The 56878-nt window shown below is 72.1% G+C and carries 52 protein-coding genes and 3 tRNA genes (2 of these 55 only partly in view); 29 read left to right on the top strand and 26 right to left on the bottom strand.

Annotated features, from left to right (window positions below):
* A protein-coding gene (locus ASG05_RS07300) for an ROK family protein (protein WP_056259431.1) crosses the window boundary here: on the bottom strand, positions 1–578 show its 5' portion. Its footprint begins 364 nt before the window's first position; 578 of the gene's 942 nt are visible here — the first part of the coding sequence; the start codon lies at positions 576–578; the stop codon falls past the left edge of the window.
* Between the two features lie 80 nt (positions 579–658).
* On the opposite strand from ASG05_RS07300, the gene ASG05_RS07295 reads away from it, so the two are divergent.
* The gene (locus tag ASG05_RS07295) at positions 659–1582 is read left to right on the top strand and encodes a carbohydrate kinase family protein (RefSeq protein ID WP_056259429.1); all 924 of its coding nucleotides are present in this window, start codon (positions 659–661) and stop codon (positions 1580–1582) included.
* Between the two features lie 133 nt (positions 1583–1715).
* Here ASG05_RS07295 and ASG05_RS07290 read toward each other — a convergent pair whose 3' ends face one another.
* The 3 genes from ASG05_RS07290 to ASG05_RS07280 all read right to left on the bottom strand — a co-directional run bounded on the left by ASG05_RS07290 (position 1716) and on the right by ASG05_RS07280 (position 4337).
* Positions 1716–2723, bottom strand: coding sequence for an NADP-dependent oxidoreductase (locus ASG05_RS07290; RefSeq protein ID WP_056259427.1), 1008 nt, complete (start codon positions 2721–2723; stop codon positions 1716–1718).
* A gap of 179 nt (positions 2724–2902) precedes the next feature.
* On the bottom strand, positions 2903–3805 hold the full coding sequence (locus ASG05_RS07285) for a neutral zinc metallopeptidase (protein WP_056259425.1): 903 nt from the start codon (positions 3803–3805) through the stop codon (positions 2903–2905).
* Between the two features lie 94 nt (positions 3806–3899).
* Positions 3900–4337, bottom strand: a complete 438-nt coding sequence (locus tag ASG05_RS07280; RefSeq protein ID WP_056259423.1) for a DUF5997 family protein — start codon at positions 4335–4337, stop codon at positions 3900–3902.
* A 33-nt stretch (positions 4338–4370) separates the two neighbouring features.
* Between ASG05_RS07280 and ASG05_RS16280 the strand changes: the two genes are divergently transcribed.
* The 5 genes from ASG05_RS16280 to ASG05_RS07255 all read left to right on the top strand — a co-directional run bounded on the left by ASG05_RS16280 (position 4371) and on the right by ASG05_RS07255 (position 7132).
* Positions 4371–5096: a LysR family transcriptional regulator substrate-binding protein gene (locus ASG05_RS16280; protein ID WP_056259421.1), complete on the top strand. Its 726-nt coding sequence runs from the start codon at positions 4371–4373 to the stop codon at positions 5094–5096.
* Between the two features lie 36 nt (positions 5097–5132).
* Positions 5133–5915 carry an SDR family oxidoreductase gene (locus ASG05_RS07270; RefSeq protein WP_235491435.1) on the top strand — a complete coding sequence of 261 codons (783 nt, stop codon included), beginning with the start codon at positions 5133–5135 and terminating at the stop codon, positions 5913–5915.
* Between the two features lie 116 nt (positions 5916–6031).
* Positions 6032–6481 (top strand): DUF1905 domain-containing protein, encoded by a 450-nt coding sequence (locus tag ASG05_RS07265; RefSeq protein WP_056259419.1) that lies wholly within the window; start codon positions 6032–6034, stop codon positions 6479–6481.
* A gap of 122 nt (positions 6482–6603) precedes the next feature.
* Entirely contained in the window at positions 6604–6810 is a 207-nt protein-coding gene (locus ASG05_RS07260; protein WP_056259417.1) for a DUF2945 domain-containing protein, read from the top strand.
* 85 nt (positions 6811–6895) lie between these two features.
* Positions 6896–7132 carry a hypothetical protein gene (locus ASG05_RS07255; protein ID WP_056259415.1) on the top strand — a complete coding sequence of 79 codons (237 nt, stop codon included), beginning with the start codon at positions 6896–6898 and terminating at the stop codon, positions 7130–7132.
* Here the strand turns inward: ASG05_RS07255 and ASG05_RS07250 are convergent.
* Positions 7125–8372, bottom strand: coding sequence for an MFS transporter (locus tag ASG05_RS07250; RefSeq protein ID WP_056259413.1), 1248 nt, complete (start codon positions 8370–8372; stop codon positions 7125–7127). The genes ASG05_RS07255 and ASG05_RS07250 overlap by 8 nt on opposite strands.
* Before the next feature lie 87 nt (positions 8373–8459).
* On the opposite strand from ASG05_RS07250, the gene ASG05_RS07245 reads away from it, so the two are divergent.
* Positions 8460–9152 carry a TetR/AcrR family transcriptional regulator gene (locus ASG05_RS07245; RefSeq protein WP_056259411.1) on the top strand — a complete coding sequence of 231 codons (693 nt, stop codon included), beginning with the start codon at positions 8460–8462 and terminating at the stop codon, positions 9150–9152.
* Between the two features lie 36 nt (positions 9153–9188).
* Here ASG05_RS07245 and ASG05_RS07240 read toward each other — a convergent pair whose 3' ends face one another.
* Together ASG05_RS07240 and ASG05_RS07235 are read right to left on the bottom strand one after the other, a co-directional pair.
* Positions 9189–10043: an ABC transporter permease gene (locus ASG05_RS07240; RefSeq protein WP_056259409.1), complete on the bottom strand. Its 855-nt coding sequence runs from the start codon at positions 10041–10043 to the stop codon at positions 9189–9191.
* Complete coding sequence (locus ASG05_RS07235; RefSeq protein WP_056259407.1) at positions 10040–11092, bottom strand: ATP-binding cassette domain-containing protein; 1053 nt, start codon at positions 11090–11092, stop codon at positions 10040–10042. The genes ASG05_RS07240 and ASG05_RS07235 overlap by 4 nt, the downstream gene beginning before the upstream one ends.
* A gap of 219 nt (positions 11093–11311) precedes the next feature.
* Between ASG05_RS07235 and ASG05_RS07230 the strand changes: the two genes are divergently transcribed.
* Complete coding sequence (locus ASG05_RS07230) at positions 11312–14812, top strand: bifunctional proline dehydrogenase/L-glutamate gamma-semialdehyde dehydrogenase (RefSeq protein WP_056259405.1); 3501 nt, start codon at positions 11312–11314, stop codon at positions 14810–14812.
* Positions 14813–14960: 148 nt separating this feature from the next.
* Here ASG05_RS07230 and ASG05_RS07225 read toward each other — a convergent pair whose 3' ends face one another.
* The 4 genes from ASG05_RS07225 to ASG05_RS07210 form a co-directional block, all read right to left on the bottom strand.
* Positions 14961–15944 carry an NAD(P)-dependent oxidoreductase gene (locus ASG05_RS07225; RefSeq protein WP_056259403.1) on the bottom strand — a complete coding sequence of 328 codons (984 nt, stop codon included), beginning with the start codon at positions 15942–15944 and terminating at the stop codon, positions 14961–14963.
* A gap of 106 nt (positions 15945–16050) precedes the next feature.
* Entirely contained in the window at positions 16051–18813 is a 2763-nt protein-coding gene (locus ASG05_RS07220) for an alpha/beta fold hydrolase (RefSeq protein ID WP_056259401.1), read from the bottom strand.
* The gene (locus ASG05_RS07215; RefSeq protein WP_056259399.1) at positions 18810–19832 is read right to left on the bottom strand and encodes a 3-oxoacyl-ACP synthase III; all 1023 of its coding nucleotides are present in this window, start codon (positions 19830–19832) and stop codon (positions 18810–18812) included. Before ASG05_RS07215 ends, ASG05_RS07220 begins: the two co-directional genes overlap by 4 nt.
* Before the next feature lie 183 nt (positions 19833–20015).
* A complete protein-coding gene (locus ASG05_RS07210; RefSeq protein ID WP_157490123.1) occupies positions 20016–20297 on the bottom strand; it encodes a hypothetical protein in 282 nt (93 codons plus the stop codon).
* A 63-nt stretch (positions 20298–20360) separates the two neighbouring features.
* Between ASG05_RS07210 and ASG05_RS07205 the strand changes: the two genes are divergently transcribed.
* Positions 20361–20606 (top strand): hypothetical protein, encoded by a 246-nt coding sequence (locus tag ASG05_RS07205; RefSeq protein WP_056259395.1) that lies wholly within the window; start codon positions 20361–20363, stop codon positions 20604–20606.
* Between the two features lie 30 nt (positions 20607–20636).
* On the opposite strand, the gene ASG05_RS07200 is transcribed toward ASG05_RS07205, so the two are convergent.
* Positions 20637–21779: an FUSC family protein gene (locus ASG05_RS07200; RefSeq protein ID WP_157490122.1), complete on the bottom strand. Its 1143-nt coding sequence runs from the start codon at positions 21777–21779 to the stop codon at positions 20637–20639.
* 37 nt (positions 21780–21816) lie between these two features.
* On the opposite strand from ASG05_RS07200, the gene ASG05_RS07195 reads away from it, so the two are divergent.
* Complete coding sequence (locus ASG05_RS07195; RefSeq protein WP_056259391.1) at positions 21817–22314, top strand: MarR family winged helix-turn-helix transcriptional regulator; 498 nt, start codon at positions 21817–21819, stop codon at positions 22312–22314.
* Positions 22315–22369: 55 nt separating this feature from the next.
* Here the strand turns inward: ASG05_RS07195 and ASG05_RS07190 are convergent.
* Positions 22370–22442: transfer RNA gene (locus tag ASG05_RS07190), tRNA-Thr, on the bottom strand.
* Positions 22443–22587: 145 nt separating this feature from the next.
* Between ASG05_RS07190 and ASG05_RS07185 the strand changes: the two genes are divergently transcribed.
* Positions 22588–22770, top strand: coding sequence for a hypothetical protein (locus ASG05_RS07185; RefSeq protein ID WP_056259390.1), 183 nt, complete (start codon positions 22588–22590; stop codon positions 22768–22770).
* A gap of 31 nt (positions 22771–22801) precedes the next feature.
* Here the strand turns inward: ASG05_RS07185 and ASG05_RS07180 are convergent, their stop codons facing one another.
* Entirely contained in the window at positions 22802–23347 is a 546-nt protein-coding gene (locus tag ASG05_RS07180; RefSeq protein ID WP_056259388.1) for a nitroreductase family protein, read from the bottom strand.
* Positions 23347–23748, bottom strand: a complete 402-nt coding sequence (msrB, locus tag ASG05_RS07175) for a peptide-methionine (R)-S-oxide reductase MsrB (RefSeq protein WP_056259386.1) — start codon at positions 23746–23748, stop codon at positions 23347–23349. Before msrB ends, ASG05_RS07180 begins: the two co-directional genes overlap by 1 nt.
* Positions 23749–23852: 104 nt before the next feature.
* Between msrB and ASG05_RS07170 the strand changes: the two genes are divergently transcribed.
* The 5 genes from ASG05_RS07170 (at position 23853) to groL (ending at position 28168) form a co-directional block, all read left to right on the top strand.
* The gene (locus ASG05_RS07170; RefSeq protein WP_056259383.1) at positions 23853–24818 is read left to right on the top strand and encodes a DUF2332 domain-containing protein; all 966 of its coding nucleotides are present in this window, start codon (positions 23853–23855) and stop codon (positions 24816–24818) included.
* Between the two features lie 130 nt (positions 24819–24948).
* Complete coding sequence (locus ASG05_RS07165) at positions 24949–25236, top strand: DUF3263 domain-containing protein (protein WP_056259382.1); 288 nt, start codon at positions 24949–24951, stop codon at positions 25234–25236.
* A gap of 18 nt (positions 25237–25254) precedes the next feature.
* Positions 25255–25839 (top strand): LytR C-terminal domain-containing protein, encoded by a 585-nt coding sequence (locus ASG05_RS07160; protein WP_056259380.1) that lies wholly within the window; start codon positions 25255–25257, stop codon positions 25837–25839.
* Between the two features lie 306 nt (positions 25840–26145).
* The gene (locus tag ASG05_RS07155) at positions 26146–26349 is read left to right on the top strand and encodes a cold-shock protein (protein ID WP_056259378.1); all 204 of its coding nucleotides are present in this window, start codon (positions 26146–26148) and stop codon (positions 26347–26349) included.
* A gap of 199 nt (positions 26350–26548) precedes the next feature.
* Positions 26549–28168, top strand: coding sequence for a chaperonin GroEL (gene groL, locus ASG05_RS07150; RefSeq protein WP_056259375.1), 1620 nt, complete (start codon positions 26549–26551; stop codon positions 28166–28168).
* A 379-nt stretch (positions 28169–28547) separates the two neighbouring features.
* Here groL and ASG05_RS07145 read toward each other — a convergent pair whose 3' ends face one another.
* The 6 genes from ASG05_RS07145 to ASG05_RS07120 form a co-directional block, all read right to left on the bottom strand.
* The gene (locus ASG05_RS07145; protein WP_056259373.1) at positions 28548–30317 is read right to left on the bottom strand and encodes a cell wall metabolism sensor histidine kinase WalK; all 1770 of its coding nucleotides are present in this window, start codon (positions 30315–30317) and stop codon (positions 28548–28550) included.
* Positions 30318–30421: 104 nt separating this feature from the next.
* Positions 30422–31114, bottom strand: a complete 693-nt coding sequence (locus tag ASG05_RS07140; RefSeq protein ID WP_054146826.1) for a response regulator transcription factor — start codon at positions 31112–31114, stop codon at positions 30422–30424.
* Positions 31115–31228: 114 nt separating this feature from the next.
* Positions 31229–31792 carry a hypothetical protein gene (locus ASG05_RS07135; protein WP_056259371.1) on the bottom strand — a complete coding sequence of 188 codons (564 nt, stop codon included), beginning with the start codon at positions 31790–31792 and terminating at the stop codon, positions 31229–31231.
* Entirely contained in the window at positions 31789–33423 is a 1635-nt protein-coding gene (locus ASG05_RS07130) for a DNA repair helicase XPB (RefSeq protein ID WP_056259370.1), read from the bottom strand. The genes ASG05_RS07135 and ASG05_RS07130 overlap by 4 nt, the downstream gene beginning before the upstream one ends.
* Positions 33424–33520: 97 nt before the next feature.
* Positions 33521–35380, bottom strand: coding sequence for a helicase-associated domain-containing protein (locus ASG05_RS07125; protein WP_056259367.1), 1860 nt, complete (start codon positions 35378–35380; stop codon positions 33521–33523).
* A 39-nt stretch (positions 35381–35419) separates the two neighbouring features.
* Positions 35420–35698, bottom strand: a complete 279-nt coding sequence (locus ASG05_RS07120) for a hypothetical protein (protein ID WP_056259365.1) — start codon at positions 35696–35698, stop codon at positions 35420–35422.
* Between the two features lie 91 nt (positions 35699–35789).
* On the opposite strand from ASG05_RS07120, the gene ASG05_RS07115 reads away from it, so the two are divergent.
* Entirely contained in the window at positions 35790–36167 is a 378-nt protein-coding gene (locus ASG05_RS07115) for a cold-shock protein (RefSeq protein WP_043593516.1), read from the top strand.
* Positions 36160–36822, top strand: a complete 663-nt coding sequence (locus ASG05_RS07110) for a DUF3027 domain-containing protein (RefSeq protein ID WP_056259363.1) — start codon at positions 36160–36162, stop codon at positions 36820–36822. The genes ASG05_RS07115 and ASG05_RS07110 overlap by 8 nt, the downstream gene beginning before the upstream one ends.
* A gap of 93 nt (positions 36823–36915) precedes the next feature.
* Here ASG05_RS07110 and serC read toward each other — a convergent pair whose 3' ends face one another.
* Entirely contained in the window at positions 36916–38028 is a 1113-nt protein-coding gene (gene serC, locus ASG05_RS07105) for a phosphoserine transaminase (RefSeq protein ID WP_056259362.1), read from the bottom strand.
* An 88-nt stretch (positions 38029–38116) separates the two neighbouring features.
* On the opposite strand from serC, the gene ASG05_RS07100 reads away from it, so the two are divergent.
* From ASG05_RS07100 to ASG05_RS07085, 4 genes are all read left to right on the top strand, one after another.
* Positions 38117–38809: a metal-dependent transcriptional regulator gene (locus ASG05_RS07100; protein WP_056259359.1), complete on the top strand. Its 693-nt coding sequence runs from the start codon at positions 38117–38119 to the stop codon at positions 38807–38809.
* Between the two features lie 300 nt (positions 38810–39109).
* Positions 39110–40012, top strand: a complete 903-nt coding sequence (locus tag ASG05_RS07095) for a C40 family peptidase (protein WP_056259357.1) — start codon at positions 39110–39112, stop codon at positions 40010–40012.
* Between the two features lie 330 nt (positions 40013–40342).
* Positions 40343–40837, top strand: coding sequence for an HNH endonuclease (locus ASG05_RS07090; RefSeq protein ID WP_056259355.1), 495 nt, complete (start codon positions 40343–40345; stop codon positions 40835–40837).
* 172 nt (positions 40838–41009) lie between these two features.
* Positions 41010–41081, top strand: a tRNA-Arg gene (locus tag ASG05_RS07085).
* A gap of 21 nt (positions 41082–41102) precedes the next feature.
* Here the strand turns inward: ASG05_RS07085 and ASG05_RS16275 are convergent.
* Both ASG05_RS16275 and ASG05_RS07080 read right to left on the bottom strand, forming a co-directional pair.
* Positions 41103–41170 (bottom strand) — tRNA-OTHER (locus tag ASG05_RS16275).
* Positions 41171–41482: 312 nt separating this feature from the next.
* On the bottom strand, positions 41483–42307 hold the full coding sequence (locus tag ASG05_RS07080) for a MarR family winged helix-turn-helix transcriptional regulator (protein ID WP_056259353.1): 825 nt from the start codon (positions 42305–42307) through the stop codon (positions 41483–41485).
* A gap of 547 nt (positions 42308–42854) precedes the next feature.
* On the opposite strand from ASG05_RS07080, the gene ASG05_RS07075 reads away from it, so the two are divergent.
* From ASG05_RS07075 to ASG05_RS07045, 6 genes are all read left to right on the top strand, one after another.
* Positions 42855–48206 (top strand): S-layer family protein, encoded by a 5352-nt coding sequence (locus ASG05_RS07075; protein ID WP_162240639.1) that lies wholly within the window; start codon positions 42855–42857, stop codon positions 48204–48206.
* A gap of 175 nt (positions 48207–48381) precedes the next feature.
* Entirely contained in the window at positions 48382–50754 is a 2373-nt protein-coding gene (locus ASG05_RS07070) for an Ig-like domain-containing protein (protein WP_056259349.1), read from the top strand.
* Positions 50755–51107: 353 nt separating this feature from the next.
* A complete protein-coding gene (locus tag ASG05_RS07060; RefSeq protein WP_082486540.1) occupies positions 51108–51947 on the top strand; it encodes a CPBP family intramembrane glutamic endopeptidase in 840 nt (279 codons plus the stop codon).
* Positions 51948–52192: 245 nt separating this feature from the next.
* Positions 52193–53686 (top strand): alkaline phosphatase family protein, encoded by a 1494-nt coding sequence (locus ASG05_RS07055; protein WP_056259346.1) that lies wholly within the window; start codon positions 52193–52195, stop codon positions 53684–53686.
* Positions 53687–53804: 118 nt separating this feature from the next.
* Positions 53805–54761, top strand: coding sequence for an NAD(P)-dependent oxidoreductase (locus tag ASG05_RS07050; protein ID WP_056259344.1), 957 nt, complete (start codon positions 53805–53807; stop codon positions 54759–54761).
* Positions 54762–54831: 70 nt separating this feature from the next.
* Positions 54832–55638: a phosphatase PAP2 family protein gene (locus ASG05_RS07045; RefSeq protein ID WP_056259342.1), complete on the top strand. Its 807-nt coding sequence runs from the start codon at positions 54832–54834 to the stop codon at positions 55636–55638.
* A gap of 82 nt (positions 55639–55720) precedes the next feature.
* Here ASG05_RS07045 and ASG05_RS07040 read toward each other — a convergent pair whose 3' ends face one another.
* Positions 55721–56083, bottom strand: a complete 363-nt coding sequence (locus ASG05_RS07040) for a VOC family protein (RefSeq protein ID WP_043593504.1) — start codon at positions 56081–56083, stop codon at positions 55721–55723.
* A 72-nt stretch (positions 56084–56155) separates the two neighbouring features.
* Here ASG05_RS07040 and ASG05_RS07035 point away from each other — a divergent pair, with 72 nt between their 5' ends.
* Entirely contained in the window at positions 56156–56596 is a 441-nt protein-coding gene (locus tag ASG05_RS07035) for a MarR family winged helix-turn-helix transcriptional regulator (RefSeq protein WP_056259340.1), read from the top strand.
* Between the two features lie 54 nt (positions 56597–56650).
* Here ASG05_RS07035 and ASG05_RS07030 read toward each other — a convergent pair whose 3' ends face one another.
* On the bottom strand, positions 56651–56878 hold the 3' end of the coding sequence (locus tag ASG05_RS07030) for a LacI family DNA-binding transcriptional regulator (RefSeq protein WP_056260701.1). 795 nt of this gene lie beyond the right edge of the window; 228 of the gene's 1023 nt are visible here — the last part of the coding sequence; its start codon lies beyond the right edge, outside the window — the gene reads right to left on this strand; it ends in the stop codon at positions 56651–56653.

Genomic DNA, 56878 nt, shown 5'->3' with positions numbered 1-56878 from the left:
GCGATGACCTCGAGGGTGGCGGCCCAGGCGTTCTCGCCGGCGGGGCGGTCGGCGATCTGGATCTGACCGATGTGGCCGGCGTTGCCGGTGCCGCCCGAGAGCAGGCGGCCGTTCACGATGAGCCCGCCGCCGACGCCGGTCGAGACGGTGATCGCCAGCGCGTTGTCGGCGCCCTGCGTCGCGCCCACCCAGTGCTCGGCCAGGGCGAGGCTGACGCCGTCGAGGCGCAGCGTGACGGGGGCGGCGTCGGGCAGGGTCGAGGCGGCGAGGGCCGTCACCTGCTCGCGCAGCGGGTAGCCCCGCCAGGCGTGCAGGTTGATCGGCGACACCGTGCCGTGCACGAGGTCGACCGGGCCGGCGCTGCCGATGCCCGCGCCGACGAGCGCGTCACCGTCGGGCAGGGCGGCGAGGGCGTGCGCGACGACCGCGCGCACCGCCTCGGCGAGTTCGTCGGAGGTCGACCCGGCGCCGGTGGGGCGGCGGTCGCGGCTTCCGTCGAGCAGGGCTCCGTCGGAGGCGACCAGCGCCGCCTCGACCTTCGTTCCGCCCACGTCGACGGCCAGTGCGTAATCGGTCACGTCGGCCAGCGTAGCGGGGGCTGCGACCGGGTCGGCCGCCGCACTAGGGTGGCTGCCGGCACGCTGACGAAAGGCACCCCATGCACACCACCGACGGTCGGGTCGCCGTTCTCGGCGACGCCCTCATCGACGAGATCCGCACCGACGAGGGGTCGACCGACCACGTCGGCGGCGCCGGCCTCAACGTCGCCGTCGGGCTCAGCCGCCTCGGCGTGCCGACGACGCTGCTCGCCTCGATCGGCGACGACGCCGACGGCGAGGCGATCCGTGCGTTCCTGGCCGAACACGGCGTCGAGCTGGTCGCGACGACCAACCCCCTCGGCACCGGTCGGGCGGTGTCGCTGCGGGTCGCCGGCGAGCCGAGCTACGTCTTCACCGACGCCGCCGTCGCGCGCGGCCTCGACTTCTCGCCCGAGCAGCTCGCGGTGCTCGAGGCGGCTCCGCTCGTCGCGGTCAGCTCGTACCCGTTCGACGACGCCGTCCTCACCGACCGACTGCTGCGCGTCGTCGGCACCGACCCCGTGCGGCTGGTCGTCGACCCGAACCCGCGCCCCGGGTTCTTGCCCGGCGGGGCCGCACAGATCGCCGACTTCGCCGCCGGCTTCGCGCGCGTCGCGGCGTCGGCCCTGCTCGTCAAGGTCGGCGACGACGACGCCGAGCTCGTCGCCGGGTGCTCGCTCGCCGACTGGCAGGAGGCGCTGCTCGCCTCGGGCACCGGGGGAGTCCTCGCCACGCGCGGCTCGGCCGGGGCGAGCCTGGTGCTCGCCGGGTCGGCGGACGCGGCCTCGGGCACGGCCCTGACCCGGGGCATCTCGTCGGCCGACGGCGAGGTCGTCGACACGATGGGCGCGGGGGACGCGACCTTCGCCTCGATCGTCGCCTCGTTGCTCACCGAGCGGCGTCAGCCCGGTTCGGTCGACTGGTCGGGGGCGCTCGAGCGGGCCATGGACGTCGCGGCGGCGACGGTCAGGGCTCCGGGCGCGCTGCTGCGGCTGCCCCGCTGACGCCGGCGCGGCCTGGCCGACCCGCGCCTCCTGCGCTCTGCCGTCGTCCGGACGCCGCCGAGTGGACACGGCGCCGCGGCATGCGGCGGCGTCGTGTCCACTCGGCGGTGTGTCGGAGGGTCGACGAGGCGGCTCAGCCGAGCGACTCGGCGACCGCCCGGGCCTTGCCCGACAGATACCAGTGCGAGCGGGCCCCGGTCTCGACCGGCTGCATGCCGACGACGACCTTGCCGCGCGAGTGCTGCTCGGCGAGGTCTTCGAAGGCCTGGGCGATGTAGTCGAACGGGTAGAAGCCCGAGACGAGCACGCGCAGCTTGTTCTCGGCGATCAGCTTCGCGAGGGCCGAGAGGATCATGGCCGGCTCGGTGTCGTCGCGCTCGGCGCCGATGAAGCGGATCTCGCGCTCGAGGCGGTCCTCGCTCGAGCTGAATCGCGACGGCAGGACGCCGAGGTCGGTGCTGAGGGCCGGGTTGTCGCCGCCGAAGTTGTCGATGAAGGCCGTCACCTGACGGTCGGTGCCCGCCGCCTTGTCGATGCGCTCGCGCAGGCCCTCGCCGTAGTCCACCGGCACGACGCCGATCGACCGGAGGTAGTCGTGGTTTCCGGGGCTGCACGTGCCGATCACCTTGGCGCCCAGCTGCATCGCGAGCTGGCACTCGATGTGGCCGACGCCACCCGCGGCGGCCGTGATGACCACGACGTCGTCCGGCCCGAGGTGCAGGCTGCGGACGGTGTCGTACGCCGTCGCTCCCGCCAGGTAGAGGCCGCCGGCGACCTCCCACGGGACGTGCTGCGGCTTCGGCACCACGGCGCTCGCCGGAACGGCGATGTAGGTCGCGTGCGCGCCTCCGCCGACCGCGTGGCCGATCACCTCGGCCCCGACCGAGAAGTTGCGCACGGCGGCTCCGCGCTTCTTGACGATGCCGGCGAAGCACGACCCCTCGCGGGCGGGGAACTCGAGGGGCAGCCGGTCGACGAAGTCGCCCTGCCGGATGAAGTTCTCGATGTGGTTGAGGCCCGCACAGATGACCTCGACGACGACCTCGTCCTCGGCGGGCGTCGGCAACGGCTGCTCGACGAAGTGCAGCTGCGAGACGTCGCCGTACGCGTCGAACTCGATGGCCTTGCCTGAACGTGCCATGACGTGCCTCCTCTGCTGTCGTCGCGGCGGCTCCTGTGCCGTCGCGAGGGTGAGTGAAGTGTGCGCCCTCCGTGCCCGGGACGACCGCAGGGCACGCTTCGAGTTGCCTGGGACGCCTGGCCGGCGCCCGGTGCCCGGTACCCGCCATCGCGGTCAGGAGGCGCGGGTCGGCCTCGTCGTCAGAGCTGGTCGGTCGGCACCGAGAACGTGTCGCATGCCGACGCGCCCTGGCTTCGCCCGGTCTCGAACCACTTCTGGCGTTGCTCGGCCGAGCCGTGCGTCCAGGTGTCGGGGTCGACCTGGCCGCCGCCGGCGGACTGGATGCGGTCGTCGCCCACGGCCGCCGCGGCGTCGAGTGCGTCGGCGACCTGCTGGTCGGTGACGGGCTCGAGGAACGTCACGCCGTTCGCGTCCTGGACGGTCGACGCCGCACCGACCCAGGCGCCGGCGTAGCAGTCGGCCTGCACCTCGAGCCGGATGGTGTCGGAGCCCGGGCCGGTGTCGCTGCGGTCGGCACGGTCGAAGGCCCCGGTCAGCTGCTGGATGTGGTGGCCCCACTCGTGACCCACGACGTACATCTGGGCGAGGGGGCCGCCGCTCGCGCCGAACTGCGAGCGCAGCTGCTCGAAGAAGTCGGTGTCGACGAAGAGCGCCTCGTCGGGCGGGCAGTAGAACGGGCCGGTGGCGCTCGTCGCGCCACCGCAACCGGTGTCGGTCGACCCGCTGAAGAGGAAGAAGTCGGGCGTGCGGTAGTCGCTGACGCCGAGGGCCGGTGCCTCGGTGGACCAGTAGGCGTCGAGGGAGTCGGCCGCGCCGACCATGCGGCAGTCGATGCTGTCGTTCGCCTGGGCGCCGGTGGTGCACTCGGACGACAGGTCGCCCTCGCTGACGGGCTGGGCGGCCCCGCCGCCCATGCCGCCCCCGAGCAGGCCCGAGACGTCGACGCCGGTGGCCTGGCTGATGAGGAACACCGCGATCACGCCGACGATGCCGAGGCCGCCGCCGGCTATCCCCGCCGTGCGACCGCGACCACGTCGCTTGACCTTGCTGCCGTCGAGGCGCGCGTCGTCGTTGAATGACATGTCGCCGACGGTAGCGCAGCGGGGGCGTCAGTGCCGCTCACTGGCCCCCAGCGGCGTCAGCGACTTTCGCGGGCGTCAGTGCGCTCGTCGAGCGTCAGCGCCCTTCGGCGGCTTCTTTCGCCTCGCGCTCCTTGCGCAGCACCTCGCGGCCGGCGTTGCGCTCTTTCACGCGCAGTTCTTCTTCGCGCACGTCGGCGTGGATGCCGCGCTCGGTGCGCAACCAGTCGGGCATCTCGTCGAGCAGCGCGTGGATCTGCTCGGTGGTCATGACGTCGTCGACGCCGGCGCGGGCGAGGCCCGAGGTCGAGATGCCGAGCTTCTGAGCGACGACCGGGCGCGGGTGCGGGCCGGTGCGGCGCAGCTCGGACAGCCACTCGGGCGGGTTCGTGCTGAGCTCGGCGAAAGCCTCGCGCGTGACGGGGGAGGCCTGGAACGCCTCGGGCGTGGCCGGCAGGTGCACCCCGAGCTTCTTGGCGGCCGTGAAGGGCTTGAGGGTCTGCGGCTGCTTGCCGGACGGCGCGTCGGAGGTCATCTGCCCAGGGTACCGGGCCGATACCCTCGACCCATGACGACCGAGCCGACCCGCGCCCCGTTCCGCATCGGGGTCGTGCCCGGGGTGACCCTGTCGAAGTGGTCGAGGCTCTGGGCCGAGCGCCGGCCCGAGACCCCGCTGGCCTTCGTGCCGCTGGTCGACGCCGACGCGGTCCCGGCGCTCGCCGTGGCGCGCGGCGACCACCGCGTCGACATGGTGCTGGCACGGCTGCCGGTCGACGCCGAGGGGCTCTCGGTCATCCGCCTCTACGACGAGCGCGCCGTGGTCGTGGTGCCCAAGGACCACGCCGTCGCCGCGGCAGGCGCCGAGGACGAGGTCGAGGCGGCCGCGTTCGAGGGCGAGCACCGGCACGACCTCGACCCGACCCTCTCGCCCGCCGATGCCGTCGCGGTCGTCGCCACGGGGGCGGGCGTCGCCGTGATGCCGCAGTCGCTCGCGCGCCTCCACGCCCGGAAAGAGGTCACCTACCGCTACGTCGCCGACCTGCCGCCGACGACGATCGCGCTGGTCTGGCCCGAGGGTGACCTGACCGACGACCTCGACGACTTCATCGGCGTCGTGCGGGGCCGCACGGCCCGCAGCTCGAGGTCGAGGAGGCGCGACGAACCCGAACGCGAGGCCTCGGCCCGCAAGGGGGTGGCTCCCGACCCGCGCGGCGCGAAGCCGAAGCGCACGCCGCCGAAGGGCCGCGGGCCGCAGCGCGGCACGGGTCGCAGCCGACCGCGCCGCGGCCGCTGACCCGCTCCGAACCGGTCGGTCTGACAAGCTGAGGGCATGTCGAAGGAGACCCGCATGTCGAAGAAGATCTGCCTGCTGACCGGCGCCGGCCGCACGTCCTCGATCGCGAACGGCATCGCGCACGAGCTCGCCGCCGACGGCTGGGACCTCGCCCTGACCACCTGGGACGGTTACGACGCCTCGATGCCCTGGGGCCTGGCGGCGATGGACGTCGGGTCGCTCGTCACCGAGCTCGAAGGGGCGGGTGCGCGCGTGGCCGTGTACCCGGCCGACCTGGCGGACCCGGAGGCCCCCGCGCGCCTCCTCGGGGCGGTGAATTCCGACCTGGGGCCGGTCACGGCGCTCGTGTTGTCGCACTCGCACGGCGTCGACTCGTCGATCCTCGACACGACCCTCGAGAGCTGGGACGCGCACTACGCCGTCAACGTCCGGGCGGCTTGGCTCGCGATCAAGGCGTTCGCCGAGCAGCTGCCGCCGGTCGACCGGCTCGACGACGGCGCCCGGGTGGTCGCCCTGACCAGCGACCACGTCGTGCACAACCTGCCCTACGGCTCGAGCAAGGGGGCCCTCGACCGGCTCGTGATCGCGGCGGCCCGCGAACTCGCCCACCTGGGTGTCTCGTCGAACGCGCTGAACCCCGGCCCGATCGACACCGGGTGGATGGACGACGAGATCCGCGCCAGCGGCACCGAGCAGCAGCCGACCGGGCGCCTCGGGACTCCCGCCGACATCGGCCAGGTGGTGCGCTTCTTGCTGTCGCCCCCCGGCCGCTGGATCTCGGGCCAACTGATCAAGGCCGACGGCGGCTTCTCGGTCTGACCGGCGACGCTGCCTCATCGCACCGCGTTTCGTGCACCGCACCGCGACTAGTTCCGGTGCCGTGCACGACATGCGGAGCGGTGGTGCCGTCCGTGGCGGCTCGCTAGCATCCGGGCATGACCGAACCCGTGACGTTCCGCACCACCGTCGCCGAGGCCCGCACGAACGCGACGGGCATCGTTGTGCCGCCCGAGGTCGTCGAGTCGTTGGCGTCGGGGAAGAAGCCCGCGGTCGTCGTCACGGTCGGGGGCCACACCTACCGCAGCACGGTCGCGAGCATGGGCGGGCGGTTCCTGATCCCGGTCAGTGCCGAGCACCGGGCGGCCTCGGGCGTCCTCGGCGGGCAGGAGGTCGAGGTCACGCTGACCCTCGACACCGAGCCGCGGGTGGTCGAGGTGCCGGCCGACCTGCGCGAGGCGCTCGACGCGGACGACGCGGCCCGCGCCTCCTACGCGTCCCTGTCGTACAGCCGTCAGCGCGCCCTCGTCGAACCGCTCGGGGCGGCGAAGACCGCCGAGACCCGAGCGCGTCGGCTCGCCGCGGCACTCGCCGCCCTGACCGGCTGAGCCCGCCCCGGCGCTGTACCCCGCGTCGCTGGGTGGGTCGTCGGCCGGGGCGGCGTACCGTCCACGCCACCACCGCGGGGCATCGGACTCCGCGGGGAGGACCGACGCACCAAGGAGGCGCGATGTCGTTCAGCAAGGGAGACCACGTCACCTGGAACACCCCTCAGGGCGAGACCCACGGCACCGTCGTGGAGAAGCGCGTGAAGGAGTTCCAGCTCGACGGGCAGAAGTTCAAGGCGTCGGACGACGAGCCGTACTTCGTCGTCGAGAGCGACAAGAGCGGCGCGAAGGCGGCCCACAAGGGCTCTGCGCTCAGCGCGAAGAAGTAGCTCAGCTCGAAGAAGTAGCAGCACCCCCATCCCCGGTTCCACCCTGCCCCACCCCACCCCGCCCCACCCCGACGAGGAGAACACCATGGCCGACCTGAACGACGTGCGCTGGAACGACGAGGCCCGCGACAAGATCCTGACCGACGCCGACAACGTGTTGCGTGACGCCGTCCGCGACGCCGCGGCCGCCCACTCGGGCGAGTCGTGGGAGGAGTCCTTCAAGGCGATCAACGAGGCCGTCAAGGACCGCTTCATCGACTACGAGCCGGGCCCGGACGTGCGCAAGTACGCCGAGGCGATCGAGCGCGGCGAGTTCAGCTGACCCGCGCCTCCTGGCCGGTGTCGACCCGACGCACCCGTGAGCTGAGCGCCACGGCGACCGCGACGGCGACGACGAGTCCGGCCAGGGCGGCGAGCGTCGCCGGCGTGCCGATCAGCTCGGTGAGCGGGCCCACCGTCACCTCACCGACCGGCACGCCGGCGAGCGACGCCAGCGTCAGGCACGAGAACACCCGGCCGAGATAGGCACCCGGCACCTGCCGTTGCACGACCACGTCGAGCGGCACGGTGAAGATCTCGAGGCCGACGCTGGCGGCGAAGAGCCCGAGGGCGATCCAGAAGAACCAGTGCAGCGGATCGAAGACCACCGGGTCGGTGCCGTAGGCAAACGACAGCAGCACGAGCGGCAGGGCCAACGCCGCCGCGCCGAGGCAGGCGGCCCAGAGCCGCAGGCGACCGCGCAGGGCACCGGCCCAGAACGCACCGGCGATCAGGCCGAGCGTCTGCACCGCCCCGGCGAAGCCCCAGAGCAGGCGCCCGAACGACTGGTCGGCCACGAGCGGCCCGACGACCTGCACCCCGCCGGCGAACGCGAACTGGAACGTGAACGCGAGCGCCGCCGTCGAGGCCAGCCAGCGGGTGCGCCACACGAAGCCGAGCCCGCTGCCGAGGTCGCTCATCACCGAGGTGCCTCCGGAGGCGCGGGCACCGCCCCGGGGCAGCCTCACGAACACGACGGCCGCGACCGCGAAGACCCCGGCCCCGACGGCCAGGGCGACGCCCGAGCCCGCGGTGCCGACCACGGCGCCGCCCACCGCCGTGCCGACGACGAGGCCGACGTTCATGCCGACCCGGCTGAGGACGGTCGCGTCGCGCAGCCGGTCGTCGGGCACCGTCTCGCGGAGCAGTGCGCTCGTCGCCGGACCGAAGAACGCCGCCGCGGCGCCGTTGACCGCCCCGACGGCGGCGAGGCTGACGAGCGTCTCGGACTGCGTGAGCATGAGCGCGGCCGCCGCGACGAGCGACCCCGCCGACACCCACGACGACACGATCGCCACGAGGCGCTTCGAGAACCGGTCGGCGAGGGCACCGCCGACCAGCACGAGCACGATGTTCGGCACCGAGCGCGCGACGACCACGAGGCCGAGATCGACGGCGTCGGCCCCGAGGTCCACCGCCGCGAAGACGATCGCGAGGGGGGCGAGCCCGCTGCCCAGCCACGAGAACAGCCGCCCGACCCAGAGGGCCCGGAAGGCAGGCGTTCTCAGCAGCGACCACGGCACCGCTGAACTCTATGCCGACGTCCCGTGCGTCGACGCCGCGTCCCCAGGCGTCGTCACGGGCGGACGGGACGACCTAGGCTGACCCCGATGGACGCCTCCGAGCCCGACACGACCCGCGCCGACGTCAGCGACGCCGCCTCGGTCGGCGTCGTGCGCGAGCCCGGCCGGTACCGCAAGGGCATCGCCAAGCGCGAGGCGATCCTCGACGCGGCCCTGCCCGTGTTCGGCAAGGTCGGGTTCCACGGGGCGACGCTTCGCGAGATCGCCCGACGGTGCGGCGTCTCGCACCAGTCGCTGATGCACTACTTCCCGACCAAGGACGAACTGCTGATGGCCGTGCTGCGGCGGCGCGACGAACGCCTGCGCCGGCACTTCGACGACGACGGGGGCATGCGGGTCGACGAGCTCGTGGCGCTCGCCGAGTACAACGTCGACGTGCCCGTGGTGATCTCGCTGTTCATCACGGCGTCGGCCGAGGCCACCTCACCCGACCACCCGGCGCACCACTACTACGCCGACTACTACGAGCGCATCGTCTCGTCGACCTCGGCCTACCTCGGGCTCGCCCAGGCCCGGGGCTGGTTGCGCGACGGCTTCACCGCCGAGTCCGCGGCCCGCGTCGTGTTGGCCGTGCAGGACGGCCTGCAGCTGCAGTGGTTGTACGAGCGCGACGCCGTGGACGTGCCCGCACTGATGCGGCTCGTGATCGGCAGCGTCCTCGCGGTGCCGACGAGCGAACTCGACGCCGCCGTGCGGGACGCGGCCGGGCGCACGGGCTGACCTGCGCCTCCTGGGTGCTCGACCGGCCGCGGCCGGTCACTTCGCGCTGATGCGCTGGAACTTCCGGATGCAGAGCGGCACGAAGACGACGAGCATGACCGTGATGCCGAGCAGGACGGTCGCGTAGGGGTGCTGCATCGTCCAGATGTCGGGCACCGGGGTGTCGCCGAGGTTGCCGAACGAGGTGCGGGCGGCCTGCACGAGCGACGACACCGGGTTCCACTCGGCGAAGACCCGCAGCACGGTCGGCAGGGTGTCGCTCGGCACGAACGCGTTCGAGACGAAGGTCAGCGGGAAGAGGATCATGAAGGACGCGTTGTTGATGGTCTCGGGCGTCTTGACGCTCATGCCGAGCAGCGCCATCACCCAGCTGAACGAGTAGCTGAACAGCAGCAGCAGGGCGACGCCGCCGACGAACGACGCCGGTGACGCGTTCACCCGCCAGCCGACCGCGAGGCCGGTCAGCATCATGATCACCATCGAGATCGTGTTGAGCACCAGGTCGCTGTTCGTGCGACCGATCAACACGGCCGACGGGCTCATCGGCAGGGTGCGGAACCGGTCGATGATGCCCTCTTTCAGGTCTTGCGCCATGGCCGCGCCCGAGAAGGTCGAGCCGAAGACCACGGTCTGCGCGAAGATGCCCGCCATCAAGAACTGCGTGTAGTCGGTGCCCTCGACGGCGATGGCCCCGCCGTAGACCTGGCTGAAGAGCAGCACGAACATGATCGGCTGCAGCACGGCGAAGATCAGCATGTCGGGCGAGCGCTTGACCTTGATCAGGTTGCGCTTGGTGACGGTCCAGCCGTCCGAGGCCCAGGTGCCGAGGCCGGTGTCGGTCGACGGGCGCAAGGTCTGGGTGAGGGCGGCGGCGGTGCCGGTGGTGGTCATGTGCGGGCCTCTTTCTTCTTCGCGCCACGACGACCGCGACCTCGGCCCCCGGCCGCGTCGTCGCCGCCGGGGGAGTCGGCGTCGTCGCCCGCGTCGTCGTCGGCCGCGCGGTGACCGGTGAGCTGCAGGAACACGTCGTCGAGCGTCGGGCGCCGCATGCCGGCGTCGTGCAGTTCGATGCCGGCCGCGCCGAGGTCGGCCAGCGTGCGCTGCAGGGCGGTCGGGCCGTCGGTGACCGCGACCTCGAGCTGGCGGCCGTCGGCCCCGACGCTCGGGTCGGAGTCGCCGTGGCGTCGCAGCACCTCGACGGCCTGGTCGGCGCGGGCCTCGTCGACGAGGGCGACGACCAGGCGGTGGCCGCCGACCTGCGCCTTGAGCTGGTCGGCCGTCCCCTCGGCGATCACGGCCCCGCCGTCGATGACCGAGATGTCGTCGGCCAGCCGGTCGGCCTCCTCGAGGTACTGCGTCGTCAGCAACACCGTCGTGCCGCCGTCGACGAGCCCCGTGATGATGTCCCAGAGGGCGAGCCGGCTGCGCGGGTCGAGTCCCGTCGTCGGCTCGTCGAGGAACAGCACGCGCGGGTTCGTGACGAGCGCCCCGGCGAGGTCGATGCGTCGTCGCATGCCGCCCGAGAAGCCCTTCACCGGGCGGTCGCCCGCGGCGGTCAGGTCGAAGAGGTCGATCAGCTCGCGGGCCCGGTCGCGGCTGACCCGGCTGCCCAGGTGGTAGAGGCGACCGATCATGTCGAGGTTCTCGAAGCCGGTGAGGTTCTCGTCGACCGCGGCGTACTGCCCCGAGACGCCGATCGACCGGCGCACCGCCTGGGCGTCGGCGACGACGTCGAGCCCGGCGATCGTGGCCGTGCCCGAGTCGGGTCGTTCGAGCGTGGTGAGCATCTTCACCCCGGTGGTCTTGCCGGCGCCGTTCGGGCCGAGCAGTGCCTTGACGGTGCCCTCGGGCACGGTCAGGTCGAGACCGGTCAACGCCCGGACCGGCCCGGACTTCGACCGATAGGTCTTCGTCAGGCCGCGTGCTTCGATCATCGCCATGCGTGCTCCCGGGGGTGAGGGCCGCCCGCCCATCGGCAGACGGGTCGGTCATGGTGAGCGCTGTGCGTCACCTGAACGCGCCCAAGGTAGCGCTCCGCAGCCCGCGCCGCCAGTGCCGATCCGCCCCGCGAGGACGAGAGGACGACGAGGAGGCGCGGCACCGGTCACGTTCTCGCGTCAAACCTTGCCGGGTGGCAAGTTCCGCCCTACATTCATCCCATGACCACCATCGACGAGACGGCGGGGCCGTCCACCGCTGAACAGCTCCTGCCCGTCGGCATCGGCGACGACGCCGTCGCCCTGGCCCGCCGCTGGGCGCACGAGGCGTCGAGCGCCCCGAGCACCGGCTCGGCCCACCTGCTCGCCCAGGTGCTGAAGGACGAGTCCGGGCTCGCCTTCACGATCGGCTTCGTCGACCGGGTCGTCCGCCCCGAAGACCTCGGCGTCGCCGCCCGCAACCTGTCGGTGCTGGCGAAGCAGGCCCCGGCCTTCCTGCCGTGGCACATGCGCAGCGCGGTGCGCCTCGGCGGCGTCCTGGCCCCCGTGCTGCCCGGCGTCGTCGTGCCGATCGCCCGTCGCGTGCTGCGCGGCATGGTCGGCCACCTCGTCGCCGACGCCCGCCCGGCCAAGCTCGGTGCCGCCATCGCGAAGATCAAGAAGGCCGACACGCGGCTGAACCTCAACCTGCTCGGCGAGGCCGTGCTGGGCGACGCCGAGGCCGAGCACCGTCTCGCCGGCACCCGGGCACTGCTCGCCCGCGACGACGTCGACTACGTCTCGATCAAGGTGTCGTCCATCGTCAGCCAGCTCTCGATGTGGGCCTTCGACGAGACCGTCGAGCGCGTGGTCGAGAAGCTCACCCCGCTCTACGAGCTCGCCGCCGGGTCGCCGAAGCCGAAGTTCATCAACCTCGACATGGAGGAGTACCGCGACCTCGACCTGACGATCGCGGTCTTCACGCGCCTCCTCGACCAGCCGCAGCTCAGGGGCCTCGAGGCCGGCATCGTGCTGCAGACCTACCTGCCCGACGCCCTCGGCGCCCTGCAGCACCTCACCACCTGGGCGACCGAGCGCGTCGACGCCGGCGGCGCCCCGATCAAGGTGCGCATCGTCAAGGGGGCGAACCTCGCGATGGAGACCGTCGACGCCACGGTGCACGAGTGGCCCCTCGCGACCTACGACACCAAGCAGGGCAGCGACACGAACTACAAGCGGGTGCTGGCCTGGGCGTTCACGCCCGAGCGCACGCGCGCCGTGCGGGTCGGGGTCGCCGGCCACAACCTGTTCGACATCGCCTTCGCGCACCTCCTGGCCGAGGCCCGCGGCGTGGGCGACCGGGTCGAGTTCGAGATGCTGCTCGGCATGGCCGAGGGGCAGGCCGAGCTCGTCAAGGCCGACGTCGGCGGGCTGCTGCTCTACACGCCCGTCGTGCACCCCCGCGAGTTCGACGTCGCCATCAGCTACCTGATCCGTCGCCTCGAAGAGAACGCCTCGAGCGAGAACTTCATGTCGGCCGTGTTCGAGCTCGCCTCGAACGAGGCCATGTTCGAGCGTGAGAAGGGTCGCTTCCTGGCGTCGCTCGCCGACGTCGACGGCGACGCCCCGGCGCCGCACCGCGTGCAGAGCCGCCTCGACGCGGCCCAGGCGCTGCAGCCGCGCCCGGCCGGCAGCGGCTTCGACAACGAGCCCGACACCGACCCCGCCCTCGCCGACAACCGGGCCTGGGGTCGCGAGATCGCCGCGCGCTCGGCCGACTCGCGCCTCGGCGTCGAGCTGATCGAGTCCGCCCGCGTCACCGACGTCGCCGCCCTCGACGCGATCGTCGCGGACGCCGTGGCGGCGTCCACCGACTGGGCGGCCAGGGGAGGCGCGGGCCGGGCCGTCGTCCTGCGCGAGGCCGCGGCCACGCTGTCGGCCCGACGCGCCGACCTGATGGAGGTCGCGGCGAGCGAGACCGGCAAGACGGTCGCCGAGGGCGACGTCGAGGTCAGCGAGGCGATCGACTTCGCCAACTGGTACGCCCACCTCGCCGAAGAGCTCGACCGGGTCGACGGCGCGACGTTCGTGCCCGAACGGCTCACCCTGATCACCCCGCCCTGGAACTTCCCCCTGGCGATCCCGGCCGGCTCGACCCTCGCGGCGCTCGCCGCGGGCAGCAGCGTCGTGATCAAGCCGGCCGGCCAGGCGAAGCGGAGCGGCGCCGTCATGGTGCAGGCCCTCTGGGACGCCGGCGTGCCCCGCGAGGTGCTCAAACTGGTCGACGTCGACGAGGGCGACCTCGGGCGCCACCTGGTGTCGCACCCCGCGGTCGACCGCGTGATCCTCACCGGTGCCTTCGAGACCGCCGCGCTCTTCACCAGCTGGCGCACCGACCTGCCCCTGCTCGCCGAGACCAGCGGCAAGAACGCCATCGTCGTCACCCCGAGTGCCGACCTCGACCTGGCCGCCTCCGACGTCATCAAGTCGGCGTTCGGCCACGCGGGGCAGAAGTGCTCGGCGGCGAGTCTCGTGATCCTCGTCGGCTCGGTCGCGACGTCGGAGCGCTTCCGACGTCAGCTCGTCGACGCCGCGTCGACCCTGCGCGTCGGCCTCCCCTCCGACCCGACGACGCAGATGGGCCCCATCGTCGAGCCGGCCCACGGCAAGCTCGAGCGGGCGCTGACCACGCTCGGAGCGGGCGAGACCTGGCTGGTCGAGCCGAGGCAGCTCGACGACACGGGCCGTCTCTGGTCGCCCGGCGTCCGCGCCGGCGTCGCCGCGGGCAGCGAGTTCCACCTGACCGAGTACTTCGGCCCCGTCCTCGGCATCATGACCGCGAAGACCCTCGACGACGCGATCGAGTTGCAGAACGCGACGGACTACGGCCTGACGGCCGGCCTGCACACCCTCGACCCCGCCGAGCTGTCCACCTGGCTCGACCGCGTCGAGGCGGGCAACCTCTACGTCAACCGGGGCATCACCGGCGCGATCGTGCGGCGCCAGCCGTTCGGCGGCTGGAAGAAGTCGTCGGTCGGCGCGGGCGCCAAGGCCGGTGGCCCGAACTACCTCGTGCACCTCGGGTCGTGGCGGCCCACCGAGCTGACCGAGCCGCAGGAGGCGCGCCCGGGTCGCAGGGCCCTGGCCGCCCTCGAGGCCGCGTCGCCGCTGCTCGGGGCGTCGGGTGCGTCGTCCTCCGACGACCTGCGCGCCGCTGCCGCCAGCGACGAGCACGTCTGGGCGACCGAGTTCGGCGTCGCCCGCGACGTGAGCGACCTCGGCCTCGAACGCGACCTGCTGCGCTACCGCGCGCTGCCGGTGACGATCCGCGCCGCCGACGGAGCCGCCCCGGCCGACCTGGTCCGCGTGCTGCTCGCCGGGCTCCGCTCGGGCGCCCCGCTCACGGTGTCGTCCTCGATCGAGCTGCCCGGCGCCCTCGTGCGGGCGCTCGGCCTCGCGGCCTCCGACGTGGTGCACGAGGACGACGCGGCCTGGCACTCCCGGGTGCGCGCCGGCCGGATGTCGACCGAGCGCGTGCGGTTGGTGACGGGCGCGGGCGACGCGACCGGCGCCTCCCCGGCCCTCGCCGACGCCCTCGGCGGCGACCCGGCGGTCGCCGTGTTCGCGGCCCCCGTGACGCCGACCGGCCGCCTCGAGCTGCTGCCGTTCCTGCGCGAGCAGGCCGTCGCCATCACGGCGCACCGGTTCGGCAACCCCGACCCGTGGAGCGCCGACGTCATCTGACCCGGACGACGCCCACTGACGGCCGAACCCGCCGCACCCCCGAGTCCTCGGTGGTCGGCGGGTTCGCGTCGTTCGCGGCGGGGTGGCACCGACCCGCCGACAGGGACGGGAACCCGTCGACCCGAGTGTGGCCCGCGCCAGGCGGGCCTCAGACGGCGGGCTGCCCCGCGGCGTACCAGGCGGCGAGGCGCCGCAGGCCCTCGTCGACGCTCACGGCCGGGGCCCAGTGCAGGTCGCGCTGCGTGCGCCGCTGGTCGAACCAGTGGGCGGTCGACAGTTGCTCGGCGAGGAACCTCGTCATCGGCGGCTCGTCGGCACCCGGGCGCACGGCCCAGACCCGTTCGACGAGCGACCCCGCGGCCCGGGCGGCCGCAGCCGACACCCGGAGGCGCGGGGCGGGCACCCCGGCCGCCGCGCAGATGCCGGCCATCAGGTCGGCGACGGTGCGGGGCTCGCCGTTGCTGATCACGTAGGCCTGACCGCTGACCTCGTCGACGTGCTCGAGGGCGGCGGCGATGCCCGAGGCCGCGTTGTCGACGTAGGTCGAGTCGATCAGGGCGGCGCCGTGTCCGAGCAGGGGCAGGCGGCCCGAGCGCGCGCGGTCGACGATGCGCTCGACGAGCTGCGTGTCGCCGGGGCCCCAGACGAGGTGCGGGCGCACGGCGACGACGCGCAGGTCCGCGTCGGCCGCCCCCAGGGCGACGCGTTCGGCCGCGGCCTTGGTGCGGGCGTAGTCGCCGCGGGCGTGACCGGGCGAGGCGGGCAGGGCGTCGTCGCCGACGATCGACGAGCCGGCGTGTGCCACCGAGGGCGACGACACGAACACCAGGCGTGACGTCGAGGAGGCGCGCATCGCCTCGACGAGGGAGCGCGTGCCCCCGACGTTGACGGCCTCGAACTCGGCCGCGTCACCGGCGAGCGACACCTTCGCGGCGAGGTGGACGACGGCGTCCTGGTCGCGGACGCCGGCAGCGACCGCCTTCGGGTTGGTCATCGAGCCGAGCACGTCGCTGACGCCGGCCACGCCCGACGGGCGTCGCTGGAGGGTCGTGACCTCGTGCCCCGCGGCGGCGACGGCCCGGGCCACGGCGCCGCCGAGCAGGCCGCTCGCGCCGGTGACCAGCACCCTCACGGCCGCACCCCGGGCTCGGGGGCGGGCGCGTTCGTCGTCGACGAACGCCCGCGCCGGCGCCGGCCCGCGTCCGCGGAACCCGCCCGGGTGGGGGCGACGTCGCGGGTCACGGGCGGCGCATCCGTCCGCCCGACAGCACGGACGTGGCCCAGCCGGCGAGCCCGGTGCGGTCGATCTTGCTGTTGTGCCGGACGTCCGTCGGCAGCTGCGGCACGACGAGCACGGCGGCCACGGGTCGTCCCGACGCGTCGGCGACGGCCGAGCGGACCGAGGCCGCCAGGGCCGCGGAGGCCAGCCCGGGGCGACGAGCCGGGGGGACGGCCTCGGCGACGACGACGACCTGCTGCGTGCCGGCCGGGCCGACGCCGACGACGGCGGCTCGGGCGATGCCGGCCAGCGCCTCCACGGCCTGTTCGGAGGCCACCGGCGTCAGGACGCCCGTGGGCGTCGTGATCACGTGGGGCAGACGGCCCTCGACCCAGAGGCGTCCCTGCGCGTCGAGGTGCCCGACGTCGCCGGTGCGGTGCCAGCGGGTCTCGGCGGTCGAGCCGAGGCGGCTCGCGCGGTGCGTCAGCCAGAGCCGGTCGTAGTGGTCTTCGACGTGCGGGGCCGAGACGACGATCTCGCCGGTCACGCCGGCGTCGTCGACGAAGGCCGAGGAGGCGCGGCCCGCCTCGTCGAGGGGCGCGATCCGCACCGTCGTGGTCGCCCCGGGCAGCCCGACGCAGACGCCGCCCGCGTCGGGCGCGCCCGCGGCGACGGCGGCCTCGCGGTCGGCCGTCGCGGAGCGCACGCCCTCGAGCGTGACGTCGGTCAGCAGCAGGCCCTCGGTCATGCCGTACGGCGTGTGGGGCGTCGCGTTCGGCATGAGGTCGCCGGCAGCCGCCAGCAGCGTCTCGGAGACGGGCGCGCCGGCCGACAGGAACGTCTCGACGCCGGCCAGGGCACGGCGGTCGGCTTCGTCGAGCGAGTCGGCCGTCGCGACGACGTTGGCGAGCGCGGCGGGGGAGAGGAAGACGACGGTGGCGTCGACGGCCGCGGTCGCGGCGGCCACGGCCCGGGCCGTCAGGGTGCGCGGCTTCGTGACGTCCATGTCGGGCGTGACGCTCGTCGCGCCGAGGGCGGGCCCGAGCAGGGCGAACGGCGCGAAGCCGGCGACGAGTCCGGTGCCCGGGCCGACGCCGTACTGCTCGGCCAGGGCGTCGCGCAGGGCGGTCAGCTGGCCGTGGCGGTAGACGACGCCCTTGGCGGGGCCGGTCGAGCCCGAGGTGAAGAGGATCGCGGCCTCGGCGTCCGAGGAGGGTGCCTCGGGCAGGTCGGCGAGGGCGTCGTGGGCCCGCCGACCCAGGGCGGCGATCTCGGGCAGCGAGGCCTCGACGCCGAGGGCCTTCGCGGCGACCGGTGACAGCGTCGTCGTCGAGATCTTGCGGCCGGGCCAGCCGAGGGCGGTCGCCGCGGTCAAGCCGGGCACCTGCCCGATGACGTGGTCGGGCCAGGCGCCGCGGACCGCACGGGTCAGGCCGCGGACGCCCAGGCCGGCGTCGGCCACGACCACGACGGCGCCGATGCGGACGCAGGCGTAGAGCACGGCGGTCAGGTCGGCACCGGGCTGCACGAGCAGCGAGACCCGGTCGCCCGGCCGCACGCCGTGCTTCCGCAGGCCGAGGGCGATCTCGCGGACGCGACGGGCCAGCAGGCTCCAGCTGACCGAGCGGGGGCCCTCGGCACCCGCGGGGGCCATCTCGACGAGCGCGGTGGCCGGGCTGTCGGCCAGGGAGTCGAGGTGCGACCAGAGCGGGCGGTCCTGCGGGGAGGCGACCCGCGCCTCCTCGGGTCCGGGGGTGCCGCCGGTGTCGGCGTCGCCGGCGCCGGTGCCGGTAGCGCCGTCGGGCAGGCGGTCGCCGAGCCAGGTGAGCACGGCACCGGCGTAGTCGACGTCCTCGGCGACGAGGTGGCCGGCGCCCTCGAAACGGTGGACGTCGGCGTGCGGCAGCCGGTCGACGAGGTCGTCGAGGTAGCGGTCGGAGAAGATCGGGTCGCGCGGGCCCCAGAGCATCAGGGCCGGCACGGTGAGTTGGCGCAGCCCCTCGGCGATGCGGTCCAGCTCGGGGCTGCTGACGTGCTCGTCGTCGACGGGGATGTCGGCCACGAAGCCGCCGATGCCCCCGCGCCGGTCGGCCTGGCGGTACGGCGCCCGGAAGCCCGCCTTGACCTCGGCCGAGAGGGGCGGGTGCGCGAGGCCGAGGGTGACGTCGAGGAACCCGGTCGTGCCGACGGTCGCCCGGCCCAGCACGCCGCGGGCGAGGGTGAGGCGCAGGGGCGCCGGGATGTTCTCGCCCTCGGGCTGGTGGATCGCGGTGTTCAGCAGCATCAGCCCGGCGAGCTGCCCGGGGTGGTCGACGGCCCAGCCCGACGAGACGACGCCGCCCCAGTCGTGGCCGAGCGTCACGACCGGGCCGGTGACCCCGAGCGCGTCGGTCAGGTCACCCAGGTCGGCGACGCGGCGGGCCAGGGTCTGCGGTGAACCGGTGCGCTCCGAGAACCCCATGTCGAGCTGGTCGACGGCGACGACCCGCCAGGCGGGCCCACCGGCGGCGGCGGCCTCGACCGTGCGGGCGACGAGTCGGCGCCACAGGTACGACCAGGTGGGGTTGCCGTGCACGCAGAGGATCGTGCCGACGGGTTCGACACCGAGGGCCGCCAGTGCGTCGCCGTTGTCGAGGACGTGCCAGGTGCGGGAGGCGCGGTGCGAGCCGAGCCCGTACGGCACGTCGACGAGGCGCGACCACGACGGGTCGAGCCCGCCGAGACCCGCGGGGGGACGTGACGCCGGCGCCGTGGCGGAGGCGGACCGCGGGAGCCGACTCACCAGGCGAGCTCCATCATCGCGGTGTTGATGCCCGAGCCGACGCCCATCAGCAGCACGCGGTCGCCCTTGCTGAGGGTCTTGCTTTCTTCGACCAGCGTGATCGGAATCGACGCCGGGCCGACGTTGCCGAGGGTCGGGTAGGTGAGCGGGACGAGCTTCTTGTCGATGCCCGCGGCCTTGACGAAGGCGCCGGTGTGCACGTCGCTGACCTGGTGCATGATGTAGCGGTCCATGCGCTGCCAGTTCCAGTCGCGCTTCGCTTCTTTCCAGGCCGAGACGACGAGCTCCATGCCGCGCTTGAGCAGGGCCTTCGCGTCGGTGAACATGCCGTCGACGCTGCCGACGCACAGGTCGTAGTTCTCGGTCGCGGCGCGCGTGACGCCGCCGACGATGCGGTGGCCCTCGGGGTGCAGGTCGGCGCGGCCGATGACGGCGGCGGCGGCACCCGAGCCGAGGGTCAGGCTGGCGAACTCGCTCATGAAGTCGTCACGGCCGTAGCCCTTGGTGAGCAGGCGGTCGATCGTGTTGACCTGGACGTCGTCGGCGTCCTCGCCGTCGATGATGACGGCGTAGTCGACCTGGCCGGCGTCGATCAGCTGTGCCGCGAGGGTCATGCCGTTGACGAAGCCGAGGCAGGCGTTGGCGATGTCGAAGTTCGTGGCCGACGAGGGCAGGCCGAGGCCGTGGTGCAGGCGCACGGCGACCGAGGGCTCGAGGTGCGGACGCGTGACCGAGGTGTTGATCAGCAGGCCGACCTGGTCGGGTCGGATGCCCGCCTCGGCCATGGCGCGCTTGCCGGCGTCGATGGCCGCGGAGTCGAAGCTCTGCTCGGTGCTCCAGTTGCGGCGCTCGTACACGCCGGCGACGCGCTGCAGCAGGCCGGTCGGCAGCTTGAGGCGCTTGAGCACGGGCAGGAGCTTCTCGTCGATGCTCTCGGAGGTCGTGACCCGGTCGGCCATCGTGCTGGTGACCGACAGCAACGCGACGTTGCTGTGCCGGGTCGTAGCGTTTCCGTTCAACGGAACTCCCTGTCGAGTTGTGGCGGGGTGGGGCTGCACGCGCGCGCGGGGTCGCGAGCGGAGCCGAACGTCGTGGGCACCGGTCTGGTGCACCCGTCAGTTTACGGCGACGGACGCTGGGTGGTTGCCAGGTTGACGGGGCACGTCCATGCCGCGAACGGCATGCGGCGGGCGGGTGCGGCGTCAGGCCTCGGGGTCGCGGGGCAGCGCGATGATGCGACGCCGGTCGTCTCGGGACCACCAGACGAGGTCGGCGACGGCCCAGGTGACGGCCCCCAGCCCGGCCAGCACGACGACCACCGTGACGACGGTGACGCTGCCGCCGCCGACCGTCAGGGCGGCGACGATGCTCGCGATCACGACGAGCGCGCAGAACACCGTGACGGCGGGCAGCACGATGCCGCCGCGCTTGGTCAGCAGCCAGTTCGGCACGTCGGGGTCGACGTGCACGTCGCGTCGTCGCACGGTGCCTCCTCGGCAGGTCGGGTCCCGGCGATCGTAGCCCGCGCACCTTGTACCCTCGGGTGCATGAGCGACCTGCGGCGACCCTGGTTCACCCTGACGAAGACGGGCGCCGTGGTGCCCGCCGTGTTCGAGGTGCTGATCGGCTTGTTCGGCCTCGTCGTGCAGGTGCTCAACATCGCCTCGGGGGTGCCGGTCCAGGCGCTCACCGTGATCATCCTGGTCGTGGCCCTGCTGCTGATCGGGCAGGGCGTCGCCGACCTGGTCTGGTGGAGCAAGGACGGCCGACGCGCGAGGGCCCGCCAGGTCTGACCCGCGGCCGATCCGCCCCGTCGGCAGCGGTCAGGCCGCGGGCTCCGGCCGGGGTCGCCGCAGCCGGTGCGTCGCGAGCAGCACGACGACGACCACGCCCACCCCGATCGCGGTGTCGGCGGTCCGGGCCGCCACGAGGGCGCCCACGTCGACGGGTGCGCCTCCGAGTGCCCGCATCCCGAGAGCCATCGGCGTGATGGTGACGAGCGCGAGCCCGTAGTTGCGCACGATCAGCAGCTCGGTCGCGAACTGCAGCACCCCGAAGGCGACGATCAGGGCGGCGACGCCGGGCTGCCATGCCAGCAGCAGGGCGGCCAGGCCCACCCCGACGAGGGTGCCGAGGAGGCGGTGGCCGGCCCGCACGAGCTGGCCCGCGGTCGCCGTCCCCACCACGGGCACCACGGCCGACACCATCGCCCAGTACGGGCTCTGCACGCCGAGCGCCACGCTGAGCAGCCCGGCCGCGATCGAGGCGACGAGGCAGACGGCGGCGTGGACGATCGTCCGCCGGCCGTCCAGCGGTCTCGGCTCGCGCCTCCAGCGGCGTCCGTCGGGGGTGGCGAGCGCCCGACGGCCGGCGGGCAGCAGGACGCCCGCGAGCGAGGCGAGCAGCGCCACCGCGAGGCTCGCCGGGGCGACGACCGCGGCCACGGCGACGGTCGAGGCGGTCGCGGGGACGAACGCCGTCACGCCGAGGCCGAAGACGAAGAAGAGCGGGCCGGGCGGGCTCCACCGGCGCAGGTCCGACACGGCGGAGGCGAGGCCGGCCACGAGGCCGATGGCGACGACGGCCACCCACACCGGGGCACCCGAGGCCGCGAGGGCCGTGCCCAGCACGACGCAGGCGACCAGGCCGAGCCCTGCCTCGAGCTGCATCTCGAGGCGCTGGACGCGCGGCAGACCACGACCGAACGCCGAGGCGAAGGCCCCGAACACCGCGTAGGGCGTCCACTCGACGTGGCCGATCAGCGCGAGCACGACCATCGGCACGAGCACCGAGACGGCGACGCGCGCTGCCGGGCGGTGGGCGCCGTCGTGCGGACCGAGGCGCAGCAGGTCGCGTGGGTGCGGCAGCAGGCGGTGGGTGGGGGTGGTGGTCGCGATGGGGTGTTCCTCCGGTCGACGCGGCGTGGGCGCTCGTCGTCGAACTGCTTCACGGGTGAATGATCTCACACCACTTTACCCGTGAACCATCGCTAGCCTCAAGGGCATGACCGACCACGATCCGCGCGACGCGATGGACGACGTCCACGACCGGTGGCGCGAGCTGCGACCCGACCTCGACGTCTCGGCCATCCCCGTCATCGGCCGGGTCAACCGGCTCGCCCGCATCGTGCAGCGGCGCAGCGACGACCTGCTCGCCGAGTACGGGCTCGGGCGTGCCGACTTCGACCTGCTCGCCGCCCTCACCCGGCGGGACGCCCCGACCACCCCGACGCAGCTCGCCGACGAGACCCTGCTGTCACCGCCGGCCGTCACCAAGCGCGTGAAGGGCCTGCTCGCGACCGGCCTCGTCGACCGTTCTCCGAACCCCGACGACCACCGGGGCTACTTCGTCGCGCCGACCGCCACCGGCCGACGGTTGATCGACCGCGTGCTCGAGGTCCAGCTCGCCGACGAACGAGCGATGCTCGCCGCCCTGCCCGAGGAGGCGCGCGCGGCCGTCGCGGACGGCCTGCGTCACCTGCTCGTCGCCCTCGAGGGCTGACGCCGACCGGGTCGGCGGGGGCGCGACCAGGGCTGCGAGGAGGAGAAGGAAAGAGAGCCGGCCACGGGACTTGAACCCGTAACCTTCCGATTACAAGTCGGATGCGCTACCAATTGCGCCAGGCCGGCGGAGCGTGCCCATCTTACCCAGCCCGCGCCTCCTGCCCTGGTGAGAAGGGTGCGGCCGGTGCAGGATTGGCGCTTCGGGGGCGAGAAGTGGTGAAGTGGACCGAGCGCACCGCGCCCGTCCGACGCACCGACCTGAGGAGCCCCCTTGTCCACGATCTTGACCGCGATCGGTTCGCTCGCCCTGCTCTTCGTCAGCTTCGCCCTGTTCGCCTACTCGTTCGGCACCGGCGAACCCAACGCGTTCGTCTTCTTCGCGGGCATCGTGCTGATGACCGGGTCGTTCTGGCTGCCCATCACGGTGATCGGCAACAGCCACAAGACCTGGTGACCGGGTCGGTGCCCGCAGGGGCACCGACCGACTACGGCGTGCTGACGAACCGTTCGGGGTCGAGCAGCTTGCGCGGCTTGCCCTCGTCGTCGTCGCGACCGCCCACGTAGAGCCAGCCCAGCAGCTGCTCGCCGTCACGCAGGCCGTGCGCCGCGGCCACCTCGGCCGTGCGGGTCCACACGCCGGTGCGCCAGAAGACGCCCCAGCCCGCGTCGTCGAGCACGAGCGACAACAGGTGCGCGACGCCCGAGGCGACGGATTCTTGCTCCCAGTACGGCACCTTGCGGCTCTCGCGCGGCGAGACGACGACCGCGACGATCAGCGGCGCCCGCAGCGCCTTCTGGGTCAGCTTGTCGCGGGCGTGGCCCTCGGCTCCGCTCGCGTCGGCGAGCGACCGGCCCACGACCAACCGGTCGTCACCCCGGAACTCGAGCAGGCGCCAGGGGCGCAGCTCGGAGTGGTCGGCCACCGTCGCCGCCGACCGCACGGCGTCGAGCAGTTGCTCGTGCGTCGGCGCGACGTCGGTGACCTTCGACCGCGACCGACGACGCCGGGCGGCGTCGGCGACCGTGCTCACTACTCGGCGGCCTTGAAGTCGAGCGAGATGCTGTTCATGCAGTAGCGGTCGCCGGTGGGCGTGCCGAAACCGTCGGGGAACACGTGGCCCAGGTGCGAGCCGCAGTTCGCGCAACGCACCTCGGTGCGGGTCATGCCGAGGCTGTTGTCGTCGATCAGCTGCACGGCGTCGGGGTTCACCGACTCGTAGAAGCTGGGCCAACCGCAGCCGCTGTCGAACTTGGTGCCGCTCTTGAACAGCTCGGCGCCGCAGGCGGCACAGGCGTAGGTGCCGGCGCGGCTCTCGTCGAGCAGCTCGCCCGTCCACGGGCGCTCGGTGGCGGCCTCACGCAGGACGGAGTACTGGTCGGCGTCGAGCTCCTCGCGCCACTGCTCGTCGGTCTTCTCGATCTTGTACGCCACGATGATCTCCTCGCTTGTCGGGACTCCTCATCCAACACGATCCGTCGTCGCTCGATTCCCGGCGTCCACCGGGCTGCCAGGCTCGCGGCGTGCAGACTCGTGGCGTGATCACCTCCGAGCGGTTCGTGGCCGCGGCCCTCGCCTTCGACCATGAGGGCTCGCCCTCCCAGGCCGCCCTGGCCCGCGGCATCGCCGGCGACCCGGCGGCGCTCGCCGTCGTCGACCGGGCCGAGGAGGCGCGGCGCCAGCCCGTCCTCGTCCTCGCGGTCTGCCGGTGGCTGGGTGCGCCGTCCGGGCCCTGGTCGGCGCTGCGCCCCTGGCTGCTCGCCCGCTCCGACGAGGTCGTGGCCGAACTCGGCCGCCGGCTCACCCAGACAAACGACGTGCGCCGCTGCGCCCCGCTGTCGATTGCGCTGGCCCGGGTGCCCGGGCCCGTCGCGTTGCTCGAGGTCGGTGCCTCGGCCGGCCTCTGCCTCGGCGTCGACCGGTACGGCTACCGCGCCGGCGACCGCGCCTGGGGTGACCCGTCGAGCCCGGTGCAGCTCGTCGTCGACGTCGACGCGGGGGTCGACGCGGCCCCGCTGCCTGACGGGACGCTGCCCGAGGTCGTCTGGCGCGCGGGGCTCGACCTCGACCCCGTCGACGTGCGCGACGGCGACCAGGTGGCGTGGCTCGAGACCTTGTTGCCGCCCGAGCGCGGCGACCGGCACGAGCTGCTGACGCGAGCGGTCGCGCTCGCCCGCACCGCGCCTCCTCGGCTCGTGGCGGCGGACGCCGTCGACGGTCTCGCGGGCCTCGCCGCCGAGGCACCGGACGGGGCGACGCTCGTCGTCGTGTCGACGGGCACGCTCGTCTACCTGCCGGGTCGGCGACGCCAGGCCTTCGTCGACGAGGTCGGCCGCCTGGGTGCGCGGTGGATCTCGTACGAACGGCGCGACCTGCTGACCGACGTCATCGCCGACGTGCCGCCGGGCGTGCCGGCCGAGGACGCCTTCGCCGCGCTCGCGCTCGACGGGCGGGCGATCGGGGTCGGCGACGCGCACGGGACGCGCCTGCACCTCGTGTCGTGAGCCCCCGCCGCCGGGGGCGGACGGGCCGTGCCGGGGTGTGCCACCGGATGCCGGACCACGCGCCCGGCCTCCGCGATCGGCCGCGGGCCCGCCCGTAGGATGACCCGGAACCGAGGGGAGGGCCGCACCGATGGACGAGAACGAGACGGCCGACGACGTGCGCGCCAGTGCGCTGTCCGAGCGCGACCGCGCCGTCCTCGACTTCGAGCAGCGTGCCCCGACGGCACCCGGCGCGCGAGAGGCCGCGATCCGTCGCGACCTCGGCCTCGGGGCCGTCCGCTACCAGCAGTTGCTCAACTCGCTCATAGACCGACCGGCTGCACTGGCCTACGCACCCATGCTCGTCGGCCGTCTGCAGCGACTGCGAGCCGCCCGCCGCGACGCCCGAGCGACCCGTTCGTTCGGTCCGACCCACTGATCCACGAGAGAACCACGCATGCCTGCATTCGACCGAGACCGGTTCGACGACGTCCCCGCCGACCTCGATCGCGTCGGCGCACACCGGGCCGAGAAGCGCCCGGGCAGCGGCTGGGTCGGCTTCGCCTGGGCCGCCCTGGCGACCGGCGTGCTGGTGGGCGCCGGCGTCATCTACCTCGGCGTCGCCAACGACAGCTTCCAGTTCGTCAACCCGTCGTCGTCCGGCACGGCCCAGCCCGGGGCCGCCGCGACCGACACGGCCACGTCGACGCCCACGCCGTCGGCCAGCGCGACGGTCGCCCCGCTCACCGACCCGTCGCAGGTCGACCCCGAGGTCACCACCGTCACCGTCCTGAACGGCACGGCCACGGCGGGCCTCGCCGGCGCCGCGTCGGAGCGCCTCGAGACCGCGGGCTGGGTGGTCGGCACGCAGGGCAACGCCAGCGAGCGCGTGTCGACCTCGACCGTCTACTACTCGTCGGCCGCCGACGAGGCCGTGGCGCTCGGGCTCGCCCAGCAGCTCGGCATCTCGGACGTCGAGCTGACCGACGCCTTCCCCGGGGCCTCGGTCACGATCGTCCTCGGCGCCGACTACAGCGCCTGACGAGGGCTGCCGGGGCGGCCGCCCCGAGGAGGCGCGGGTGCCGTCGGGCCCTCACCGCGCCTCCCGTGTTACGCCCGTGTTTAATCACCGGTTAAATCCTCGCTTTCGGCGGGTGTTTCTCGGATCACCCGTGTTCTCGGGCTTTTCTCGCCGCTAGCATCGGGAACTGGTCGCCCCTCACGGCTCGCCGACCTGGTGTTCTGCACGAGTGACGCTGCCCCGTCCGGGTGCGCAGGTCACTGCGTCGACGACCCGGCTCGGCGGCACCGCACGCGCCGTACGCACACAGCAAAGGGGAGCGACACCATGGCACACGGGACCGTCAAGTGGTTCAACGCGGAGAAGGGCTACGGCTTCATCACCGTCGAGGAGGGCGGCCAGGACGTCTTCGTGCACTACTCGGCCATCGACATGAGCGGGTACAAGGTCCTCGAAGAGGGCCAGGCCGTCGTCTTCGAGGTCGGCACGGGCGACAAGGGGCCCCAGGCGGAGTCCGTCCGACTCGCCTGAACCCGGTCGGCGCGCCCCGACGCGTCGACGCCCGCCGAGCACGCCGTCACGGTCCGCCGTGGCGGCGTGCTCGCGTCCCCGGGCCCCGGGACGTCACTTGCACTCTCATCGGGCGAGTGCCAGAATCGTTGCTGGCACTCGCGACACGTGAGTGCCAATGCTTCTGCTTCATGACGTCCGGGAGGGACGAAAAACACACATGGCTAAGATCATTGCTTTTGACGAAGAGGCCCGTCGTGGCCTCGAGCGTGGCCTGAACATCCTGGCCGACGCGGTGAAGGTCACGCTCGGCCCGCGTGGTCGCAACGTCGTGCTCGAGAAGAAGTGGGGCGCTCCCACCATCACGAACGACGGCGTCTCCATCGCCAAGGAGATCGAGCTCGACGACCCGTTCGAGAAGATCGGTGCCGAGCTCGTCAAAGAGGTCGCGAAGAAGACCGACGACGTCGCCGGTGACGGCACGACCACGGCGACGGTGCTGGCCCAGGCCCTCGTCCGCGAAGGCCTTCGCAACGTCGCGGCCGGCGCCGACCCCATCTCGCTGAAGCGCGGCATCGAGAAGGCCGCCCAGGCCGTCTCCGACCAGCTGCTCGCCGACGCGAAGGACATCGAGACCAAAGAGCAGATCGCCGCCACGGCGTCGATCTCGGCCGCCGACCCCACCATCGGCGCGCTCATCGCCGAAGCCATCGACAAGGTCGGCAAAGAGGGCGTCGTCACCGTCGAAGAGAGCAACACCTTCGGCACCGAGCTCGAGCTCACCGAGGGCATGCGCTTCGACAAGGGCTACCTGTCGCAGTACTTCGTCACCGATCCCGAGCGCCAGGAGGCCGTCTTCGAAGACGCCTACGTGCTCATCGTCAACTCGAAGATCTCGAACATCAAAGACCTGCTGCCGATCGTCGACAAGGTCATCCAGTCGGGCAAGCAGCTGCTGATCATCGCCGAAGACGTCGACGGCGAGGCCCTGGCCACGCTGGTCGTCAACAAGATCCGCGGCATCTTCAAGTCGGTCGCCGTCAAGGCCCCCGGCTTCGGTGACCGTCGCAAGGCGCAGCTGCAGGACATCGCGATCCTCACCGGTGGTCAGGTCATCGCCGAAGAGGTCGGTCTCAAGCTCGAGAACGCCACGCTCGACCTGCTCGGCCGTGCCCGCAAGGTCATCATCACCAAGGACGAGACGACCATCGTCGAGGGTGCCGGCGACGACGAGCAGATCGCCGGACGCGTCCGTCAGATCCGCAGCGAGATCGAGGCGACCGACAGCGACTACGACCGCGAGAAGCTCCAGGAGCGCCTCGCGAAGCTCGCCGGTGGCGTCGCCGTCATCAAGGCGGGTGCCGCGACCGAGGTCGAGCTGAAAGAGCGCAAGCACCGCATCGAGGACGCCGTCCGCAACGCGAAGGCTGCCGTCGAAGAGGGCATCGTCGCCGGTGGTGGCGTCGCCCTCATCCAGGCCGGCAAGACCGCCCTGGCGAACCTGCAGCTCGAGGGCGACGAGGCGACGGGCGCGAACATCGTCCGCGTCGCGATCGACGCTCCGCTGAAGCAGATCGCCTTCAACGCGGGCATGGAGCCCGGCGTCGTGGCCGACAAGGTCCGTGGGCTCGACGTCGGTTGGGGCCTCAACGCCGCGACCGGCGAGTACGTCGACATGCTGGCCGCCGGCATCATCGACCCCGCCAAGGTCACGCGTTCGGCTCTGCAGAACGCCGCGTCGATCGCCGGTCTGTTCCTCACGACCGAGGCCGTCGTCGCCGACAAGCCCGAGCGCAACCCGGCCCCGGCCGGCGACCCCTCGGGTGGCATGGACTTCTAGTCCGCACCGTCCGGCTCGCGCCGGGCACACGCACAAGGGCGGTTCCCCCTCGGGGGAGCCGCCCTTCGGCGTTCCCGGTGCGCGGTGTCGCGGGATGGCCCGGGTGTGCGGTGTGGCCCGGGTGTGCGGTGTCGCGGGGGCCCGGGTGCGACGCTCCGTCCGCCCGGTGCACCCTCGCGTTCGGCGGTGAGCGATTTGCCTAGGCAGGGGTTGTGCGCCGCTTGAGGGGGTGGCTCGGGTGCGACGCTCTGTCCGCCCGGGCCACCCTCGCGTTCGGCGGTGAGCGATTTGCCTAGGCAGGGGTTGTGCGCCGCTCGAAGGGGTGGGGCGACGGCGGGGCCGGCGAGCCACGGCCGCCGTGCGGCGAGTCGGCTCGCGTTCAGGCGGTGGCGCCGGCGGCGACCGGCTCGGCGGGCGTGGCGACGTCGGCGGGCATCAGGGGCAGGGCGACGCGGAAGGTCGCTCCGCCGCCGGGGGTGTCGCCGACGTCGACCGAGCCACCGTGGGCCGAGACGATGCCCGACACGATGGCGAGGCCGAGGCCGCTGCCTCCGGTGTCGCGGGTGCGAGACGAGTCGGCACGCCAGAACCGCTGGAAGATCTTCTCGCGGATCTGCGGCGGGATGCCCTCGCCGTGGTCGACGATGGCGACGGTGGCGACGCCGCGCGACGGGTCGGACTGCACGACGAGCTCGATCGGGCTGTCGTGCTCGGTGAACCGCATCGCGTTGCCCATCAGGTTGGTGATCACCTGGCGGATCTTGTTCTCTTCGCCGTGCACGATCGCGGGTGCCTCGAACCGCTGCACCTCGTCCTGCAGCTCGTCGGCCGTGACCGTGTCGCCGTTGCGCACCGCCCGGGCCCGCAGGCTCCGGAGGCGCGCGAGGGTCGCGCCCGCGAACGAGATCGGCCCCGTCGCCCCGGGTGCGGCTGCTCCGAGCGTCGCGCCCGTCGCTGACGGCGTGGTCGCGGCCGGGGGAGCGGCCTGGGGGAGGCGCCCGTCGACGGTCGCGTCGTCGCCGTCGACCGGTGCCTCGAGCGGCGGGGCGACCGGCTCGAGCACGATGACATCGATGTCGCGGTCGGGGTTCGACGCCATCGTGTCGAGGGCGGAGTCGCGGGCGAGCTGCACGAGGTCGACCGGGCCGAGCTCGAGCGGCTTCGACTCGTCGAGGCGGGCCAGGGCGAGGAGGTCCTGCACGAGCACCCCCATGCGGATCGCCTCTTTCTCGATGCGGTCCATCGCCTGGGCGACGTCCTCCGGCTTGGTGAGCGCGCCCATGCGGTAGAGCTCGGCGTACCCGCGCAACGACACGAGCGGCGTGCGCAGCTCGTGGCTCGCGTCGCCGACGAAGCGTCGCATCTGGTCGATCGTCTTGGCCCGGTCGTCGAAGGCGCTGTCGATGCGACTGAGCATGGTGTTGAGCGACCGGTTGAGGCGACCCACCTCGGTGTTCGGCGTGGTCGAGTCGAGGCGCTGGGTGAAGTCGCCGTCGGCGAAGCGGGCGGCCGTGGCCTCGACGTCGCGCAGCGGGGCGAAGGTCGACGTGACGAGGAGGCGCGTCAGCGCGGCCCCCAGGACGACCACCGAGAGCCCGAAGCCCAGGAAGATGCCGCCGAAGCGCCCGATGGTGGCGTTGGTGCTGGCCAGGTTGGTGCCGGCGACGATCGTCGCCGGGACGAGCGACACGGTGCCCTGGGCGTCGGTCGACTGCAGCTGGGTGGGGTGGGCGTAGAGGCGCCACTCGTTGTCGCGGCTCGTGCTGTACCGGATGAACGCCTCGTCCATCGGGGCGCCCGAGATGCCGAGACCGGTCAGCACGGGGGCGTCCGTCGAGCTCGACAGCTGGCTGCGGGTGTCGCAGATCAGGTCGCCCTCGTCGTCGAGGATCGCCACGTAGCTGCTCGTCAGTCCGCCGAAGTTCACCGTGCACGACCGCGAGTCGGTCGAGTCGATCAACGCGCCGTTGAGGTTGCGGGCGGAGTTCTCGAGCGAGGTGTCGACCTGCCCCATGAGGTAGGTGCTGAGCACGGTCATCGTGCCGAGGCCGGCGACGACGAGGCCGAGGGTGACCAGGGTCACCGTGATGCCGGTGATCTTGGTGCGGATGGAGATCTCGTTCCACCACTGCGAGAGGCGTGCGTGCATGGGGTCAGACGTTAGCGGAGCCGGCTGGGGGTCGACACGACGATGCCCGACCGCACGGGGCGGTCGGGCATCGTCGTGTCGGCGCTCGTCGGACGAGCGGCCGCTCAGGCCTTGGAGGCCTTGAGCATGTAGCCGAAGCCGCGCTTGGTCTGGATGATCGGTTCGGTCGAGAACTGGTCGAGCTTGCGCCGCAGGTACGAGATGTAGCTCTCGACGATGCCGGCGTCGCCGTTGAAGTCGTACTCCCACACGTGGTCGAGGATCTGGGCCTTCGAGAGCACCCGGTTCGGGTTCAGCATGAGGTAGCGCAGCAGCTTGAACTCGGTGGGGCTGAGCTCGATGGCGGTCTCGCCGATGGTGACCTCGTGAGTGTCTTGATCCATGGTGAGCTCGCCGGCGCGGATGATCGCGTCTTCGTCCTCGTTCATGGTGCGGCGAAGGATCGCCTTGATGCGGGCGACGATCTCGTCGAGGCTGAACGGCTTGGTGACGTAGTCGTCGCCGCCGACCGTCAGACCGGTGATCTTGTCCTCGGTGTCGTCCTTCGCCGTGAGGAAGAGGATCGGCGAGGTGTAGCCCGACGACCGCAGTCGCTTGGTGACGCCGAACCCGTTCATGTCGGGCAGCATCACGTCGAGGATGATCAGGTCGGGTTCTTCTTCGAGGACGGCCGAGATGGCCTGGGCACCGTTGCCGACCGCTCGGACGGCGAAGCCCGCGAAACGCAGGCTCGTGGTCAACAGGTCGCGGATGTTGGGTTCGTCGTCGACGATCAGGATCTTGGGGCCGTCACTCATGCGCCCAAGTATCTGCGCGCCTCCTCGGTGTTCCCTGTGAGCCCGAGGCACGCCCGCCGCGAGCCGTCGGAACGGCAACCCTCAGTCGGCCGAGACGCTCGGCAGCCGCTCGGCTCAGGCGTCGGGGCCGGCCCACTCGACGTTGGGCACCAGCGCGACGCGGGTCGTGAGCTCGAGCAGCTCGTCCGGCACGGCCAACGTGAAGTCGACGCCCTCGCGCCGTTCGAGCACCGCGGTGTAGCCCGAGGCGCGGGTGATCTGCCAGCCGGGGAACTCCTCGACCGAGGCCGCGACGACCTGCGCCTCGGAGGCGTCGTCGGTGGCGCCGATCGCCGTGAGGCCGGCGAACAGGTGGTCCTTCACGGGTGAACCGGCGAGCAGGTCGCTGCGCTCGATGACCTCGGGGTCGGGGCTCCAGGTCACGACGCTGAGGGTCGCGCCCGCGTGCAGCCCGCCCTGCACCTCGTACGTGCGTGCGACCGAGACGACCACCGACGGGTCCCACTCGGCGAAGCGGGCGACCTGCCCGCGGAACTCCATGGCGTCATGGTCGAGCGAGGCCACGAGGGGGCCGAACGTGGCGAACGGCGCCTGGTCGGCGGCGAACACCCGGCGCAGGGAGTCGCGCCACAGCTCGTCGTCGCCCAGGGGCAGGTCGGCGCCCTGCTCGTCGCTCACGCGGCGACCACCGGCGAGTCGAGGATCGTGTAGCTGTAGCCCTGCTCGGCCAGGAAGCGCTGGCGGTTCTGGGCGAAGTCCTGGTCGACCGTGTCGCGGCTGACGAGCGTGTAGAACGACGCCGGCAGCCCGGACTTCTTCGGCCGCAACAGACGGCCGAGGCGCTGCGCCTCTTCTTGCCGCGAACCGTACGAGCCGCTGACCTGGATCGCCACGGTCGCCTCGGGCAGGTCGACCGAGAAGTTCGCGACCTTCGAGACGACGAGCACCTTGAGGTCGCCGTCGCGGAACCGCTGGTAGAGGCGCTCGCGCTCGTCGACGGGGGTGCTGCCGGTCAGCGTGGGGGCGTCGAGCACCGCGGCGAGCTCGTCGAGCTGGTCGAGGTACTGGCCGATGACCAGGATCTGCTCGCCGTCGTGCCGCGCCACGAGGTGCTTGACCACGTCGAGCTTCGCCGGGGCCGTCGCGGCCAGCCGGTAGCGCTCGTCGTCGGGTGACGCGGCGTACTCGAGCCGCGCCTCCTGCGGCAGGTCGACCCGCACCTCGTAGCACGAGGCGGGCGAGATGAAGCCCTGCGCCTCGATCTCCTTCCACGGGGCGTCGAAGCGCTTGGGCCCGATCAGGCTGAAGACGTCGCTCTCGCGGCCGTCCTCGCGCACGAGGGTCGCGGTGAGGCCGAGGCGGCGGCGGGCCTGCAGCTCGGCCGTGAGCTTGAAGACGGGCGCGGGCAGCAGGTGCACCTCGTCGTAGACCACGAGCCCCCAGTCGAGCGCGTCGAGCAGCGACAGGTGCGTGTACTTGCCGCCGCGACGGGCGGTGAGGATCTGGTAGGTCGCGATGGTGACGGGCTTGACCTCTTTCACCGAGCCCGAGTACTCGCCGATCTCGTCCTCGGTCAGCGAGGTGCGCTTCAGCAGCTCGTCGCGCCACTGCCGCGCCGAGACCGTGTTGGTGACGAGGATCAGGGTCGTGGTGCCGGCGGCCGCCATGGCCCCGGCGCCGACCAGGGTCTTGCCCGCTCCGCAGGGCAGCACGACGACGCCCGAGCCGCCCTCGAAGAAGTTGTCGATGGCCTTCTGCTGGTAGTCGCGCAGGTGCCAGTCGCTCTCGTCGAGGTCGATGGCGTGCGGGGTGCCGGGCGTGTAGCCGGCGTGGTCCTCGGCGGGCCAGCCGAGCTTGACGAGCTGCTGCTTGACCTCGCCTCGCGCCCAGGGCAGGAGCTCCCACAGGTCGTCGGCCCGCTTGACGCCGAGCAGCTCGCCGACCTTCTTGGCCCGGGTCACCTCGCTCAGCACCGAGCTGTCGGTGCCGCGCAGCAGCAACTGGTCGCCGTCGCGCTCGATGACGATGCGGCCGTAGCGCGCCACCGTCTCGGCGATGTCGACGCTGACGCTCTGCGGCACGGGGAACTTGCTGTACTTCTCGAGCGTGCCGAGCATGTCGTCGGCGGTGTGCCCGGCGGCCCGGGCGTTCCAGAGACCGAGGCGGGTGATGCGGTACGTGTGCACGTGTTCGGGCGCGCGCTCGAGCTCGGCGAAGACGCTCAGGTCGTGCCGCGCGTCCTCCGCCTGCTCGTGCGCGACCTCGAGCAGGACGGTGCGATCGCTCTGCACGATCAGGGGTCCGGTCATGAGGGTCGAGTCTAGGCGCGCCTCCTGCCGTCGCTCTCAGCGGGGCACGGCCCCGCCGGGACGAGGAGGCGCGGGTCGGCCGACGGGGCCGCCCGCGTCAGTCGCGGCTCGCGACCGCCACCACGTTCTTCAGCGGCAGCGTGCGCTCGACGTCGGACTTCTTGTCGCGGCCGCGGACGCGTCCGCCGCCGATGCCCGTGGGCTCCATGTCGAGCGTGGTCGTGCTGCCGTCGGGCATCGCGACCGTCACCGTGACGGTCAGGCGGCCCTTGACGGCGGCGTCGAGCTGGCGGGCGATCCAGGCACGGTCGGTCGACTCGTCGCCGGCGGCGTCGTCGGTGTGCAACCGGGTGACCAGCTCGCGCAGCGGGTCGCGCGTCTCGACCGGGGCCGGGCGACGCGGCCGGCGGCGCGACGGGGGTGCGACCTCGTCGCCGTCGTCGTCGACCACGACGACCGGGTAGCGCTCGTCGCTCAGCGACCAGAAGACAGTGTCGCGTTCGAACCGGCTCGCGACGGTCGTGGCGTCGACGCGGGTGAGGCCGAGGGGTGACAGCGACTGGTCGACCTCGAGGGTGTCGAGGCTCGCGCGGTCGTCGGCGACGACGAGCGACAGCGCGTCGCCCGGTGCCCCCGCCGGGGCGCGGCCGGGGACGACGGCCCGGACCCGGTACCGGCCGTGTCGTTCGGCGCTCTGCTGGATCAGGTAGTCCAGCGGCTGGGGGATGCCCGTCGACGAGATGCCGCCGAGGAAGTCCCGCAGGGTCTCGGCCGTCTCGCCCTCGCTCAGCGCGCGCTGCAGTCCGCCCTCGGTGATGCGGTACGTGGCCGCGAGGCCCGCGCTCTCGACGACCGCGATGACCCGCAGTCGGGCGTCGATCGCGGGCGAGAGAGGGCCGGGCGAGACGACGCTGAGGTCGTGCTGCAGGTACACCTGCTCGACCGCGTCGGGCAGCAGGGCGGCCACGCGGGCGCGGGCGGCGGCGGGCCCCTCGCGGAACAGGGCGACGGCAGCCGACGTCGGGGTGTCGTCCGAGGTCAGGCCGAGCACCTCGGCGCTGCGGGAGAAGGCGGCGATGCGCTCGGTGATCCAGCTGCCGCCGGCCGGGTACGACCAGTCGGAGAACTCGCGCAACGGCAGGCCCCACGACGTGTCGACGCGTTGCTCGAGCACCGTGAGGATCTCGCCCGGCAACGAGCCGAGCCACGCCCGCGTCAGCGTCTGCCACCGGTCGGGCCAGGAGGCGCGGAGCCAGTCGGTCGCGTCCGCGGCCACCACCCAGCCGTCCGGGCTCGGGGCCGCGAGCCCGGCCCGCACGGCGATGGCGAGCACGGTCGCCACGTCGTCGACGTCGATGCGGGCCGCCTCGGCCAGCCGCCGCGTCTCGGGCAGGGCCAGCCCGCCCTTGGCGAGCTCGCGCGCCGGCGACTGCTCGAGGGCGCGAAGGATCTCGGCCACCTCGATCACCACCGCGTACAGGCGTTCGGCCGAGCGGGCGTCGGCCTCGTCACGGGCCTGGTCGAGGACGGTCTCGAGCACGACCGGCGGTCGCTCGGCGGTCAGCACGTCGAGGGCCAGGGCGGGATCGTCGTCGAGGCGGTCGCCGACGGCGTCGAGCGTCGCGACGGAGGTGCCGCGTCGCACCACCAGGAAGTCCTCGTCGAGTCGCTCGAGGGCGACGTGGACGGTCTCGCGGTCGACCTCGAAGGCGGCGTCGATGCGGTCGTGCACGGCGTCGACGTCGCCCGGCACCCGGACGACCTGCAGCACGACGAGCGCCACCCGGTCGAGGTGTGCCAGGGCGTCGCGGACGCTGGCCGGCTCGAGCAGGACGTCGGCGAGGTCGAAGGCGTCGTGGACGCTCGACGCCCGGACCTGCCGGCGCGCGAGGCGGCGCAGCAGGTCGTCGTCGTCGACGGCGCGCAGGACGCCCGCGAGGTCGAGTGCACTAGCCATGGTCGAGGCCTCCAGCCGTCGTGCAGCCCGGGTCTGCGGTTACCGTCTGGTGCCCCGCGAGTCGCGGCTGCGACGCACGGCGCTCGCCACCACGAATGCCAGCAGCATCGCGACGGCGATCGGGAGCCCGATGAGGGGCAGGATCGTGAGGGCGGGCCAGACGCCGACGGTGAAGTCGGCGACCCCCATCGCCGTGCCGACGAGCCTCGTGAAGAACGCGAGGACCGAGACGACGACGACGGCGAGGATCATGAAGAGGAGGACGCGCTCTGTACGATTGACGTCAGAGGGCGCACTCGTCTCGATCTTCTTGGCCACGGGTCAACGATAGTGCGGTGCGGCCCTACCCGGCGATCTAAGCTGGGGCGACCCACCCCCAGGGTCACCCGTCTTCACGAGAGGTCCAGTCATGCCCACCGGCAAGGTCAAGTTCTACGACGACGAGAAGGGCTTCGGCTTCATCAGCAGCGATGACGGCCAAGAGGTCTTCCTCCACGCGTCGGCCCTGCCCGCCGGCACCGTGGGTGTCAAGGCGGGCACCCGCCTCGAGTACGGCATCGCCGACGGCAAGCGCGGCGCGCAGGCCCTGTCGGTCCGCGTCCTCGAGGCCGCGCCCAGCCTCGCCAAGATGAACCGTCGCTCGGCCGACGACATGGCCGTCATCGTCGAAGACCTCGTCAAGGTGCTCGACAAGGCCGGCGGCGACCTGCGTCACGGTCGCTACCCGCAGAACGGCGCCCGCATCGCCGTGCTGCTGCGCACCGTCGCGGACTCGTTCGATGCCTGAGGCCGCCTCGCGCACGCCCTGGTCCGAGCTCGCCCGTCGCGCCCTGACCGAGATCACGCCCGACGAGACGATCGGGGCCGAGGCCGACCCCGTCGACGACGAGGCCGGCGTCACCTCGGTGCGCTTCGCCACGCTGCTGCCCGGCTACCCGGGCTGGCACTGGACGGTCAGCGTCGCCCACCTCGACGGTGAAGACCCCTCGGTGCTCGAGGCCGAGCTGATGCCCGGTGACGGCGCCCTGCTCGCCCCGGACTGGGTGCCGTGGGCCGACCGCCTCGCCGAGATGAAGGCCCAGGAGGCGCGCGACGGCGACGAGGACTCCGACGACGACGAGTCGGACGACGACGACGACGATTCGGACGATTCCGACGACGACGACGACGACGAGTCGGACGACGACGACTCGGACGACGACGAGCCCGGTTCGATCGTGCACGGTGGCGACGTCGACGGCGTCGACATCGACGACCTCGTCGACGACTCGGACGACGACGACGCTTCTGAGGGCGACGACGACGAGGAAGCCGCCGACGACGGCGTCGCGGACGCCCCGGTCGTCCCGGCGGCCCACCCGGAGGCCGACCTCGACGACGACTCGCACGACGACGACTGGGACGGCGAGGACGAGGACCCGCTGAGCAGGCGACGGAAGTAGTCCTTCGGACCCGACCCGCGCCTCCTGCGGTCGGGCTCCACGACGAAGGCCCCGACACGATCGTGTCGGGGCCTTCGTCGTGCGGGCGGACGGTCAGAGGGCGTCGACGACGTACTCGATCGAGCGGATCAGCTGGCGCACGTCGTCGGGCTCGACGGCCGTGAAGGTCGCGACACGCAGCTGGTTGCGGCCGAGCTTGCGGTAGGGCTCGGTGTCGACGACTCCGTTGGCGCGCAGCACCTTCGCGATGGCGGACGCGTCGATCGACTCGGCGAAGTCGATGGTCGCGACGACCTGCGAGCGGTGCGACGGGTCGACGACGAACGGGGTCGCGTACTCGGAGGCGGTGGCCCAGTCGTAGAGCGCCGACGACGACTCGCGCGTGCGGGCGTCGGCCCAGGCGAGGCCGCCGTTGTCGAGCATCCAGCGGGTCTGGTCCTCGAGCAGCAGCAGGGTGGTGAGGGCGGGCGTGTTCAGGGTCTGGTCGAGCCGCGAGTTGTCGACGGCGTTCTTCAGGCTGAGGAACTCGGGGACGTACCGCCCGCTGGCGGCGATGCGCTCGACGCGCTCGATCGCGGCGGGGGAGAAGAGGGCGAACCACAGGCCGCCGTCGCTCGCGAAGTTCTTCTGCGGTGCGAAGTAGTAGACGTCGGCCTGCGAGGCGTCGAAGTCGATGCCACCCGCGGCGCTCGTCGCGTCGACGACCGTCAGGGCACCGGGGTCGCCGGCGACCCGCGTGACCGGGGCCATGACGCCGGTGGACGTCTCGTTGTGCGGCCAGGCGTAGACGTCGACGCCCTCGACGACCTCGACCTCGGCGAGCGACCCGCCCTCGGCCGTGATCACGTGGGGGGCCTCGAGCCACGGAGCGGCGTTCGCCTTCGCGAACTTCGAGCCGAACTCGCCGAACGACAGGTTCTCGGCACGCTTCTCGACGAGGCCGAACGCGGCGGCGTCCCAGAACGCGGTCGAACCGCCGTTGCCGAGCACGACCTCGTAGCCCTCCGGCAGGCGGAACAGCTCGGCCAGCTCGGCCCGGACGCGACCGACGAGGTCCTTCACGGGGGCCTGGCGGTGCGAGGTGCCGAGGATCGACGCGCCGGCGGTCACGAGGTGCTCGAGCTGGGCGGCCCGCACCTTCGAGGGACCGCAGCCGAAGCGGCCGTCGGTGGGCAAGAGGTCAGTGGGAATCCGGATGTCCGCCATGCGCTCGATCCTACTGACGCGGCGCGGGGCCCAGCGTGCAGCCGGTAGGCTTGCGGGGTAGTCCACGCGTTCCACCGGGAGGCCCCTGTTGACCGATCTCGTCGACACCACAGAGATGTACCTGCGCACGATCCTCGACCTCGAAGAAGAGAACATCGTGCCGTTGCGTGCGCGCATCTCCGAGCGTCTCGGCCACTCCGGTCCGACCGTGTCGCAGACCATCGCCCGCATGGAACGCGACGGTCTCGTCGTCGTGTCGGGCGACCGTCACCTCGAACTGACGCACGACGGCCGCACCAAGGCGACCCACGTCATGCGCAAGCACCGTCTCGCCGAACGTCTGCTCGCCGACGTCATCGGCCTCGACTGGGCGTACGTCCACGACGAGGCCTGCCGGTGGGAGCACGTCATGAGCGAGCAGGTCGAACGTCGACTGCTCGACATGCTCGACCACCCGACCGAGTCGCCCTACGGCAACCCCATCCCCGGTCTCGACGAGCTCGGCGACTCGCCCGCGGGGCGCTTCCTCGACGGCGTCGTGAACCTCGTCGCCGTGCTGGCCGAGAACCCCGAGGGCGTCACGCGGCCGATCCGACGCCTGGCCGAGCCCGTGCAGTTCGAGCCCGAACTGCTGCAGCAGCTGCAGGGCGCGGGCGTCCTGCCCGGTGGGGTCGCGACCGTCCGCTCGGCGGGGTCGTACGTCTTCGTCCAGGTCGACGGGCACGACGAGGGCCTCGAGTTGCCGACCGAGGTCGCGCAGCACATCTACGTCGGGCTCTGACCGGTCCCTCGGGCGGGCCCAGGACGGGGTCACGCGCGTTTCTTGCGTGCGGGCACCGCGCCTCCTGCGTTCTCGACCGGATCACGCAGGCGTTTACCGATTCGTTACAAATGTCCGTCTCGAGGATGATTTCCCAGGGCTCCTTGGGCTACAGTCGCTGAGTCCCCAGGCCACTGAACCGGCCGTCGGACCCGTGGCAGGACGTCTCTCACGCCCGTCTCCTGCCGTGTGTCGTTGCGATCAAGACGAACGGACGGGGCAGCTTCCCCAGAGCTGTCGAGACGCAGGAGACCCACCCTCTTGACGCTTCCCGGCTCAGACACCACCCCCGACTCGCGCCCGAACCGCACCGTCGCCACCCGCACCGTCGCCACCCGCACCCCCGCCGACCTGCCGACGCGCTCCTCCCTGCGCCGCGCTCAGGCCGCTGCGGCCGCACCCGCCGCCCGGTCGGGTCGCCCGTCGGTGAAGCGCAGCGTGGTCTCGGTGACCGTCATGACGCTCACCGCCGGCCTCATCGGCACGATGGCCCTGCCGGCCTTCGCGTCGAACCCCGGCGCGGCGAACGGCCCGAGCGTCGGTGCCTCGTCGACGGCTGCCTCGACCAGCCACGCGCAGAGCGTCGCGGTGGGCGACGACGTCGCCCTGGCCGACGCCACGCGTGACGGCTACACGGCGACCTCGCAGGACGACCTCAACGCGGCGGCCCTGGCCAGCCAGCGCGAGGCCGAGCGAGCAGCCCTGGCCGCGAGCTACGCCAGCTACACCGGCCCGACGGCGGCCGAGAACGTGGCCGCGGCGTCGTCGACCGGTTCGGCCTCCGCCTCGGCGACCGGCACCGTCGCGACGCCCGGCGCGTTCAGCCTCAGCGCCGTGTACAACACCGCCCTGCAGTACGTCGGCACCCCGTACGTCTTCGGCGGCGCCACCCCCGCCGGCTTCGACTGCTCGGGCTTCGTGATGTACGTCTACTCGCAGTACGGCATCTCGCTGCCGCACTCGGTCACCCGCCAGGGCGCCCTGGGCACGCCCATCTCGGCGGCCGAGGCGCAGCCCGGTGACGTCGTGATCTTCAATGACGGGTCGCACGACGGGTTCTACGCCGGCAACGGCATGATCCTCGACGCGCCGAAGCCCGGCGGGTTCGTCAGCGTGCGGCCGCTCTGGACGAGCGCCGTGCACTACGTGCGCTTCGGGGCGTAGCCGACCTGCGCCTCCTTCGCTCGACCCGTCTCGCGACGGGCTCCGCGTGAACAACCTGTGAAGGGCTGTTCTGCCTCTAGGCAGCGCGGCCCTTCCGGGGTTAACCTGGCGCCCTCGGAGTTCCGCTGAGACCAGGAGCGTCACATGCCTCGTACGACCGCCACCCGCACCATGGGTGCGCTGTCGCACGAGCACATACGACACCCCGCCATGTGAGAGAGCACCGTCCCCGTGACGGTGCTTTTTTCGTGTCGGCGGGCCTGCTGGGCCGGCGATGCCCCGAGAGATCGAATCCCTGGAAGCCGTCCAGGGTGCTTCGAAAGGGAAAGCATGCGCACTCTCGTCCTGAACGCCGGTTTCGAGCCCCTCGCCGTGGTGTCCGACCGGCGGGCCCTCGTCCTCGTCATGAGCCAGAAGGCGACCGTCGTCGCCGCCGACGCGGAGCACCCCGTGCTCGGGGCGGTGATGTCGTGGGATCGTCCGTCGGTCATCGTGCTGACGCGGTACGTGCGCATCCCGCACACGCGGCAGATCCCGGTGTCGCGGCGTGGGGTCATGCGACGCGACGCGCACCGCTGCGCGTACTGCGGGCGGGCGGCGACGACCATCGACCACGTGCAGCCCCGGTCGCGCGGGGGCGCCGACAGCTGGGAGAACCTCGTCGCGTGCTGCCTCAAGTGCAACAACCTCAAGAGCGACCGAACCCCTCACGAGATGGGCTGGGAGCTGCGCTTCACGCCCAAGGCACCCCACGGGGTCGGCTGGGTCGTGCGCGGCATGGAGCGGACGCAGGCGGACTGGGACGAGTACCTCACCGCCGCGTGAGCGTGCGCGCCGTGCGCGCTGGCTGGCTGGCTGGCTGGCGGGCTGGCGGGCCGTTCGCACCGCCTTTCGTGCACCGCACCGCAACTAGACGGGGTGTGGTGCACGAAACGCGGTGCGGTGGTCCTGCGGGCAGGAGGGCAGGAGGCGCGGGTTCGGTAGACTCGGACGGTCAGCCTCTGTAGCTCAATGGAAGAGCAGTTCCGTCCTAAGGAAAGGGTTGGGGGTTCGAGTCCCTCCAGGGGCACCTGACGTCGCTTCGCGACGATGCCCCTGAAGGGACTCGAACCCCCGCCTTCGGCCCGACGGCGCTGGCGCGCCGTCCCCTCCAGGGGCACCTGACGTCGCTTCGCGACGATGCCCCTGGAGGGACTCGAACCCCCGAGGCCCCGCGCTGCGCGCGCCCGTCCAGGGGCACTCCTCGCCGGCGCTCGTCGCGCCCCTTCCGGGACTCGAACCCCCGCCCGCGGCCCGACGGCGCTGGCGCGCCATCCCCCCCAGGGGCACCTGAACAAGTCGATTCAAGCCCTTCTTCGTCACAGGGCCCACTGCATGCCGCGCCCGTCCCGCGAACACCGGTCCAGGGTTCCGCCGCGCGACACAGCTCGTCGATGCGTTGCATCTCGTCGACTTCCGTCGGGGTTCCCGTCAGGCCTCGCCGGTGGGTCGCGACCTCGGCCAGGCGGCGACGATGGACAGGAGGTCGACGAGTGCGTCCCGGTGGCGGGTGATGACGGCCTCGATGCCGTCGACCACCTGGCGGCCACGGTCTGTCACTTCGAGGGTCACTGCTCGGGCGTCGTCGGACACTCGTCCGCGGTGACGGCTCACGAGACCTTCCGCGACCAGCTGGTCGATGACGTACGCCGTGCTCTGGCGGTACGTGGCCTGCGCCTGGCTGACGTCACGTGGCCGGATGTTCTCGGTGGCCGCGATCTGGACCAGGGTGATGCGTCGTCGACCGGTGACGTCCGGCAGGTCGAGGGCGCGGACGGACGCTCCCAGGTCTTGACCGACCCGGCCCGTCAGGCCGAGCACGGCCAGAGGGTCGGTCGGCTGTCCACCTCTGCGCTGAGGTCTGGGAGGTGCATCGAGTCCTCTCAGGACAGCTCTGGCCAGGCCCTGCAGATCCTGGAAGGACTCATGCAGGGATGCTCGGAGCGCTTGCGCCTGCAGGCGGCCCCGGGGGGTGAGTTCCACGGCGACGGCGCGACCGTCGAACTGGCTCGGGGCGGTCGACACGAGCCCGTCACGGCGGAGTCTGTCGATCAGGTGGTGGAGGACGTGTCGGGCCATCGATGCGCTCGACGTGAGTTCCCTCGTCGTGGCCTGGTTGCCGAGGGCTAGCTCGCTGAGGACGATGAACTCCTCGTTGTCCGCCCATGTGCCGCCGAAGGCCTCGGTGACCAGACCTGTGACGATCTCGCTGAACTGCCCGAGCAGAGCGCTGACGGGCGGGGTGAGATCGGACACGGGGACTGCTTCTTCCAGCATCGTGATGACGGAGATCGCGGACGAACAGTCACGACGCCTGCTGCCGACGATGCCGCACGTGGTCTCATCGAGTCGGTGACGGCGTGTCCAGGTCGGCAAGGTCCGGGCCTGCCCCCGACTCTAGACGCCGATGGGCTGCGGTAGCCAGGGGGCGCCACATGGGGGTGCCCTTCCGCCGCTCATCGGCTTCGGCCTCGCAAGACCGCCCCCCTGCACTCGGCTGTACCCCGTTTGCGCCCCCGGAGGGCCTGTGTCGGCAGATTCGGGGACGTTCCGTACCCCGTCGATTTTCGCTCATCGGCTTTTTTGCGAGAGTTTCTGGACATATCCCCGTGGTTCGCTTAACTTGATGAGAAATCCCCGTCATGTGGGGTGGGCCACACGTTCGAGGGGATGTGGCTCAGGCCTTACCAACCGAACCGGCCCACCCCGGGCTTGCTGCAGTGCGCGTCGATCGCGCGTCTCCCGGATCACCCACGGGGCGGACGCGCTGATCGGTGTGCGCGTTTCTCAAGGACGACAACACATGCCCTTCGCCTCTGCCCGGAAAAAATTCTTCGCCCTTCTCGGGATCGGAGCGGTGATCGCGTCGGCCTCGGTCGTCCTCCCCATCGCAGGGTCCGTCCTGCCCGCGAACGCGGCGCAAGATCCTGCTGCTTGCCAGAACACCCTCGCCCTCGTCAACGGCGGCTTCGAGCAGCCTGTCTTCGCGAACAACTCGGTCAACTTCCCCACGGCCATCCCCGGCTGGCAGACGACTGATGCCCGGGGCGCCTTCGAAGTGTGGGGGCAGGGTTTCCAGGGAGTTCCTGCAGCCACTGGCCGCCAGTTCGCAGAGCTCAACGCATATTCGTCCAGCACCCTTTTCCAGGACGTCGCGACGACGCCCGGGCAGACGCTGAGCTACTCACTTCAGCACCGCGGACGCAACGGGACCGACACGATGGCTGTCTTGGTCGGCCCCCCGAACAACAGCAGCCTCACCAGCATCGGCACCTACAGCGACGGTAATGTCGCCTGGGGTACGCACACGGGCACCTATACGGTGCCGGCCGGGCAGACCACCACCCGTTTCGCCTTCCGGGCCGTCAGTTCCGCTGGAGGCGACGCCACCCAGGGCAACTTCCTCGACTCGATCAGCTTCGGCACCGGACCGTGCATCGTCGCCAACAAAACGGTGCAGAACGTCTCCGGGAACAACCCCACCCGTGTCGGTGACACGCTGCGCTACACCGTGTCGGCCACGAACAGCGGCGGCAACCCGGCGTTGCTCGCAGTCGTGAACGACGCGCTGGCCACGGGTGTCACCTACGTCCCCGGGTCGATGCGGATCACCGCGGGCGCCGGGACGGGACGCCTCACCGACCAGAGCGGCGACGACCGCGGGGAGTACACAGCGGCGTCTCGGAACGTCGCCGTCCGCTTGGGCGACGGGGCCTCCGCGACCGGCGGCGGCACGATCCAGCCCGGCGCCACGACCACGGCCACCTTCGACACGGTCGTGAACGTTTCGGCCGCGAACGGCTCCGTCGCCAACACCGCCACCGTCGGCTTCACCGACCCCATCCTCGGTCAGACCCGCGCCTCCACCACCCAGACAACCTCGACCACGATCGCCCCCGCCGCCGACCTCGCCGTGACGAAGGTCCTGGACACGACCCCGGTCGTCGCCGGCCAGCCGATCTCCTACACGGTCACCGCCTCCAACGACGGACCCCAGGCCGGCACCGGTGTCCGCGTCACCGACACCCTGCCCGCCGGGCTGACCGGTGTGACCGCGACAGGTGCGGACTGCACCGTCACCGGCACCACCATCAGCTGCGCCGTCCCCGACCTGGCCGTCGGAGCCAGCACCCCGATCACGATCACCGGGACAGTCCCCGCGACGGCCGACCCCGGCGCGGGCCTGACGAACACGGCGACCATCGCCGGTTCCCTCACGGACCCCGACCGCACCGACAACACCGCCACCGCAGCAGCCACGGTCACCACCGCGGCGGACCTGTCGATCGTCAAGACCTACGCCCCGACCACTCCCGTTGCAGGCGAGCAGGTCACCTACACGCTGACCGCCCGGAACGACGGCCCGTCCGACGCGAGAGGCGTCACCATCACCGACCCGATCGACCCTGGGGTGACCCTCGTCTCGGCCGGCGTCGACGGCGGCACCTGTGACATCGTCGGCAACGTCGTCGTGACCTGCGACGCCGGGACTCTGGCGGCCGGCGCGACGCGGACGGCGACCATCTCCGTGATCCTCGCCCCCGACGCCGAGGTGGTCCAGAACACGGCCGCGATCACGTCGTCGACGCCCGAGATCGACCCCACCGACAACGCCAGCTCGACCAGTCTCAACGCGACGACCTCGGCCGACCTCAGTCTCACGAAGACCGCCACCCCCGCGACTGCGACCGCCGGGGACGAGGTCACGTACACCGTGACCGCCACGAACGACGGGCCCTCCGACGCCACCAACGCCGTGCTGCAGGACACCCTGCCGACCGGCGTGACGGCCACGAACGTCGACTCACCCGCCGAGGCCACCTGCGCGATCGCCGACGGTGCAGTCCAGTGCGAGTGGGTCACGCTCGAGGCAGGCGCCACCGGCATCGTCACGATCACCGGGACCATCGCCGCCGACGCTCCCGCCGGGTCGCTGACGAACACCGCGTCGATCGTCTCGCCGACGTCGGACCCCGACACGACGAACAACTCGGCCTCCGCCGACGTCACCGTCGAGCAGGACGCCGACCTGGCGGTGACGAAGACTGCCACCCCGAGCCCCGCGGTCGCCGGAGGCCCCATCACGTTCACCATCACCACCACGAACAACGGACCCTCCATCGCCCGCGCCGTGGTCACCAGCGACCCGCTCCCCGCCACGATCACCGATGCCGCGGCCAGCGACGACTGCTCGATCGTCGACGGCGTCGTCATCTGCCAGCTCGGTGACCTCGCTCCCGGCGTGTCCTCCGTCCGGACGGTCACCGCGACCGTCCCGGCCGGCGGCGCCGGCGTCGACATCGTGAACACCGCCTCCACCACGTCCGCCACCCCCGACGGCAACGCCGCGAACGACCAGGCCACCGTGACCGTCCCCGTGACGGCCAGCGCCGACGTCTCCGTCGTGAAGGCCGCCGCGTCGACGACGGTCCGCCAGGGGCAGCCGGTGCAGTACACCGTCACCGCCAGCAACGCCGGGCTCTCGGACGCTCAGGCCGTCACCGTGCAGGAGCGACCCGCCGCAGGCCTGACGATCACGAACGCCGTGCCGTCAGTGGGGACCTACGACGCCGCCACCCAGGTGTGGACCGTCGGGACCCTCGCGAACGCCGCCAGCGCGACCCTCGCCGTCACCGCGACCGCCGACGCGGCAGGCTCCTTGACCAACCAGGTCGTCGCCAGCTCGGTGACGCCGGACCCGGACACGGCCGACCTCACCTCGACCGCCACCGTCACGGCCACTGCCGTCACCCCCGCGTCCTCGACGGCTGACACTGCCACGGCTTCGTTCGACGAGCCGGCGACGTTCCTGCCGCTGTCCAACGACACCCCGTCCACCGGAGCGACCTTCGATCAGGCCTCCCTCCGCCTCGTCGACGGGTCCGGGAACCCTGTCCTCACCCTGGCCACCCCTCAGGGTCAGTTCGACGTCGACACCGCGACCGGTGAGATCACCTTCACCCCGGTCGCCGGCTTCGTCGGGACCGCCACGGCCCCGTACCAGGTGACCGACAGCGACGGCCGCGTGTCGTCGTCGACGGTGACCGCGACGATCACGGGCCCGCCGACCGCCGCCGACGACACCATCACGACGCCCCAAGGCGCGGACGTGACCGTGCCCGTCCTCGGGAACGACACCGGCGCCTCCGGCATCGCCCTCGACCCGGCCTCGGTGCAGCTGGTCGACCCGGCCTCCGGCGCTCTCGTCCCGACCCTCACCGTCGACGGGGAAGGCACCTACTCGGTGACTCCCGACGGCGAGGTCGTCTTCGAGCCGCTGCCGACCTTCACCGGCCCCGCGACTCCGGTCACCTACAGCGTCGCTGACGTCAACGGCGACCGGGACACCGCGACCCTGACCGTGTCGGTCACGGCAGCACCCCTGCCGGCCGGGCTCGACGACACCGTCGGCACCGCCTACAACACCCCCGTCACGTTCACCCCGACCGGCAACGACGACAAGGGCGACCCTGCCGCGTCGTTCGTGCTCAACTCGGTGCGCCTGACGGACCCTGCCACCGGCGACCCCGTGACCACGGTCACGATCGACGGTGAGGGCACCTACACGGTCGACACCACGACGGGACAGATCACCTTCACCCCCGACCCGGACTTCACCGGCGAGGCGACCCCGGTCAGCTACACCGCGACCACCACGTTCGGCGAGTCGGTCACGGCGGACGTCACCGTCACCGTGGGTGCCCCTGGGGCACCGACCGCCACGGACGACATCGGGACGGCACCGTTCGGGGAGTCGATCGTCGTCAGCCCGCTGGGCAACGACACCTCCGGCCCCGCCGGCACGTCGTTCGTCACCTCGACGCTGCGACTGATCGACCCCGCCACCGGCACCCCCGCCACGACGGTCACGGTCCCCGGCGAGGGCACCTGGACCGTGGACACCACGACCGGGGTCGTCACCTTCGCCCCCGTCGACGGGTTCACCGGGCCCGCCACCGCGCTGGAGTACACGGCGACGACCAACGTCGGTGACACGGTCACCGGCAGCATCACGGTCACCAGCGGCACCCCGCCGTTCGCCACGCCCGACTCCACCACCGTCCCCTCAGGACAGGTCGCCAAGATCGACGTCGTCGGCAACGACGGCCTCGGGAGCGCGTCGAACTTCGCGGACGTGCCCGTGACGTTCCTCGACGGTGGCAGGAACCCGGTGACGGCCCTCGTCGTCCCCGGCGAGGGAACCTGGACCGTGGGCGACGACGGCCGCACGGTGACCTTCGCCCCCGTGACAGGGTTCGTCGGGACGGCGACCGTGCCGTACCAGCTGACCGACAGCGACGGACAGACCGACATCTCGACCGTCAGCGTCACCGTCACCGCAGCACCCGTCGCCGTGGCGGACGTCGCGACCACCGGGCAGAACACGCCCGTCACGGTCACCCCGCTCGCCAACGACCGTGTCAGCGGCACCGGAGCGGACCTCGATCCGGCCACCCTGCGCCTGGTCGACCCGGCCACCGGGAACGCCGTGACGACCGTCACCGTCCCCGGCGAGGGCACCTGGACCGTCGGCACCGGCGGTCAGGTCACCTTCACCCCGCTCGCCACGTTCTCCGGGACGGCGACGCCGATCGGGTACCAGGTCACCGACTCCGACGGAGTCACGACAGGATCGACCATCACCGCGACGGTCACCGGCGTCGCACCGGTCGCCGGGAACGACACCGTCACGGTCCCTCGGGGCGGATCGGTCACCATCGACCCGTTCGCCAACGACACCGCCAACACCGGTGACCTCGACCGCAGTTCGCTGCGCCTGGTCGACCCGGTGACCGGTGCCCTGGTGACCACCGTCACCATCCCCGGTGAAGGCACCTACACCGTCGACACCACGACGGGACTGATCACGTTCACCCCCGACCCGGCCTTCACCGGCACTTCGACGATCACCTACTCGGTCGCCGACGGCAGCGGGAACCGGACCACTGCGACACTCAGCGTCGACGTGACCGCCCTGCCCGTGGGGGTCGCACCGGCCCCGGGCGGAGGCGTCATCATCACCACGCCGACCGGTCAGCAGCTGGCCTTCACCGGGACCGAGACGGCCGGATGGGCGGGCTTCGGAGGGCTGCTCCTCCTCCTGGCCGGGACCACCCTGGTGCTCGTGCGACGGAAGCGCCGCGAAGAGCACTGACCGCGAACGGCCGGTCCGTACTGACATCGGGTGAGTACGGGCCGGCCGGGTCACCGCAGCGCCCTCGCAGGTGACCCGCGGTGACCGCTGAGGGCTGATCACCCGACGGCGGCCACCGTCCCCGACAGCAAGAACATCGAAGATCCAGTCCGTCTCCATCCCCGAAAGGGCCGCCATGTCAGCACTCACCACCCACCGACGAGGACGTCTCGGGCACACCCTCGGTGCCGGGTTCCTCGCCTCCGCCCTCGCCGTGACCGGCGCCGTGGTCGCCCAGGCCCCGCCCGCGCACGCAGCCGCCACCGCCGTGCCCGTGTCGATCTACGTCACCACCACCGCTGAGACCGCCTCCGTCGACCAGGCGACGACGGAGCAGAAGGTCCGGGACGAGTTCGAGGGCATGAGCGACTACTGGCTGTCGATGACCAACGGCCAGGTGCAGTTCGAGATCAAGCAGCTCATCTATCGCCCCGGCGAGGGCGTCTGCGGCGACGGCAACCCCGACCTCCGTGGCGATGCGATCGCCGCGACCGGGTGGCCGGGCTCCGGACAGGGCCAGGGCCTCATCATCTCCGTCGCCGAGGGCTGCACCTTCAGAGGCAGCGCCACCAGCGGCGGGCCCTCGATGGTCGGGGGAGGCCGCGCCTACCTCGAAGGCCTCTGGGACGGCGTCTGGGCACACGAGATGGGCCACACCATGGACTTCGGCCACGCGAACCTCCTCGACTGCCCCGCCGACGTCGTCGACGGCCGCCTCGCCTCCGAGGGCGGAAACTGCGTCTCGAGGGGCTACGAGGACACGTACGACGTCATGGGCGGCAGCTACGAGACGATCTACAAGAACTTCTCGACCCCGAACCAGATCCGCACCGGCATCTTGACCGCCGCGGACTACGTCGACGTCGACAGCCCGACGAGCGTGGACCAGACCGTCACGATCCAGGCACGCGAGGCCACCACGGGCGTGCGGTCGCTGCAGTTCACCGACCCTTCCTCGGGCATCACCTACTGGGCGGAGCTCGCGACACCCACCCGCTACGACACGGGCTACATCGCCGGTTCGAGGACCTCCTCCGTCGGCGGCGACACCTACGCCTCCGTCCGCGGCGTGCGCATCCTCCGCATGGAGGGAACGACCCAGACCCTGCTGATCTCCCCGCAGGGCACCGGCAACGGCACCCGCCCCAACTCCTGGGCTCCCGGATCGACGTTCACCACGGCGACCGGTGCGACCACCCTCGACGTCGTCTCCCGGACCGCCGACACGGCCACGCTCCGACTGCGGACGATCGTCGCGGACACCGCCGCCCCCGACGCCCCGACCGTCACCTCCGTCACCGGCACCACGGTCGCCGGCACCGCAGAGGCCGAGTCGACCGTCACAGTCCTCGACAGCACCGGCACCGCCGTCGGATCTGCCGCAGCGGACGCCACCGGGAACTTCACCATCACGCTCACGCCTGCCCAGGCAGGCGGCGCGCAGCTCCGCGTCACCGCTGCCGACGCCGCCGGCAACACCTCGGTGCCCACCGAGATCACCGTCCCGATCCCCGCCCCCGCGGCCCCGACCGTCGACCCCACCACGGGAACGACCGCGACGGGAACGGCTGAGCCCGACTCCACGATCACCGTGACCGCCACCGGCGCCACCCTGGGCACCGCCACGACCGACGGCACCGGCGCGTTCACCGTCCCGCTGTCTCCCGCTCAGCAGCCCGGAGCAGTCCTCTCGGTCACCGCCACGAACGCCGGCGGCTCGTCCGAGGTCACCTTCGTGACCGTCACGGCACCGACGCCTACGGCACCGACCGTCGATCCGACCGACGGCACCGTCGTCACCGGCAGCGCAGCGCCCGAGACCGGGGTCGCCGTCACCGCCGGAGGCACCCTCGTCGGCTCCGGCACCACGGACACCACCGGACGGTTCTCCGTCCCGCTCGACCCCGCCCAGGCGCCCGGCACCGTGCTCGAGGTGACCGTGTCGACAGGTGACGGGAACACCTCCGCCGCTACCACGGTCACCGTGTCGCCTGCCGCCACCGTCCTCACGTCACGAGTCGAGAGGGCCACCGTCCAGGCCGGCCAGACCCAGACCGTCCTCGGTGAGGGCTTCGCCGCAGGTGAGACCGTGACCGCCGTCATGACGTCGGACCCGGTGCAGGTGGGCACCGCGACCGCCGACCAGAACGGTGCCGTCTCGATAACGTGGGCCGTGCCCCTTGACACGACCCCGGGCACGCACACCATCACGCTCACCGGAGCGACGTCCGGCTCGACGGCCGCACAGTTCACCGTGACGGCAGCACCCGTCGTCGGCGAGGACCCCGGCACCGCCCCCGGCACAGGAACGGGCGCCGCCCCCGGAAGTGGCAGCGGCACCGGCAGCGGCACGAGTGCCGCCGACGGGAGCACGAGCGGTTCGAACCTCGCCTTCACCGGCAGCGACCTGGTCACGTCCGGCATCACGGCGGCCGCACTCCTCCTGCTGGCAGGGCTCACCCTGATCGCAGCCCGACGCCGGCGAGCAGGCCACGACCACGAAGCCTGAACACCGGGACAGCCCACCGCGACGACGACGCATCTACGTCGGCGTCGCGGTGGGCTGTGTCCTCAGCGCCGTCCTCGGAGCGGTCTTCGTCCGGACAGCCCTGGATGCTCTCGACGCCCAGCCGCATGCCGGGGCGACGACTGAGCACGCCTATCTCGTCGTCGCCATCGTCGCCCTCGCCATCTGGTGGGGAGGCACGTCAGCATGCATCGTCGCAGGGCGCCTGCGCCTGCGCCGTTCGACCATGATCGCCACGCTGGAGAGCACCGCGAAGACGGATACTCGCCCCCCGACATCAACTTGAATCACCCCCGAAGCTGATGGATGACTGAATCTCAACCAAGGGGAGGATCATGGAAGATACTGCTGCACGATCAGGGTGGACGCAGTTCTGGGAACAGGGTCGATGGTGGAAGGCGCTGATCGTCGCCGTCGGCTACCTCGCCATCTACGAACCCGCGTCGCTCCTCATGGCACCCTTCGTGCCGTTCATCGGCGACGCCGGCTCAGCCAGCTACGTCCTCGTCCTCATCGTCGTCCCGGTCCTGATCGGCAGCCTGATCCTGGTCGGCTTCGGTGCCAGCCTGGGCTGGCTGAGAGGCCTCTTCGCGCGGCAGGACGTCCCGGGCCGAGGCTGGATGTGGATCGCCGTCGCCGTCGTGCTGCTCTTCAACGTGCTGCGCTTCGCGAGCATCGACTACGACGCTGCAGGCTTCGACTGGGTCGCTGCGTGGCTCCTGGCGGGACTCGTCATCGGCTTCTCGGAGGAAGTGCTGACTCGTGGGTACGTGGTCCGCATCATGCGCTCGGCCGGCCGCTCCGAGATCGCCGTCGGCCTCGTCTCCGCGGCGTTGTTCTCGCTGCTGCACGCGACCAACCTCTTCACCGGTCAACCGTTGGTCCCCACGATGCTGCAGATGCTCTACACGTTCTTCTTCGGTCTCTGCATGTACCTCGCCCTCCGGGTGACCGGAACGATCATCGCTCCGATCCTGCTGCACGCGAGCACCGACCCGAGCATCTTCATGCACGGCACCTACCCCCTGCAGAGCAGCCTCGGATCCTTGGCTCAGCTCGGCAACATCGTCGTCGTCCTCGTCGGCGTCGTCTTGCTCGTCGTCTTCCTCCTGACCGAGCGCCGTGCGGCACATCACCGGCAGCCTGCGCCGGTCGATCGTGGTCACCTCGCCTGAGCCGATGTGGGCGAGAACCACCACGAAGAGATCGGACACGTCCCTGACGAAACCTGCCGCTGACCGGAGCATCGACGGCTGGGTGCCGGCCGACCGACGCTTCGCCGGCATGGACAGGAAGTCCCTGCTGCTGTTCACGCACTCTTCACCGATTCTGGCACCTCCCTGGCTTGAGTTGTCTACCTAGGTGGGTCACGGTGGTCTAGCTGTCTACCTCGCTTGATCACCGACTGAGAAGGACCCCCATGAGAACACCCCGCAAGACGACCGTCCTCGCCGCAGGGATCGTCGCCGCCACGCTCGCCGCGACCGCGGTGCCGACCGCGGCCTCTGCCGCCGTCGACACCTCCCGACACGTCGTCGTCATCGGCGTCGACGGGCTGTTGTTCGACAAGATCGCCCCCGCCGCGGCGCCGAACCTCGACGCGATGATCGCCTCCGGGTACTCGAGCAAGACCAGCCTCTACGGCTCGCCCATGTCGAGCACGTTCTCGGGGCCGGGCTGGGCGACCAACCTGAGCGGTGTCTGGCCCGACAAGCACAAGGTCACCAGCAACAGCTGGTCGGGCAGCAGCATCGCTTCCTACCCCGACTTCCTCTCGCGACTCGAGGCCGCGGACAGTGCGGTGAGCACCTACGCCGCAGTGACCTGGGCGCCGATCGTCGACGGCTCCGCCGGGCCCGCGCTCGTCGGCTCGGCAGTAGACCGGCGCTACGCCTCGACGGGCGACGCCGACACGGCAGCCGCTGCCGTCTCCTACCTCGGCAGCACGGGCCCGAACGCGTCGTTCATCCACTTCGACGACGTCGACCACGCCGGCCACGACCACGGAGCCGCGTCGCAGCAGTACCTCGACGCGGTCACCGAGGTCGACGGCCTGATCGGGAAACTCCGCGCGGCGGTCGCCGCTCGACCGGGAGCTGCGTCCGAGTCGTGGTCGTTCATCGTCACCTCCGACCACGGCCACACCGACTCCGGCGGACACGGCGGAAACAGCGCTGCCGAGCGCGCCTCCTTCATCATCAAGACCGGTCCTGGCATCACCAAGACGACCCCGACGATCGCGCCGAAGAACGTCGACATCGCCGCGGACGTGCTCTCGACCTTCGGCGTGGCCGTGCCGTCCGTCCTCGACGGCCGACCGCTGGCGACGGGCTCGACCGACCCCTTCGACACGCGGGCGGGCAGCCTCCAGGGCAGGGTCGACGAGACGGGCATCCCGGCGAGCACCCTCGGCTGGTCGAAGACGTTCCCCTCGGGCTGGACGGTCGACAACTCGAGCATGGGCACGGGAGGAATGACCGAGTGGAGGGGCTGGTCGCTGACCACCGACCCCTTCTGGACCGCGACCGAGACGGGCCAGCAGCGCGAGACCAACGTCCGTGCCCGTGGCGTCTTCGCCGTCGCCGACAGCGACGAGTGGGCCGACAAGAGCAGGTCGGGCACCTTCAACAGCCTCATGACGTCGCAGGCGTACTCGGTCGCGGGCAGGACGAGCACGACCGTCTCGTTCGGCTCGCACTACCGCAAGGAGGGAGCGGAGACGGCGTCCGTCCTGGTCTCGTTCGACGGCGGCGCCTGGAGGAACGTCACCACGTACACGGCTGACCGCATCGCCTCGATCGATCGCCACGTCGTGGCCGTGCCCGCCGGCGCCTCCTCGATGCGGGTGCGGTTCTCGCTGACGAACGGCGACAACAACTGGTACTGGGCTGTCGACGACCTGCAGGTCCGCTGACGCCGACGCCGAGGCCGAGACGGCGGGGTGCGGCGATGCCGCGCCCCGCTGTCGTGAGCGAGGGCGATCTGGGGCGTCATCAGGTCTGGCCAGGACCGCGGCTTGGGCTAGTCCCGAGGTGAGTTTCGCGCAGATCGCGCACGACCGTTTGCGCATAGCGCCGAGACCGTGGGAGGCGCTGGTCACTGCCGGTCTCGAGGCCTGCGTCCCCGAGGGCACGCACCCGCTCTCGGCCACGGACCTCACGGCGGAACTCGTCCGGACCGGCGCCGACGCGGTCGTCGTCGGGCTCGACGCCGTCGACGCCTCGGTCTTCGCCGCGGCGCCGGCGCTCCGTGTCGTCGCGAAGCACGGCGTCGGCGTCGACAACATCGACCTCGAGGCCGCACGGGCGGCCGGGGTCGTCGTCGTCAACGCCCCCGGCAGCAACTCGGGAGCGGTCGCCGACCTGGCCCTCGGGGCGATGCTCGCGCTCGCCCGACAGCTGCTGCCCGCCCACGCGTCGATGGTCGCCGGGCGGTGGGAGCGCTTCCCCGGCGTCGAGCTGACGGGCCGCACGCTCGGCCTGGTGGGCTTCGGACGGATCGGGCAGGCGGTCGCGCGCCGCGCCTCCGGATTCGACATGGACGTCGTGGCGTACGACCCGTTCGTGCCGACCGAGGTGTCGGACGCCGCGGGGGTCCGCCGCGCCGGCCTCGAGGAGGTCGTCACGGGCGCGGACTTCGTCAGCCTGCACCTGCCCGGCACGCCGGGCGAGCCGCCCCTCGTCGACGCCCGCCTGATCGAGGGCATGCGCCCGGGCGCCTACTTCGTCAACGCGGCCCGCGGTGGTCTCGTCGACGAGGAGGCGCTGGTCGCCGCCCTGCGCGACGGTCGTCTCGCAGGCGCCGCGCTCGATGCCTTCGCACACGAGCCGCCCGGCGACGACGACCCGCTCGTGACCGCACCGAACGCGCTGCTCACGCCGCACATCGGTGCCTTCACCGACGTGGCCAACGCGGCCATGGGCGTCGCCGTGGCCGAGGACGTCGCCCGGGTGCTCGCCGGGCAGCCCGCCCGGAACGTGGTGATCTGAGCGGTCGACCGTGAGTCGTGGGACGGCTCGCCACGACCGGTTCCCGGGTGGTCAGGGCCAGAGTGGGCACATGCCGACCACCGGAGACTCCGCCCGCACGACCCGCTACGACCGGCAGATCGGCCGCCGCGATCTGACCGAGTGGCGGTCGAAGCCGGGCCAGCGGCTCGCCTCGCGTCACAAGACCGTGGCGCAGAAGGTCGGCGCCCGGCGCGCGCTCGTCGCGACCCTCGCCGTCGGGGGCGGCATCGCGATCGCGGCGACGGCCGGGGCGGCCTACATCTACGACGGGGTGACGGGCCGGGACGGCATCGAGAGCCTCGACCGCCCGGCGCTCGAGCGGGCGAAGAAGCTCCGCTCGCCGTTCACCAACGGCGCGGCCGCCACCATCGCCCACGTCTTCGGCCCGATCGCCCTGCCGGCCCTCACCGTCGGCGCCGCCGCGGTCTTCGGCATCCGGGACCGTCACCCCAGCCCCGTCACGCTCGTCGTGGCGGCCGGCGCGGGTTCGCTCGCGATGACGGTCGTGGGCAAGAAGCTCATCAAGCGCAACCGGCCCGACCGTCACGAGGCCATCCCGCCCTACGAGAAGTCACCGTCGTTCCCGTCGGGGCACACCCTGAACACGACCACCATCCTCGGCGTGCTCGCCTACCTGCTGGCGCTCCGGCAGCGCGACCAGGCGCCGCAGGTCGCCATCGTCGGGGCCGCCGCCGGAACGGCCGGCGTCGTGGGGCTGTCGCGCGTGCTGCTCGGGGCGCACTGGTTCACCGACGTCGCCGTCGGGTGGGTCACCGGCATCGGGTGGCTCTCGTTGATCGTCACGAGTCACCGCCTCTACCTCAGCACCCAGGACGACGACGACGTCCACGAGTGACGACGCGTCCGACCGTCGTGACCTCGGACGGGATCGTGCGCCGTGCCTCCTGGTCCCCGGCCTCTGCCGGAGGGGCCGCACGTCACGCGCGGTCGTGCAGGGTGACCTGGTAGCCGTCGGGGTCGACGAAGGTGAAGGTGCGGCCGAAGGGGCCGTCGACGGGTGCGGTGGCGATCTCGACGCCGGCGGCGACCAGGGCGTCGTGGATGGCCTGGGCGTCGGGGGCGAGCAGCCACAGGCCGACGCCGCGACCGAGCGGGGCCGCGTCGAGGTCGACGCCGGGCAGCGGGCCGCGCACGGCGAAGGCGATCGGCGTCGTGGCGAAGACGACCGCGTGCGGCGGGCCGTCCTGCCGGGTGAGGCCGAGGTGTTCTTCGTAGAACGCGGCCGAGCGCTCGACGTCGCGGACCTGGAGGGAGATGAAGTCGGGACCGGTGGCGGTCATGGTGCGCCTGCTCTCGCGTCGGAGGTGAGTGTCAGTTAGCTGACATCTAGGAACCTATGTCAGACTACTGACATGAGTCAAGTCGGATCGGCGATCGACCTCGAGACCTCGGTGGGCTACCTGCTGAAAGAGGCGTCGAGCGCTCTGCGCGCCGCCATGGAGGCCGAGCTGCGTCCGCTCGGCATGACCATCACGCACTACTCGTGCCTCGAGCTGCTCGCGCAGCGGCCCGGGCTGTCGAACTCCGAGCTCGCCCGCGGGGCCTTCGTCACCCGTCAGTCGATGAACGTTCTGCTGCAGGCGCTCGAGCGTGACGGATTCGTGCGGCGAGCCGACCGGGCACCGACCGGCCGGGCGTTGCCGACCGAGCTGACGCCGGAGGGGCGACGTCAGCTGACGGTCGCCAGCGCCGCCGTCCGCGGAGTCGAGGACGAGATGACGGCGGGGCTCACGCCGGCCGCGCGTCGACAGGTGGCCGAGGCGCTGCGGGGGTTCGCCACGGCGCTGCGCTGACCGACGTGATCCGGGCTCGTCGCGTCGCGCCGCCGGTGTCGCGCCGGGTGCGGGTCAGGCGCTCTCGCGCCAGATGATCTCGGTCGGCAGCAGGACCCCGGTGCGCGTCCCGTCGGCCCCGCCGAGTTGGTCGAGTACCTGGCGGGCGGCCCGTCGGCCCAGCTCTTCGGCGGGCTGGCGCACGGTCGAGAGGGGCGGCGTGCAGCGCAGTGCCCAGGAGCTGTCGTCGAAGCCGACGATCCCGAGGTCGCCGGGCACCGAGATCCCGCGCCGGTGGAGGAC

This window comes from Frigoribacterium sp. Leaf186 (genome assembly GCF_001423905.1).
In the GTDB taxonomy this organism is placed as follows: Bacteria; Actinomycetota; Actinomycetes; order Actinomycetales; family Microbacteriaceae; genus Frigoribacterium.
Note: the sequence above shows the minus strand (reverse complement) of the source record. Positions and strands in the feature narration are given on the sequence as shown.

Excerpts from the sequence above, each read along its gene's own strand:
- ASG05_RS07165 (WP_056259382.1), top strand. The coding sequence starts at position 24,949 with ATGGACGAGAACGAGACGGCCGACGACGTGCGCGCCAGTGCGCTGTCC.
- ASG05_RS07130 (WP_056259370.1), bottom strand. The coding sequence starts at position 33,423 with ATGACCGGACCCCTGATCGTGCAGAGCGATCGCACCGTCCTGCTCGAG.
- ASG05_RS07125 (WP_056259367.1), bottom strand. The coding sequence starts at position 35,380 with ATGGCTAGTGCACTCGACCTCGCGGGCGTCCTGCGCGCCGTCGACGAC.
- serC (WP_056259362.1), bottom strand. The coding sequence starts at position 38,028 with ATGGCGGACATCCGGATTCCCACTGACCTCTTGCCCACCGACGGCCGC.
- ASG05_RS07155 (WP_056259378.1), top strand. The coding sequence starts at position 26,146 with ATGGCACACGGGACCGTCAAGTGGTTCAACGCGGAGAAGGGCTACGGC.
- ASG05_RS07205 (WP_056259395.1), top strand. The coding sequence starts at position 20,361 with ATGAGCGACCTGCGGCGACCCTGGTTCACCCTGACGAAGACGGGCGCC.
- ASG05_RS07045 (WP_056259342.1), top strand. The coding sequence starts at position 54,832 with ATGCCGACCACCGGAGACTCCGCCCGCACGACCCGCTACGACCGGCAG.
- ASG05_RS07285 (WP_056259425.1), bottom strand. The coding sequence starts at position 3,805 with ATGTCATTCAACGACGACGCGCGCCTCGACGGCAGCAAGGTCAAGCGA.
- ASG05_RS07075 (WP_162240639.1), top strand. The coding sequence starts at position 42,855 with ATGCCCTTCGCCTCTGCCCGGAAAAAATTCTTCGCCCTTCTCGGGATC.
- ASG05_RS07195 (WP_056259391.1), top strand. The coding sequence starts at position 21,817 with ATGACCGACCACGATCCGCGCGACGCGATGGACGACGTCCACGACCGG.
- ASG05_RS07145 (WP_056259373.1), bottom strand. The coding sequence starts at position 30,317 with ATGCACGCACGCCTCTCGCAGTGGTGGAACGAGATCTCCATCCGCACC.
- ASG05_RS07115 (WP_043593516.1), top strand. The coding sequence starts at position 35,790 with ATGCCCACCGGCAAGGTCAAGTTCTACGACGACGAGAAGGGCTTCGGC.
- ASG05_RS07055 (WP_056259346.1), top strand. The coding sequence starts at position 52,193 with ATGAGAACACCCCGCAAGACGACCGTCCTCGCCGCAGGGATCGTCGCC.
- ASG05_RS07040 (WP_043593504.1), bottom strand. The coding sequence starts at position 56,083 with ATGACCGCCACCGGTCCCGACTTCATCTCCCTCCAGGTCCGCGACGTC.
- ASG05_RS07295 (WP_056259429.1), top strand. The coding sequence starts at position 659 with ATGCACACCACCGACGGTCGGGTCGCCGTTCTCGGCGACGCCCTCATC.
- ASG05_RS07260 (WP_056259417.1), top strand. The coding sequence starts at position 6,604 with ATGTCGTTCAGCAAGGGAGACCACGTCACCTGGAACACCCCTCAGGGC.
- ASG05_RS07270 (WP_235491435.1), top strand. The coding sequence starts at position 5,133 with ATGTCGAAGGAGACCCGCATGTCGAAGAAGATCTGCCTGCTGACCGGC.
- ASG05_RS07060 (WP_082486540.1), top strand. The coding sequence starts at position 51,108 with ATGGAAGATACTGCTGCACGATCAGGGTGGACGCAGTTCTGGGAACAG.
- ASG05_RS07280 (WP_056259423.1), bottom strand. The coding sequence starts at position 4,337 with ATGACCTCCGACGCGCCGTCCGGCAAGCAGCCGCAGACCCTCAAGCCC.
- ASG05_RS07140 (WP_054146826.1), bottom strand. The coding sequence starts at position 31,114 with ATGAGTGACGGCCCCAAGATCCTGATCGTCGACGACGAACCCAACATC.
- ASG05_RS07240 (WP_056259409.1), bottom strand. The coding sequence starts at position 10,043 with ATGACCACCACCGGCACCGCCGCCGCCCTCACCCAGACCTTGCGCCCG.
- ASG05_RS07230 (WP_056259405.1), top strand. The coding sequence starts at position 11,312 with ATGACCACCATCGACGAGACGGCGGGGCCGTCCACCGCTGAACAGCTC.
- ASG05_RS07290 (WP_056259427.1), bottom strand. The coding sequence starts at position 2,723 with ATGGCACGTTCAGGCAAGGCCATCGAGTTCGACGCGTACGGCGACGTC.
- ASG05_RS07160 (WP_056259380.1), top strand. The coding sequence starts at position 25,255 with ATGCCTGCATTCGACCGAGACCGGTTCGACGACGTCCCCGCCGACCTC.
- ASG05_RS07070 (WP_056259349.1), top strand. The coding sequence starts at position 48,382 with ATGTCAGCACTCACCACCCACCGACGAGGACGTCTCGGGCACACCCTC.
- ASG05_RS07255 (WP_056259415.1), top strand. The coding sequence starts at position 6,896 with ATGGCCGACCTGAACGACGTGCGCTGGAACGACGAGGCCCGCGACAAG.
- groL (WP_056259375.1), top strand. The coding sequence starts at position 26,549 with ATGGCTAAGATCATTGCTTTTGACGAAGAGGCCCGTCGTGGCCTCGAG.
- ASG05_RS07035 (WP_056259340.1), top strand. The coding sequence starts at position 56,156 with ATGAGTCAAGTCGGATCGGCGATCGACCTCGAGACCTCGGTGGGCTAC.
- ASG05_RS07265 (WP_056259419.1), top strand. The coding sequence starts at position 6,032 with ATGACCGAACCCGTGACGTTCCGCACCACCGTCGCCGAGGCCCGCACG.
- ASG05_RS07235 (WP_056259407.1), bottom strand. The coding sequence starts at position 11,092 with ATGGCGATGATCGAAGCACGCGGCCTGACGAAGACCTATCGGTCGAAG.
- ASG05_RS07090 (WP_056259355.1), top strand. The coding sequence starts at position 40,343 with ATGCGCACTCTCGTCCTGAACGCCGGTTTCGAGCCCCTCGCCGTGGTG.
- ASG05_RS16280 (WP_056259421.1), top strand. The coding sequence starts at position 4,371 with ATGACGACCGAGCCGACCCGCGCCCCGTTCCGCATCGGGGTCGTGCCC.
- ASG05_RS07110 (WP_056259363.1), top strand. The coding sequence starts at position 36,160 with ATGCCTGAGGCCGCCTCGCGCACGCCCTGGTCCGAGCTCGCCCGTCGC.
- ASG05_RS07245 (WP_056259411.1), top strand. The coding sequence starts at position 8,460 with ATGGACGCCTCCGAGCCCGACACGACCCGCGCCGACGTCAGCGACGCC.